Below are 55,748 nucleotides of genomic sequence, written 5' to 3'. Positions count from 1 at the left end.
GGTGGGCACCGTGCCGTCCACGGGGACGAACTGGCCCATGGGCTGGTCGGCGGTGGGCTCCGGGGCCGTGTGCGACGGCTCGGCGGCGGTCGGGGTGACGGCCGTCTCCGTCGGCTCGGCACCGCTCTCGGCGGGGGCCGGCTGCTGCGCGGGAACGGCTCCCTGGACGTCCTCGGCCACCTGCTCCTCGACGGGAGCGGCGGGTTCCGCGACGGCGGGCGCTGGGTACCGCGCCCCCTGGGCGGGCTCGGCGTCGGACAGGCGGGCGGTATCCGGGGCCGCGGCGGTCTCGTCGGCCACGGCCGCAGGGGCAGCCGGGTCGGCCGCGATCGGCGCTTCCTGCTCGGCGGGCTGCGGCTGGGCGACCGGCTGGGCCTCCGCCTCGTCCGCTGCCGCGGCGGCTTCCTGCTCCTCCGTCACCTCCGCCGCGCCCTGGGCGGCCGGGAACTCCTCCTGGAACTCCTCCTGCGCGGGCTGCGGCCCCTGCGCTGCCTGTGCCGCCACCGGCACGTCCTGTGCGGGCTGCGGATCCTGTGCGGGCTCCTGGCCGTGCACTGCGGGGTGCTCCTGTACGACCGCCTGGTCCTGCACGGCCGTTGCGGCCTGGGCCGCGTCCTGGGCCCAGGTGACGTTCTCGCCCTGCCCGGCCTGCTCGTCCTGCACGACCGGGGCCGTCTCCGCCTCCGCCTCGGCCTCCGCGGTCTGCGGCGCCTGTACGGCCGTACCGAGTCCCTCGGCGTCCCCCTGGGGGCCGGCGGCCGGCGTCGCCTCGCCGCTCGGGGGAACCTCGGCACCCACCGCAGGAGCCGCCACCGGCGCGGTCACCCAGGGCGTCGCCCCGGGACCGCTCTCCGCGTGCTGCGGCACGTCGAGGTATTCGGGCCCGGCCGGAGGGGTCGTGGGCTGCGCGGCGGGCCGTACGGCGGCGGGGGGCGTCGGGGCGCCGGCCGGACCGCGGTCGGCGAGGGACCGGACCGGGCTGGCGGAGCCGCCCGGCGTCGGGGGCGGTCCCAGGTGCAGCGGGCGGCGGGCCACCGGCGGCTGCGGGACGGGCGTCGCGACCGGCGTGTGGAAGGCGGCCTCGGGCATGGCGTGCGCCTCGGACGTACGGACGGCGCTCAGGTCCACCGCACCGCTGTCCCGGCCGTCCGTCTCGTGCGGACCGGGCTCGTGCACGACCTGGACGACCGGCTCGGGAGCGGGCGGCGGCACCTCGTTGCCCCAGGCGCCCTGGGCGCCCGGCAGCAGCAGCTCTTCGTCCTCGGCGGACGTCTCGGAGAGGTAGGTGTACGCACCCGGCGCGTGGACGCCCGGCTGCTCCACCATGCCTGCGCTCTCCGGCAGTCCCTCACCCGGGACCTGGCCGGTGTCGGTCATGCGTAACCCCTCGCCGATCGGTTAGTGCTTCTACGCCAGCTGGCCCGGAACGGCGCGCCGACCGCCCCGCATCTGGAGAACGAGCGTGCGTGCCGAGCGGCACGAAACGACCCGCCTGCAAAGACGACAAAGCCATTGATTGGCATTGTCCCGGTCACTCCGCCGTCGCGACAGCTGATCCGCGACGGTCCGCTGTGGACTGCGCCACGTTGCGAGCCCTCCGGTACCGCCTTACCGCACACGGCACCAAAACGGGCACGTTTTTCGGACATTGACTTACGAAGCACCAGGGTGCCGCAGTGCGGTACGACGATCGGCCAGCCTACCGCGCCGGTACGACAAGCGGATCACGGGGAACGTACGGGCGGCGCTCCGTCCCGCCGCTCCAGCTGCCCCGTGAGCAGGAACGCGACGCTCCGTTCCTTCTCCGTCCAGGCCCGGGTGTCGAGTTCGACGGACTGGAGGAGGGCGCACTGGACGGCGTACCCGTGCTCCGAGAGGTTCCTGCCGATGAGTTCGGCGGCGTCCCGGGTCGCCGCGTGGGTGACGATGCGCTGCGGGCGGCGGTCGGCGACGGCGGAGACGACCGCCGCTCCCCCGCCGCCGACCCGGACGACGTCGGGTTCGGGGAGGTTCTCCAGGATGTGCGGCGCGGTGCCGTGCACGATCTGGAGCTGGACGCCGAAGCTGCGGGCCGCGGCCGAGGTGCGGCCGCAGGCGTCGGCGTCGCGGTCCACGGCGAGGACGGCGGCGCCGCAGCGCGCGGCCTCCGTGGCGAAGGCCCCGCTGCCGCAGCCGATGTCCCACACCAGGTCGCCCGTGCGCGGCCCGAGACGCGCCAGTTGGGCCGCGCGCAGCAGGTCGGTCTCGCCCTCGCCCAGCTGCCCGCCGTACACGTCGGCGGGCAGGGCCCAGCCGCGGGGTCCGGCGGCCGGGTCGCGGCCGGCGATCCAGCCGCCGTCCTCGGCCGGGACGACGGGGCCGCCGATGACGATGACGACGTTGGGGTCGCGCCAGGTGTGGTCGGCGGCCTTGTCGGAGGTGACGATGGTGACCCGCTCGCGGTCGGTGCCGAGTTCCTCGCAGATGACGAAGGTGCGGTGGACCCCGTCGAGGAGGAGGCCGAGTTCGGCGGGGCCGGCGCCGGGCGCGGTGAGGACGGCGACCTTGTGATGGGCGCGGCAGACGTTCACCGCGCGGCGCAGGGTGCGGGGGTGGGCGACGACCACCTGTGCGTCGTCCCAGGGCATGCCCGCGCGCGCGAAGGCCGCGGCCACGGCCGGGACGGCGGGCACGACCTCGACCTCCAGGCCGAACTCGGGAGCGCGCAGGGTGCGGACGACGCCGAAGAAGCCGGGGTCCCCGTCGGCGAGGACGACGGCGGTCCCGCGGTGGCCCGCGATACGGCGGGCGGCGAGGGCGACACTGCCGAGCCGGACGCGTTCGGCGGCCGGGGGTATCTCGTCGAGCGCCAGATGGTGGGCCGCGCCGGCCACCAGTGTGGCGGCGCCGAGCGCGGAGCGTGCCGCGGCGGTCAGCGGCGAGCCGTCCCAGCCGATCACCGTGACCCGGTCGGCCATCGTCGTCAGTCTCCAGTGGTGCGTGCGGAGCGTGGGGGGTGCCCGGCGCGGTCTCGGCACGGGCTCCGTGAGGGTACCTGGTCAGGGCCGGGCGGCGCCGAGCCGGTCGTACGTCATGAGCCGGGGCCCGCCCGACGGTCGTACGGCCCCGACGGGGGGGACGTACGACGCCACGCGCGCGTGAGCGGCCGGGACGCACCCCAGGAAGCGGCCGGGCGGGGCGCCCGACAGGTCCGCGGGCGGCGAACCGGTGCACGTGCCGGTGCCGGTGGGTCCCCGTACGAGGACGGCTCAGTTCCAGTGGGAGAACGACGTGAAACCGCCGGTGTCGGCCAGTTCCTCGCTGACGCCCTCGAGGTCTTCGGGGAGCAGGCTCCAGACGATGTAGTCGGTGCGGATGTCGATCCAGCCCTCGTCGGTCCGCGTACGCGCTATGCAGGCGTTGCGCAGGACGCCCTCGCTGATGCAGCCGATCTTCTGGGCGACCTGCTGGGCGGCGGTGTTGTCGGCGGCCGTGCGCAGCTCGATGCGTTCGAACTTCTGCTCGGCGAAGAGCCATTGCGCGGTGGCGAGCGCCGCCTCGGAGGCGTAGCCCTCGCCGCGTGCCCAGGGGGCGACGACGTACGACAGCTCGGTGGCGCGCACCTGCCAATTCGTCGCGGTGAGCTGGACGAGGCCGACCAGACGCTGGGTCAGGAACTCGGCGACCGCGAGGTGGAGGCCTCGGCCCGCGGTGCGTTCGCCGGGCGCGTACTCCGTGATCCAGGTGCGGGCGTTCTCCTCGGTGAACGGCTGGGGAGCGTCCGTCCAGGCCGCGACCAGCTCGTCGTTCATCATCTCCGTGAGGGCCGGGACGTCGTCCTCGTCGAGGGGGCGCAGCACCAACCGCTCCGTGCTGAGGGAGATGTCGGGGAAGGTGGTAGTCATGCGCCGCTCCGTAACCTTCGGAAACCGTCGGGTCCTGCTGGGTCGTGCCGGGTCCTGCTGAACTGCCCAGCATGCAGCATGAAAGCACCGGACCGCACCACGGGGTCACGCCGGGAGGGGGACCTCGTGGTGCGGTGGGCGGTGCGTCAGCCGGAGGCGACCGGCAGGACGGACCCCTGGTACTTGTCCTCGATGAACTTCTTCACCTCGGCGGATCCGAGCAGCTTCACGAGCTTCTCGACCCGGGGATCGTCCTCGTCGCCGCGCTTGACGGCGAGGACGTTGGTGTACGGGTTGTCCTTCGCGGACTCCAGCAGGATCGCGTCCTTCGCGGGGCTGAGGCCCGCGTCCTGGGCGTAGTTGTTGTTGATGACCGCGGCGTCCACGTCGTCGAGCGAGCGCGGCAGCTGGGCGGGCTCCAGTTCCTTGAACGTCAGGTTCCGGGGGTTCTTCGCGATGTCCGCCGGAGAGGCGTTCGCACCGGCGCCGTCCTTGAGGGTGATCACGCCCTCGGCGGCGAGGAGCTCCAGGGCGCGGGCCTCGTTGGTGGTGTCGTTGGGCAGGGCGACGGTGGCTCCGTCGGCGAGCTTCGCGACGTCGGTGACCTTCTTGGAGTAGACGCCCAGGGGCGGCAGGTAGACCGGTGCGACCGCGACCAGGTCGGTGCCCTTGGACTCGTTGAAGTCCTTCAGGTAGGGCTCGTGCTGGTACAGGTTCGCGTCGAGCGAGCCCTCCTGGAGCGCGGTGTTCGGCAGGACGTAGTCCGTGAACTCCTTGATCTCCAGCTTCAGGCCCGCCTTCCCGGCGAGGTCGTCCTTGATGTACGTGAGGACCTCACCGGCCGGGACCGGGGTGGCGCCGACGACCAGGGTGTCGTCGGCGCCGCCGGAGCCGGCGGAGTCCGTGCCCGAGCCGCAGGCGGTCAGCGCGAGGCCGAGGGCCAGGACGCCGGCCGCCGCGGGCAGGACGGGCTTGCGCAGCTTCATTTGTTCACTCCCCCTGAGTGCTGCCGGGCCGCTCAGAAGGAGGCGATGACGGAGCCGTCGTACTCGTCCTCGATGAACTTCTTCACCTCGTCGGAGGTGAGGAGCTTGGCGAGCTTCTTCACGCGCGGGTCGTCCTCGTTGCCCTCCTTGACCACGAGGAGGTTGACGTTCGGGTTGTTCTCGGGGGACTCCAGCACCAGGGCGTCCTCGGCCGGCTTGAGGTCGGCCTCCAGCGCGTAGTTGCCGTTGATCACGGCGGCGTCGACGTCGTCGAGGGAACGCGGCGTCTGGGCCGCCTCCAGCTCCTTGAACTTGAGGTTCTTCGGGTTCTCGGTGATGTCGGCGGTGGTGGCCGAGGTGCCGACGCCCTCCTTGAGGGTGAGGAGCCCGTTGGCGGCCAGCAGCTGGAGGGCGCGCGCCTCGGTGACGGTGTCGTTCGGGACGGCGATGGTCGCACCGTTCTTCAGGTCGTCCGCCTTGTCGGCCTTCTTGGAGTACAGGCCCAGCGGCTCCAGGTGCACGGACGCCACGGACTTCAGATGGGTGCCGTTCTTCTTGTTGAAGTCCTCCAGGTACGGCTCCGTCTGGAAGTAGTTGGCCCCCACCGAACCGTCCTCGGTCGCCGTGTTCGGCGTGACGTAGTCGGTGAACTCCTTGACCTCGAGGTCGAGGCCCTCCTTCTTCGCCAGGTTGTCCTTGACGTAGTTGAGGATCTCGGCGTGCGGGACGGGCGTCGCGGCGACGACCAGCGGGCCGGAGGTGTCGGAGGCGGCGTCGGAGTCGTCGGAACCGCAGGCGGTGAGCCCGAAGGTGAGGGCTCCGGCGGCGAGGACGGCGGTCGTGATCTTGGCGGTGTTACGCACGAAAAGTGCCTTTCCTTATGTGTGGTGCGACCCGTTTTGGGTGAACGGGGGCTGGGGGCGGCGGACCGGGACGGTGATACGGCTGTCCGATCTGTCCGGCTGTCCGGCTGTCCGGCTGTTGCCGCGGTCGGTGCCTTCGCCGCCGGGCGTGCCCTTGCGGCGGTCGTGCCCTTGCGGCTGTCACGGATGTAACCGGTCGTCGGGACGGCCCCACCGCTCGGGCGGCCGGGGCCACCCGAATGGTGTGGCCGGTCAGGCCACCTTGCTGACGTCGGTGGTCGTCGCTCCGGCCGCCGGGACCGGCTGGGCGTCGGGCTCCTTGGCCTTGAGCAGCCGCAGCTTCGGGCCGGGGCCCGAGCGGCCGCCGCGCCGGTGCAGGCCACGGGCCGCGTAGTCACCGGCGAACTGGATCACCGAGATGACGACCGCGAGGATCGCCACGGTGATCCACATCAGCCCGGTCTCGAAGCGCTGGTAGCCGTACCGGATGGCGATGTCACCGAGGCCGCCCGCGCCGACGGTGCCGGCCATCGCGGAGTAGCCGATCAGGGCGACGATCGTCGTGGTGGCCGATGAGATCAGCGAGGGCAGGGACTCCGGGACGAGGACCTTGCGGACGACGGTCCAGGTGTTGCCGCCCATCGACTGCACGGCCTCGACGAGCCCGTGGTCCACCTCGCGGACGGCCGTCTCGACCAGGCGGGCGAAGAACGGGATGGCGCCGATGGCGAGCGGCACGATCGCGGCCTCGCGGCCGATGGTCGTCCCGGTGATCCAGCGGGTGAAGCTCATCAGCGCGACCATCAGGATGATGAACGGCAGCGAGCGGGCGACGTTGACGATCTGCCCGATGACCTTGTTGGCCACGACGTTCTGGAGGAGCCCGCCGCGGTCGGTGAGCACCAGCAGGATGCCGAGCGGGAGACCCCCGACGACCGCGATGAGCGTGGACCAGCCCACCATGTAGAAGGTGTCCCAACACGCCTGCTCCAGCAGCGGCTGCATCTCGGACCAGGTCACTTGGCGGCACCTTCCTTGAGGAGTGCGGGCTCCTGCTCACGGCCCGGGATGTCGATCTGGAGCCCCTGCTCGCGCAGGAAGCCGATCGGCACGACGTTGTCCTCGTAGCGGCCGGGCAGCTCGATGCGCATCCGGCCGACCTGCTTGCCGCCGACGGTGTCCATCGCGGCGCCGAGGATCGATATGTCGATGTTGTAGGTGCGCGAGAGCTGCGAGATGACCGGCTGGGTGGCCGCGTCGCCGTGGAAGGTGACGTCGACGACGGTGCGGTCGTCGCCGGTTGCCTCGCCGCTGACCGGGAAGAGCGCGGCGGCCAGCTCCGAGCCGGGGGTCGCGAGGAGCTCGCTGACGGTGCCGGACTCGACGATGCGGCCCTTCTCCATCAGGGCGGCCGAGTCGCAGATGCTCTTGACGACGTCCATCTCGTGGGTGATGAGCAGGACGGTCAGGCCGAGCTGCCGGTTCAGGTCGCGCAGCAGCTGGAGGATGGAGCGGGTGGTCTCCGGGTCGAGGGCGCTGGTGGCCTCGTCGGACAGGAGCACCTTGGGGTCGCCGGCCAGGGCGCGGGCGATGCCGACGCGCTGCTTCTGGCCGCCGGAGAGCTGCGCCGGGTAGGAGCCGGCCTTGTCGGCGAGGCCGACCAGGTCGAGCAGCTCCAGGGCCTTGCGGGTGCGCTCCTTCCCGGAGACGCCGAGGATCTCGAGGGGCAGCTCGACGTTGTCCCGCACGGTCCGCGAGGACAGCAGGTTGAAGTGCTGGAAGACCATGCCGATGCGGCTGCGTGCCTGGCGCAGCTCCCGGCCGGCGCGGGGGCCGCGGCCGGCGAGGGCGGTGAGGTCCTGGCCGGCCACGGTGACCGTGCCGGAGGTGGGGCGCTCCAGGAGGTTGACGCAGCGGATCAGCGAGGACTTGCCGGCGCCGGACTGGCCGATGACGCCGTACACCTCGCCTTCGCGGACATGGAGGTCGACGCCGTCGAGAGCGGTGACCTCACGGCCGCGCGAGCGGTAGACCTTGGTAAGGCCCGTTGTGGTGATCACTGGGGTTTCCGTCACTGTCGAGTGCGCGGCGCGTCGTGGGCGCCGGGCACGGGGCATTCATGGTCGGGAACGGCCGGAACGCTGCACGGTTCTCGCGGTGGCGGTGCTACCGGGACCGGGGAGATCTGAGAGAAACGTGTGCGCGGGGGCGTGGCTCGGTCGCGTACGCCGGGCGTACGGCGGACCCGAGCGGCGCTCGCTTCGGGGCGCGAGGCTCTGTGGTGGTGCGGGGGCCCTCTAGAAAGCACACATTCGACACATACAACGAGCACCGGGCGTCATGGTCGCCTCGGTCGCAGGGGTGCGGTCGCTCGTCGTGGTCATGCGATCAGTAAAGCAGACAAGCGCTGCTGACCGGCCACCTCTGTCCGAATGGCGGACGGAGGTGAACGCCCGCCGGACGCCGGACGGCCGGCCGCCGGCCCCCTCAGGCCCGTACGGAGATCTCCATGCCCTCCCCGGTGACCAGCCCGGACAGGGCCGAGAGATCCTTCACCACCAGGTCGGCCGTCAGCTCGGCGGCCTGGTGCGTTGTGGCCAAGGCCACGGTGGTCATGCCCGCCGCGCGTCCCGCGCGCAGTCCGGCCGGGGCGTCCTCGAAGACGACGCAGCGGGCCGGGTCGACGCCCAGTTCGCGGGCCGCGAGGAGGTACGGCTCGGGGTCGGGCTTGCCGCGCGTGACATCGTCCGCGCAGATCAGCACCTTGGGGCGGATGTCCACGGCGCCGAGGCGGGCCTCGGCCAGCCGCCGGGTGGCCGACGTGACGACGGCCCAGCGGTCGGCGGGCAGGGCGTCGAGGAAGTCGCGGGTGCCGGGCAGCAGGTGGACGCCGCCGTTCGGCACGTCCTCGACCTCCAGCTCCTCGATCCGGGCCACGGCCTCCGGGACGACGGCGGCGGGCAGCAGATCGGCGGCCACCTCGGCGGCGGTCCGTCCGTGCAGCTCGACCCGTCCGAACTGCTCGGCGGTGATCCCGTACTCCCCCGCCCATCTGGTCCAGCACCGCCGCACCGACTCCAGGGACGAGACGAGCGTCCCGTCGTTGTCGAACAGCATGGCCTCTGCACGTATCGTCATGCCCCCGACCCTACGGGCACGGCCGGGGGCGAGGGCATCGGACCATTTGGCCCGTAATAGGGTCACGGCATGCTTGTTGCCCTGACCGTCGCGACCGCCGTCGCCGCGCTGCTGCTCGCCGCCTGGTGCGGCTGGGCCGCCTACCGGGACCAGCCGACGAAGGACTGGCACTTCATCGGCATGGGTGTGGTCTCGCTGCTGGCCGCGGTACAGCTGGTGATCGGCATCGTGCAGCTGGCGCGCGGCGAGGACCCGGAGCAGGGCACCGTACTCTTCGTGTCGTACCTGCTCGGGTCGTTCGCGTGCGTCCCGGTGGCCGGCTTCATGTCGCTGGCCGAGCGCACCCGCTGGGGCAGTGTGACCGTCGCGGCCGGCGGTGTGGTGCTCGCCGTGCTGCAGGTACGGCTCTACGACATCTGGGGAGGCTGAGATGGCGCCGGCCGAGAAGACCACCGGCCCCGGGGCGACCGGGGGGACGACGGCCCCCGGCGAGGCGGCCGGGACCGGGCGGACACGGCTCATCGGCGGGCCGGGCATGCTGCTCGTCTGGCTGTACGGCGTGATGGTCGTCGGCGCCGTCTCCCGGTCCGCCTTCCAGATCTCGACGGAGTTCGGGCACGCCCCGCTCCCCTACTCGCTGTCCGCCCTCGCGGGCGTCGTGTACGGCTTCATCACGTACTCGCTCGTCCGCGGCGGGGAGCGGGCCCGCAGGGCGGCGCTCGTGTGCTGCGCCGCCGAGCTGCTGGGCGTCCTGGTCGTGGGCACGTGGACGGTGCTGGAGCCGTCCGCGTTCCCGGACGCGACGGTGTGGTCCGACTACGGGATGGGCTACCTCTTCATCCCCGTACTGCTGCCGCTGACGGCCGTGTACTGGCTCCGCAAGGGGACCCGCCGCTCCTGAGGTCCCGCCTCCCGCTTCGGAGGCGGGACAGGAGTCACGCCGTCGCCGCGTACGACCCCGTGGGCGCCGCCTTCTCCAGGACGATCATGGGGACGCCGTCCTCGCCCTTCGAGGTGCCCACGGTCTCGTAGCCCACGCGACGGTACAGCCGCAGGTTGCCCTCGCTGCGGTGACCCGTGTGAAGGCGGAACCGGGTGGCGCCGCGCTCCTCGGCGAGCGTCGACTCGGCCGCGCGCAGCAGGCGGGCCCCGATCCCGTGGCCCTGGAGCCGCGGGTGCACGCAGAGCTTGCCGATGGAGGCGGTGCCGTCGTCGGCGATCCGGCCGCGCACGGAGCCGACCACCTCGTCGCCCAGCCGGGCCACGAACACGCAGTCCGAGACGACCTCCTCGCGCACCGAGTCGAGCGTCTGGACGAGCGGGCCGATGCGGTAGTTGCCGTAGAGGGCGGCCTCGCTCTGGAAGCACAGGTACTGCAGCCTGAAGATCTGCTCGGCGTCCTTCGCGGTCGCCACGGAGATGGTCACGCTCATGCCCATGTGTGCACGCCTCCCGCTCACCTGTCGTTGTCCCCCACTCCTATCCCCGTGGTTCGCGGGCCGCAACCTCCGGGCCGAGCATTCGACGCAGACATCCCAGGCATCTGGAACGTTCTGGCCCCAGACTGCCCTGTGAGATACCCAACTCACCTGCGATCTCCCGGTACGTGAGGTCCTGGGGAGACAGAAGCGCCGCGAGGAGGCGGGGGCACCGGCCGGGCAGCCGGCGGACCGCGGCGTACAGGGCGCGGTGGCGGGCGGCGGTCAGGGCCTGCTGCTCGGGGCCGGGCCGGCGGTCGTCGGCGGGCTCGGTGACGTAGGGGCGCTCGCGGCCGGCCGTACGGCGGCTGCGGCGCGCCTCGGCACGGACCGCGCCGCGCAGCCAGCCCTCGGGGTCGTCGGGCGGTCCGTCGGTGTCGAGGCGTTCCAGCAGGCGGAGCCAGACGGCCTGTTCCAGGTCCCCCGGCTCCGCCCCGGCCGCGTACGCCTCGGCGGAGGCCTCGGCGAGGAGCAGCGGGCGCAGGGCGGTGACGATCTCGTGGCTCATATGCGGCGGGACGCGGCCGCCCCGGCAGGAGGTTGCCGGGGCGGGCGGGAGTCACCCCGATCGGGGCGACGGGGTCGCCGGTTGACGCCGGCCGGACCGTCGGACGAGCTCACATACTGCGTATCGATGTATCGCCGTATCCCTGTGTCGACTGCTGCTGACCGGGATCGGCTGTGGAGCCGGATCAGCCGTTGACGAAGTCCTCGCGGGCGAGGAGACCGGTGTCCGGGTTGTCGGTGAAGATTCCGTCGATGCCCGTCTCGAAGTAGGCCTGGAAGGCGCCGAAGGCGTCGCCGTAGGCGGCCGGGTCGGTGCCCTTGCGGAAGTCGGCGGGCAGGAAGGTGTTCTCGTTGCGCATCGTGTACGGGTGCAGGATCAGTCCCGCGTCGTGCGCGTCGGCCACGAGCGTGGTGGGCCGCGTCAGCCTGCCGCTCGCGTCCCTCGGTATGACCAGGTCCAGGGTCGGGCCGATGCCCTGGGCGTACGAGGCGATCCAGGCCAGGCCCTCGGGCTTGATCAGGTCGGCGACCGTGCGCGGGTCGCCCGCCTCGACGAAGTCCCAGGGGCGGCTGCTCGCACCGGACAGCAGCACGACGAGGGGGTTGTCCACCAGGCGGTTCAGGCGCTGCATGCTGCCCGGCTCGAACGACTGCAGGAAGACGGGCGAGTTCTTCTTGTGACGGCCGTACTTGCGCAGCAGCTTCGCGAGCGGCTCCTCCAGGCCGAGGCCCAGCTTGCGGAAGTAGGTGGGGTGCTTGGTCTCGACGTGCAGCCAGACCTCCTTGCCGCGCCGGCGCGACTCCTTCTCCGCCCAGCGCAGCACCTCCTCGAACGTGGGGACCTCCCAGCGCCCGTCGTAGAGCGTGTTCTGCCGCCGGGTGCCGGGGATGCGCTCCGTGGCGCGCAGCGTCTTCAGCTCGGCGAGGGTGAAGTCCTCGGTGAACCAGCCGGTGAGGGAGGTGCCGTCGACGACCTTCGTGGTCCTCCGGCCGGCGAACTCGGGGTGGTCGGCGACGTCGGTCGTGCCCGTGATGTCGTTCTCGTGCCGGCACACGAGGTGGCCGTCCTTGGTGGGCACGAGGTCCTGCTCGATGACGTGCGCGCCCATGTCGAGGGCGAACTGATAGGAGCCGAGGGTGTGCTCGGGCCGGTAGCCGCTGGCCCCGCGGTGCGCGACGACCGTCGGCACGGGCAGGCTTCTGAAGCCGCCGCCGCTGCCGTGCCGTTCACCGGCTCTCGCCACGCCGGGCAGCCCCACGACCGCTCCGCCCGCGCCGAGCACCGCGGCCCCGAGCAGCGCCCGCCGCCCCGTTCCCCGGCTCTGCCGCCCGTACGACTCCTGCGACTGCTGCGACCCCTGAGACTCCTGCGTCCCCATGCGGCACTCCTCCGAGATTGCCTGTACTGCCCTGCACCTGCCGAAGCTGGACGATCGTAGGTGCCGTCGGGTGACGTACGGGAGACCCGCGGAGGAACACACGGCTGCCGCTGGATGTCGTACGCAATCGACGTGCGCGGCGGACGAAGTGACGGTTCGTCGGCTTGCCCGGCGGACTTCCGGGTACGCGGACGGCGGACGGCGCGCGATGTCCGTCACAGTGCGGGCGGGCACGGAAACGCACAACGGACACAAAGCGCAGGTAAACGTACGTCAACAGTGCGTATCGGCCTCGTGAACCCGATGTGCGCGACGCGGGGGACCGCGAGTATCGTCCTCACCTGCACAGACTCATATCGAACCCCTTGGCATCGGAGGGCCCGTTGTCCCGCTTCGCGCTCATCAAGGCAGTGCTCGGACCGATCATGCGCCTGATGTTCCGCCCCCGGGTGGAGGGCGCGGAGCACATCCCGGGCGACGGCCCGGTCATCCTCGCCGGCAACCATCTGACGTTCATCGACTCGATGATCCTGCCGCTGGTCTGCGACCGTCAGGTGTTCTTCATCGGCAAGGACGAGTACGTCACCGGCAAGGGGATCAAGGGCCGGCTGATGGCCTGGTTCTTCACCGGGGTCGGCATGATCCCCGTCGACCGTGACGGCGGCCGGGGCGGGGTCGCCGCCCTGATGACCGGGCGCCGGGTGCTGGAGCAGGGCAACATGTTCGGCATCTACCCGGAGGGCACCCGCTCCCCCGACGGCCGCCTCTACCGCGGCCGCACCGGCATCGCCCGCCTCACGCTGATGACCGGCGCCCCGGTCGTCCCGTTCGCCATGATCGGCACCGACAAGATCCAGCCGGGCGGGGCCGGACTGCCGCGCATCGGCCGGGGGCTGCGGGTCACGGTCCGCTTCGGCGAGGCGATGGAGTTCTCCCGTTACGACGGCATGGACCGCGACCGCTATGTGCTGCGCGCCGTGACCGACTCCGTGATGGCGGAGGTCATGCGGCTGTCGGGGCAGGAGTACGTGGACATGTACGCCACGAAGGCCAAGCAGGCGGCGTGACGCTCCGCCGCCGGTGAGCCGGCCGCGGCTGCTCGAAGACCACGGAGCGGCGGCCCCCCTGCGCAGGGGGGCCGCCGCTCGTGCGTCGGGCGTGCGCCCGGCAGCGGCATCGGGCGGAGCCCACCGACCGGGCAGAACGCGCCGTACGGTCGGCGCCCACCGTGCGGGCGGGTGCCGGACGGCCTCCGTACACGCGGCTCAGCGGTCACCGCCGCACGCGCCGCTCACGGGTGCTCCACCCGGTCCCCCAGCCGCTGGCCGCGCAGCAGGAACCACGCCGCCACCGAGGTGGCGAGGAGCACCACCGCGCCGGCGCCCGCCGCGAGACCGAGCCCGTCGACGAAGGCCTCGCGGGCCGCCGCCAGCAGCGCCGCCGCACTGTCCGCGGGCAGCTCCGACGCCACCTCGACGGCGCCGCCGAGGGACTCGTGCGCCGCGGCCGGGGTGCCCGCCGGAGCCGTGAAGTCCCGGTACACGCCGGTCACCACGGACCCGAGCAGCGCGATACCGAGGGCGGCGCCCAGTTCGTACGCGGTCTCGGACACCGCGGACGCCGAACCCGCCTGCTCCTTGGGCACGCTGGACAGGATGACGTCGGCGGTCACGGTGAACGAGAAGCCCGCGCCGAGGCCGACCACCAGCAGCGCGGTGCCGAGCAGGGGGTAGCCGGTGGACTGGCCCACCAGGGTGAGCGAGGCGAGCGCCAGGCCCACGGCGGCGAGCCCGCCCGCGACCACGGACCGCACGGAGAACCGCCGGGCCGCCGTGCCCGCGACCAGTCCGGCCACCACCGCGCCGACGGCGGCGGGCAGTTCGGCGAGCCCGGCCTCCAGCGGCCGCCTGCCCTGGACGAGTTGCAGGTACTGCGACAGGAAGAACACCAGTCCGGACATGCCGAGGACGGTCAGCAGGTCCGCGATGACGGCACCGGTGAAGCCACGGCGGCGGAACAGCCGGATGTCCAGCAGCGGCGCGGGCAGGGTGAGCTGGCGCCGTACGAAGCAGTACAGCGCGGCCGCGCCGAGCACGCCGGCGGCCAGGGCGTCCAGGGACGGCCCGTGCGAGGCCGCCTCCTTGATCGCGTACACCACGCCGATCATGCCGACGAGCGAGAGCACGACGCTGACGAGGTCCCAGGGGCCGGGCTGCGGGTTCCGCGACTCGGGCAGCAGCTTGGCGCCGACGAGGACGAGCACCGCCATGACCGGCAGGTTGATCAGGAAGACCGAGCCCCACCAGAAGTGCTCGAGCAGGACACCGCCCACGACCGGGCCGACCGCCGCGCCGGCGGAGGCGGTCGCACCCCATATGCCGACCGCGAAACTGCGCTCGCGCGGGTCGGGGAAGAGGTTGCGGATCAGGGCGAGCGTGGCGGGCATCAGGGTGGCGCCCGCGACACCCAGCAGCGCCCGCGCGAGGATCATCAGCTCGGGTGTGGTGGCGTAGGCGTTGAGCACGGACACCGCGCCGAACACCGTGGCACCGGTCAGCAGGAGCTTCTTGCGGCCGATACGGTCGCCGAGACTGCCCATGGAGACCAGCAGACCCGCGATGACGAACGAGTAGACGTCGCCGATCCACAGCAGCTGGGTGCCCGAGGGGTTCAGGTCCTCGCTGATGTACGGGGTGGCGAGACCGAGGACGGTCGCGTCGACGGCCACCAGCAGCACGGCGAGCACGAGCACGCCGAGGGCGAGCCAGCGCCCGGGGCGCGCCTCCGTCGCCTCCGCGGCGGTCGTCCGCTGCTTGATGCCGGTCATGATTCCTCTCTCCGCAGTGCGCCGCCGAGCAGCAGCTCGACGATGTTGAACTGGAAGTCCTTGCCCGCCACCCGGCCTTCGAGCACGGCCCACGCGCCGGAGGCGAACAGCCCGTACAGCGCTTCCGTGAGCCAGACCGGGGTGAGGTCGATACGGAACTCGCCGCTCTCCTGACCACGCCGGAACAGGGCGGTGATCCGCTCGTCCAGCCGGGCCCAGCCCTCGTTCTGCTCCTCGCCCTCGAACAGCTGGTTCTCGGTGTAGAGGAAGGCGAGGAGCCCGGCGGCGGGCTCGATCTCGTGCACGAGCCGCGTGACGGCGTCGCGCGCGGACCCCTCGTCCAGCCGGGCCGCGTCCAGGGCGGCCTCGCACTCGGCGATGCCGAGCGCCTCCAGGGCTCTGACGAGGGCGTCCCGCCCGGCGAAGTGGCGGTGCAGCGTGGCCCGGCTGATCCCCGCCGCCCTGGCCACCTCGTCCATGGTGGCCGTGGATTTGCGGGTCAGCAGGGCCGCGGCGCTGCGCAGTACGTGGTCACGATCGAGGGCCATGAGACAACCATAACCCACATGAGACATTGATGTCTCATTCAAGGCGTACGGGTCTCATGAACCGTGTCCGGCGATCTTCGATCGGAGGTGGGGGCGGGCGGGCCGCTCAGTGCCAGGGCAGCTGTCCCCGCCGCTCCCAGTACACGGCCGGCTCCTCCGCGAGCGCTGCGAGCCGGGTGAGCTGCTCCTCGTCGAGGCCGACGACGGCCGCGTGCAGGTTGGAGGCGAGCTGCCCGGTGGTCGCGGCGCCGGACAGGACGACTCCCGCCCAGGGCTGCCGCAGCACGTACGCGAGGGCGACCGCGTCGGCGCCGAGCCCGCCGGCCCGCGCGGCGATGTCCCGCACGGGCTCCGGGGCGTGCGGTCCGGTGAGCCGCCCGTTGGCCACGCCCTCCTTGACGATCACGGTCAGCCCGGCGTCGTGCGCCTCCGCGAGCGCGGGCCCGGCCGAGGTCTCCAGGACGTTGTACGTGGACTGGACGGTACGGAAGAGGGGCGTGCCGTCGACGGTCACGGCGAGCGCGGCGCGGATCGCCTCCGCCTGGGCGGGCCCGCTGGTGGAGAAACCGATGACGGTGCCCTCGGCCGCGGCCTCGGCGAGCCGGGCGTGCAGCTCCTTGTCGGTGAGGGCCGGGCTGTCCGGGGTCACCGAGTGGATCTGGTACAGGTCGAGCCGGTCGCCGAGCAGCGCGGCGGTCTCGGCGCGCTGCCGCTCGTACGTCGCGAGCGTGTGGTCCTTGACCTCGTGCCGCTCGGCGTCGGTGCGCCAGTCCGCGGTGTAGGTATAGCCCCACTTGCTGCCGATCACGACCTCGTCGGCGGCGTCGGGCCGGGCGCTCAGCCAGTCGGCCAGGAACTCCTCCGCGCGGCCGTAGGAACGGGCCGTGTCGAAGTAGCGCACGCCCTGGGCGTAGGCGGCGTCGAGGAGTTCGTGGGTGCGGGCGCGCAGGGCCTCGGCGGTGCGGTCGGCGGGCAGGTCCCGCTCGCGGCCCAGGTTGATGTAGCCGGGGCGGCCGACGGCGGCGAGGCCGAGACCGAGGCGGCAGGTGGGCGTGGTGGCCGAGGAGAGTCGGGAGAAGGGCATCGCGGGCATCGCAGGCTCCGTTCGGGTCGCCGGGTCGCTTCCGGGGGCGCACGCCCCAACGTAACCGCGATGATCTCTGCGTATCACGCGCGCGTGGGAGGACACCGGGTCTCCCCGTCCTCCCACGCGCGCGCGTGCCTGCCGCTGATCGCTACCTCGTGCTCTTGGCCGTCGCCCACGCGTGCTGCGCCGCCACGTCCGCCTTCACCTCGGCGAGCTGGACGGCGACCGCCTCCGGGGCCGTACCGCCGCGGCCGTTGCGGGAGGCGAGGGCGCCGGGGACATTGAGCACCGACCGTACCTCGGGGGTGAGGTGGGCGGAGATCTTCGCGAACTGCTCGTCCGTGAGCTCGTCCAGCTCCTTGCCCTCGGCCTCGGCGACCTTGACGCACTCGCCCGCGACCTCGTGCGCGACCCGGAACGGAACGCCCTGCTTGACCAGCCACTCGGCGATGTCGGTGGCGAGGGAGAACCCGGCCGGGGCCAGCTCCTCCATGCGCTCGCGGTGGACGGTGAGGGTGGCCATCATGCCGGTGAAGGCGGGGAGCAGGACCGTGAGCTGGTCGATGGAGTCGAACACCGGCTCCTTGTCCTCCTGGAGGTCGCGGTTGTACGCGAGCGGGAGGGCCTTGAGGGTCGCCATCAGACCGGTCAGGTTGCCGATCAGCCGGCCGGACTTGCCGCGCGCCAGCTCCGCGATGTCCGGGTTCTTCTTCTGCGGCATGATCGACGAGCCGGTGGAGAAGGCGTCGTGGAGGGTGACGAAGGAGAACTCCTTCGTGTTCCAGATGATGATCTCCTCGGCGATCCGGGAGACGTTGACGCCGATCATCGCGGTGATGAACGCGAACTCGGCGACGAAGTCCCGGGAGGCCGTGCCGTCGATGGAGTTGGCCGAGCTGCCGTGCTCGAAGCCGAGGTCCTGCGCCACCGCCTCGGGGTCGAGGCCGAGGCTGCTGCCCGCGAGGGCGCCCGATCCGTACGGGGAGACGGCCGTCCGCTCGTCCCACTGGCGCAGCCGCTCGGCGTCCCGGGACAGCGCCTGGACGTGGGCGAGGACGTGGTGCGCGAACAGGACCGGCTGGGCGTGCTGGAGGTGGGTGCGGCCCGGCATGGCGACGTCCGGGTGCGCCTCGGCGAGGCCGATCAGCGCGTCCTGGAGGTCGGCGATCAGTCCGCCGACGACACGGGCGTGGTCGCGCAGGTACATCCGGAAGAGGGTGGCGACCTGGTCGTTGCGGGACCGGCCGGCGCGCAGCTTGCCGCCTAGGTCGGGGCCGAGACGCTCCAGCAGGCCCCGCTCCAGGGCGGTGTGCACGTCCTCGTCGGCGATGGTGCCCACGAACGACCCGTCGGCGACATCGGCCTCGAGCCGGTCGAGACCGGCGATCATCCGGGTCAGCTCGTCCTCCGTCAGCAGGCCCGCCTTGTGCAGCACGCGCGCGTGGGCACGCGATCCGGCGATGTCGTAGGGCGCCAGCCGCCAGTCGAAGTGGACGGACGCGGACAGCTTCGCCAGGGCCTCGGCGGGACCGTCGGCGAAACGGCCGCCCCAGAGCCGTACGTCACCGCTGTTGCTGCTCACTGCTGTGCTCCTCGGTGGATGTGGAGACGGGAGGTCGGGGGTTGATGTGCGACCGCCTCCCCACCACGGGAGGTGAGGAGGCGGCTGTCAGGCTGATGCGTGCGAGGTGACCTGCGCGGTCACGCCAGGTCGCGCTTGGCGGCGATCTTCGACGACAGGCTGTAGATGTCGATGAAGCCCTTGGCCGCGGCCTGGTCGAAGGTGTCGCCGGTGTCGTAGGTGGCGAGGTTGAAGTCGTACAGCGACGACTCGGAGCGCCGGCCGGTGACGACGGCGCGGCCGCCGTGCAGGGTCATCCGGATGTCGCCGGTGACGTGCTGGTTGGCCTCGTTCACGAAGCCGTCCAGGGCGCGCTTGAGCGGGGAGAACCACTGGCCGTCGTAGACGAGCTCGCCCCAGCGCTGCTCGACCTGCCGCTTGTAGCGGGCCAGCTCGCGCTCGACGGTGACGTTCTCGAGCTCCTGGTGGGCGGTGATCAGGGCGATGGCGCCCGGAGCCTCGTACACCTCACGGGACTTGATGCCGACGAGGCGGTCCTCGACCATGTCGATGCGGCCGATGCCCTGGGCGCCCGCGCGCTCGTTGAGCTGCTGGATGGCCTGGAGGACGGTGACGGGCTTGCCGTCGATGGCGACCGGGACGCCCTCCTTGAAGGAGATGACCACCTCGTCGGCCTCGCGGGGCTCGGCCGGGTTGGAGGTGTACTCGTAGATGTCCTCGATCGGGGCGTTCCAGATGTCCTCCAGGAAGCCCGTCTCGATGGCCCGTCCGAAGACGTTCTGGTCGATGGAGTACGGGGACTTCTTGGTGGTCGCGATCGGCAGGCCCTTGGCCTCGCAGAACGCGATGGCCTTGTCGCGGGTCATCGCGTAGTCACGGACCGGGGCGATGCACTTGAGGTCGGGGGCGAGGGCGACGATGCCGGCCTCGAACCGCACCTGGTCGTTGCCCTTGCCGGTGCAGCCGTGGGCGACCGTGGAGGCCCCGTGCTTCTGGGCGGCGGCGACGAGGTGCTTGACGATCGTCGGCCGGGAGAGGGCGGAGACCAGCGGGTAGCGGTCCATGTAGAGGGCGTTGGCCTTGATCGCCGGGAGGCAGTACTCCTCGGCGAACTCGTCCTTGGCGTCCGCGACCTCGGCCTCGACGGCACCGCAGGCGAGCGCGCGCTTGCGGATGACGTCCAGGTCCTCGCCGCCCTGGCCGACGTCCACGGCAACGGCGATGACCTCGGCGCCCGTCTCCTCGGCGATCCAGCCGATGGCGACGGAGGTGTCCAGGCCGCCCGAGTAGGCGAGTACGACGCGCTCGGTCACGGGTTTCTCCTCACAGTGCATTCGCTGACATGCATGAGTATGCAGAAGTCTGCATGGTTCGTCAATTCGGCACCGCCGGAGCGGTACCCGGCTGAACGGGGGAACGCGCTTTCTCGTATCTCTCTCCGACCGCAGGCGCCGCGTGTCCGTACCCCGACCGAGCGACCGAATGAGGCACCGACATGTCCAGCTCCAGGGCACTTCCGAAGTACCGCAAACGCCGCATCGCGCTGATCGGCGGCGCCGCCGCCGTGGCGTTGTCAGGGGCGGTGATCGCCGGGTCCGCCCTGGCCGGGGAGAGCACCGCCGACGGAAACGGCGACGCCTCCGCCTCGCCCGGCTCCATCACCTGCCCGGCGGTCGAGCCCGGCCTGCCGGAGGTTCCCGCGTCGGCGCGGGCCGAGGTCGACCGCAACCTCGCGCTGCTCGGCACCCAGGTCCAGGAGGCGAACCAGCGACTGATCGACACGGTCGGCCAGGGCGGGCCGAACTTCGTCCGGAACGCCATCCTCGGCCCGCTCGAGGACAAGCGCGTCGCGACGCTGAACCGCATCGAGACGGCCATCGGGCGCGCGGCCGAGAAGCCGGAGGGACTGGAGGCGCTGGCACCGTGCAGCCTCGACGCGGGCAACGCGGGCGGAGCCGGTGCTGATGCCGGTGCTGATGCCGGTGCTGATGCCGGTGCTGATGCCGGTGCTGATGCCGGTTCCGATGGGGGCGCTGATGCCAGTGCCGATGGGGGCACTGATGCTGGTGCGGGTACTGATACCGGTGCCGGTGCCGGTGCCGAGACCGCGGGAGCCATCTCCTGCCCGGACGTCGCGTCCCGCCTCCCCGAGATCCCCGCCTCCGCGCAGGCGGAGGTCGAGCGCAACCTCGCCCAGCTCGGCACCCAGATCCAGGCGGCGAACCAGCGACTGATCGACACGGTCGGCCAGGGCGGGCCGAACTTCGTCCAGAACGCCATACTCGGCCCGCTGGCCGACAAGCGGACCGCCGCCATCGAGCGCATCGCCCTCTCCATCGGCCGTACCGCGGAGAGGCCGCAGGGCCTGGAGTCCCTCGCCACCTGCACGCTCGACGAGTGACGACCCGGAGACAGGCCACCATGGCCGCCGTGACGACATGACCGCCACGACCGCCACGACCGCCATGACCGCCACGACCGCCGTGACCGCCGTGACCGCCACGACCGCCGTGACCGCCCCGAACGCCGGCCAGGGCGGTCACGGCGCCGCCCGTCCCACCCCACGCAAACCCTTAGACATTCGAAAGACTTTGGCCGACAATCGTTCGACATGGGAAAGACTTACGAGCGCATCGACGGCCGCCTGCGTACGTTCATCGAGGCACAGCCCCTCTTCTTCACCGCGACCGCGCCCCTGTCCGGCGACGGCACGGTCAACCTCTCTCCCAAGGGCCTCAAGGGCTCCTTCGCCGTCCTCGACGAACTGACCGTGGCCTACCTGGACTTCGCCGGCAGCAATGCCGAGACCGTCGCCCATCTGCGGGAGAACGGCCGGATCACCCTGATGTGGTGTGCCTTCCAGGGGCCGCCCAACATCGTCCGTGTCCACGGCAGGGGCGAGCCGGTCTTCCGTGACGACCCCCGTTTCAAGGAACTCCTCAGCCACTTTCCCGACATCGACCCGGCCCCGCACGGCCTGCGCGCGATCATCCTGGTCCGCGCCGAACTGATCCGCGACACCTGTGGTTACGGCGTGCCGTTCATGACGTACGACGAGGACCGCGATCTGCACGGCCGGCGCTTCGCGCGCGAGGACGACGCCTCGCTCGACTCCTACTTCCGGTCGAAACCGCACATCGAAACCAGCCTGGACGGGCTGCCGGGGCTGCCTTTGCCGCTGCCGCCCTCTACCGTCTGAGGCATGCGCCTCGGTGACCGTCCGATCAAGCGTGCCGGTGTCGTCGCCCTTCTCGCGTCCGTCTCCCTCGTGCTCGGTGCCGCGCCCGGTGACGGGCCGCCACTCCCCGAGCGCATGGCCGACACGGGCGGCGGCACCCAGCTGATCACCGCTCAGGCCCCCCGCACCTCGTCGACGACGGGCCGGGTCACCTGGTGGGACCGGCGCGGCGGACGCTGGGTGAAGGCGGGGTCCGCACCCGCGCGCTTCGGCTCGGGCGGGCTCGCCGAGGGGCGCTCCCGCAAGCAGGGCACCAACACCACACCCACCGGCCTGTACGACCTGCCCTACGCGTTCGGCATCGAGAAGGCACCGCCCGGCACGCACGTCCGGTACCGCCCCGTCCGCCGGAACTCCTGGTGGTGCCAGGACAACGACTCCCGCGCTTACAACCGCTGGACCGAGCCCCGCCCCGCCGACTGCCGTGCCACGGAGGCCGAGCACCTGATCACGTACGGCACGCAGTACGCGTACGCCTACGTCATCGGCTTCAACTACGCGAGGCCCGTGCGCGAACGCGGCGCCGGGATCTTCCTGCACGTCGACGGGCGCGGCGCGACGGCCGGTTGCGTGTCCGTGCCGCGGGACGCCATGCGGCGCATCCTCACCTGGGCCGATCCGGAGCGCGCTCCGCACATCGCGATCGGCACGAGGAGCGGGCCGACGGCGATCACGCGGTACTAGCGGTACCAGTGGTCCCGCGCCTCCCCACCGGCTGAACACTCCGCGGTCGCGGCACGTATCCCAGGGCCAAGGGACTTCGCCCCACGGAGGAACCGTGACCACCACGATCGCAGGCGGCCGTGCCGCGCGGCGCCAGACGATGCGCCGTATCCGGCCCCGCCGCTCCCCCGCCGTACCGCTGCTGCTCACCGTCTGGGCGGGGGCGGCCGGGGTGCTCTGGCTGTGGTGGAGCAACACCCCGGCCATCGCGGACACCGCGGGCCGGGTGCTCGCCGCGGGCCGGATCACGGGGCTGCTCGCGGGCTATCTGATGGCGCTGGTGGTGCTGCAGATGGCGCGGGTGCCCGCGCTGGAGCGCCGGGTCGGCTCGGACCGGGTGGCGCGCTGGCACGCGATGAGCGGGCGGTACACGCTCTGCCTGGTCGTCGCCCACGTCGTGCTGACGATGTACGGGTACGCGCTGCAGGCGGGGCTCGGCGCCGGGGACCTCGTGCGGCAGACCGTGGACTCGGTGAACGGGCTGCCGGACATGGGCAAGGCCGCGATCGGCACCGGTGTGCTGGTGTTCATCGGGCTCATCTCGATCGGTCCGGTGCGGCGGCGGATCCCGTACGACCTCTGGTACCACGTGCACCTGTTGACGTACGCCGCGACCTTCCTGACGTTCTGGCACCAGCTGTCGACGGGCAATGAGTTCGCCGTGGAGCCGGTCGCGAGGACGGTCTGGTACGCGCTGTACGGGTCGGTGACCGCGCTGGTGGTCTGGTACCGGATCGTCACTCCGGTCCGGCTGAACCTGCGGCACCGGCTGCGGGTCGAGGCGGTCGTGGAGGAGGCGCCCGGGATCGTGTCGGTGCTGATGAGCGGGGAGCGTCTGCACCGGATGGGCGCGGAGGCGGGACAGTTCTTCCGCTGGCGGTTCCTCGCGCCGGGCATGCGGTTCAGCTCGCATCCGTACTCGCTGTCGGCTGCGCCGCGCCCGAACATGCTGCGCATCACGGTCAAGGCGATCGGCGACCACAGCTCGGCGCTGCGCGACCTGGAGCCCGGCACGCGGGTGTGGGCCGAGGGCCCGTACGGGGCGCTGACGGCGGGCCGGCGGAGCCGGGGCAAGGTGCTGCTGGTGGCGGGCGGGGTGGGCATCACGCCGATGCGGGCGCTGTTCGAGACGCTCCCGGGCGCGGCCGGCGACCTCACGCTGCTCTACCGGGCCAACAGCACCCAGGACCTCGCCCTGTGGGACGAACTGGCGGCGATCGCCGACGAGCGCGGGGCCCGGCTGATGTACGCGGTGAACAGCCCCGACGGGGAGCGCCCGGACATCTCCCCGGAGACGCTGCGCCGCAAGATCCCCGACATCGAGGTCCATGACGTGTTCCTGTGCGGGCCGCCCGGGTTCGCCCAGCAGGTGTACGAGGCGCTGCGCGGCGCGGGCGTGCCGGGCCGCCGTATCCATCACGAGTCGTTCGAGATGTGAGCGGCGGGACCGCCACGCCCAGGGGCCCGGCCGCCCACCGGCTTCCCACACCTACGGGCCCTCCACACCTACGGGCCCTCCACACCTACGGGCCCTCCACGCCAACGGGCCCTCCACACCCACGAGCCTTCCTCACTTACGGAACTCCCCATGTCAGGAGCTGAAGGAGCGATGAAGAAGAGTCATCCCATCCGGCGCGTTCTGCTGGCCGGTGCCGCCACGGTGTCCGGCATCGTGCTGCTCCTGTCGCTGAAGCCGGCGTCCGATCCCGCGGGCGCGGCGCAGGCGGCACCGCAGCAGACGGCGGGCGCGCCATCGGCTCAGGGCGGACCGGGCGGCGCCGCGACCGGTGCGCAGACCCTGACGGGTGACGTGACGCGGACCGAGTACGGCCCGGTCCAGGTCCGCGTCACCGTCAGCGGCGGGAAGATCACCGACGCCGAGGCCGTACAGGCACCCAGCGGCGGCCGCAGCACCCAGGTCACCGACACCGCCGTCCCCCGCCTCAACCAGCAGGCCGTCACCACCGGCACCGCCGACATCGACACCGTCTCCGGCGCCACCTACACCAGCGAGGGCTACCGCAAGTCCCTCCAGTCCGCCCTCGACAAGGCCGGTGGCTGAGCCCGTGGGCGCCTCCGCGCCGCCCCGGCTGTGTCATGCCGAGGAGGTCATGGGCACGGTCTTCTCCTTCGACGTCCGGGGCGGCGAACCCACGGCGGTCAGGGGTGCGCTCGACGAGGCCGTGGCCGGGCTGCACGCCGTCGACGCGATGTTCAGCACCTACCGTGACGGCAGTCAGGTCTCCCGGTTGGCCCGTGGGGAGCTGGTCCTCGAGGAGTGTGATCCGCTGGTCACCGAGGTCCTGGAGCTGTGCACCGAGGCGGAGCGGATCAGCGAGGGCTGGTTCAGCGCCACGTACGAGGGCTGCTTCGACCCGACCGGCATCGTCAAGGGCTGGGCCGCCGAGTGCGCCGCGCTGCGGCTGGCCGCGGCGGGTGCGAGCGGGGTCAGTGTGAACGGCGGCGGTGATGTGCAGTTGTGCGGGGTGCCGGGGCCGGAGCGGCCGTGGCGGGTGGGGGTGTCCGACCCCTTGCGGCCGGGCGCGCTGGCCGCCGTGGTCTCCGCCGCCGGTGCCGAGCGGCTGTCGGTGGCGACGTCCGGTACCGCCGAGCGGGGCGCGCACATCGTCGATCCGCGCACCGGGCGGTCCGCCGTCACCGACCTGGTCGCCGTGACCGTCGTCGGACCCCGGCTGACCTGGGTGGACGCCTGGGCGACGGCGGCGTTCGCGATGGGCTCGCGGCAGGCGCTGCGCTGGCTGGAGTCGCTGCCGGACACGGAGGCCCTGCTGATCACGGCGGGCGACGAGGTCCGCTGCACCGGGGGGCTCGCCGACCGTCTCGGCTGAGTCCCCCGGCCCGTGGAAGCCGTCAGCCGCCGTCAGCCGCCGTTCTGCGCCAGCCGCAGCAGATGGTCCGCCAGTGCCTGCCCCCCGTCCGGCGCGCGGCTGATCAGCAGCAGCGTGTCGTCGCCGGCGATGGTGCCGAGGATGTCGTGCAGTTCGGCCTGGTCGATGGCCGAGGCGAGGAACTGCGCGGCCCCCGGCGGGGTGCGCAGGACCACGAGGTTCGCGGAGGCCTCCGCGGAGATCAGCAGCTCCTGGGAGAGCCTGCGCATCCGCTCCTCCTTCGCCGACTCGCCCAGCGGTGCGCGCGGGGTGCGGAAGCCGCCCTCGCTCGGGACCGCGTAGATGAGGTCGCCGTCGGTGTTGCGGATCTTCACCGCGTTCAGCTCGTCGAGGTCGCGGGAGAGCGTCGCCTGGGTGACGGTCAGCCCGTCGTCGGCGAGGAGCTTCGCCAGCTGGCTCTGGGAGCGCACCGGCTGCCGGTTGAGGATGTCCACGATCCGGCGGTGGCGTGCGGTGCGGGTCTGCGGCACGCCGGGCCCGGTGTGCTGTCCGTGGTCCTGCGCCTGGCTCATCGTCGTCTCATTCTCCGGATCGTCCGTCCTCACGGGCTGCGTCGAGGACGCCGGGCAGTGCCCGGAGGAAGGCGTCCACCTCCGCGTCGCCGAGGGTCAGCGGCGGCATGAGCCGTACGACATCGGGGGCGGGCGCGTTCACCAGGATTCCGGCGTCCTGAGCCGCCTGCTGTGCACGGGGCGCGAGCGGCTCGGTGAGCACGATACCCAGCAGGAGGCCCGCACCGCGGACATGGGCGACCAGCGGGTGGTTCAGGGACTCGATTCCGTCCCGCAGCTTCTCGCCCTGCCGTTTCACGTTCTCCAGCAGTCCGTCGGCCTGGATGGTGTCCAGGACGGCGAGTCCGGCGGCGCACACGACGGGGTTCCCGCCGAAGGTGGTCCCGTGCTGGCCGGGCTGGAGCAGCTCCGCGGCCCGCCCGAAGGCGACGGTCGCGCCGAGCGGCAGCCCGCCGCCGAGGCCCTTGGCCAGCGTGACGACGTCCGGCAGCACGCCCTCGTGGGCCTGGTACTCGAACCAGTGGCCGGTGCGGCCGATGCCGGTCTGCACCTCGTCGAGAACGAGCAGCGAGCCGGTGGCCGCGGTGATGGCGCGGGCGGCCTTGAGGTAGCCGGCGGGCGGGACCACGACACCGTTCTCGCCCTGGATCGGCTCGATGATGACGAGAGCCGTCTCCTCGGTGACCGCGGCGGCCAGCGCCTGCGCGTCGCCGTACGGGACGTGGGTGACGTCGCCGGGCAGCGGCAGGAACGGTCCCTGCTTGCCGGGCTGGCCGGTGAGCGCCAGCGCGCCCATGGTGCGGCCGTGGAAGCCGCCCTGGGTGGCGACCATGTGGGTGCGCCCGGTCAGCCGGCCGATCTTGAAGGCGCCCTCGTTGGCCTCGGCGCCGGAGTTGCAGAAGAAGACCTTGCCCTCGCGGCCGAAGAGCTCCAGGAGCCGTTCGGCGAGGACCACGGGCGGCTCGGCGGCGAACAGGTTGGAGACATGGCCGAGGGAGGCGATCTGCCGGCTCACGGCCTCGACGACCGCCGGGTGGGCGTGGCCGAGCGCGTTGACCGCGATGCCGCCGACGTAGTCGAGGTACTCGGTGCCGTCGGCGTCCCACACCCGGGGGCCCTCGCCGCGGACGAGGGGCAGCCGCGGGGTGCCGTAGTTGTTCATGAGCGCGCCCTGCCAGCGGGCGGTCAGCTCCTGGTTGGTCATGCCGCGTCCCCCTCTTGCTCGTCCTTTTGCGGGTCGGGCACGACCATGGTGCCGATGCCCTCGTCGGTGAAGATCTCCAGCAGGATCGAGTGCTGGACCCGGCCGTCGATGACGCGGGCGGTGTTCACGCCGTTGCGCACGGCGTGCAGGCAGCCCTCCATCTTCGGCACCATGCCGGAGGACAGCTCCGGCAGCAGTTTCTCCAGCTCGGTGGCCGTGAGGCGGCTGATCACCTCGTCGGAGTCCGGCCAGTCCTCGTAGAGGCCCTCGACGTCCGTGAGGACCATCAGCGTTTCGGCACCCAGTGCCGCAGCGAGTGCCGCAGCCGCCGTATCAGCATTGACGTTGTAGACATGACCCAGATCACCGTCGTCCTGACTGCGGGCGATGGAGGAGACGACCGGGATGCGGCCGTCGGCGAGCAGGGCCTCGATCGCGCCCGTGTCGATCGCGGTGATCTCGCCCACCCGCCCGATGTCGACGAGCTCGCCGTCGATCTCGGGCGTGTGCTTGGTCGCGGTGATGGTGTGCGCGTCCTCACCGGTCAGGCCGACGGCGAGCGGGCCGTGCTGGTTGAGCAGCCCGACCAGCTCGCGCTGCACCTGCCCGGCGAGCACCATCCGTACGACGTCCATGGCGTCCTCGGTGGTGACTCTGAGGCCCGCCTTGAACTCGCTCACGATGCCGTGCCGGTCGAGGGCGGCGCTGATCTGGGGGCCGCCGCCGTGCACGACGACGGGCTTGAGGCCGGCGTGCCGCAGGAAGACGACGTCCTGCGCGAACGCTGCCTTCAGCTCCTCGTTCACCATGGCGTTGCCGCCGAACTTGATGACGACGGTCTTGCCGTGGTGGCGGGTGAGCCAGGGCAGGGCTTCCACGAGGATCCGGGCCTTGGGGAGCGCGGTGTGCTTACGCGTCGTTCCGGTCGTCGTTCCGGTCGTTCCGTTGCTCATGAGGAGTAGGCGCTGTTCTCGTGGACGTAGTCGGCGGTGAGGTCGTTGGTCCAGATGGTGGCGGTCTCGGACCCGGCGGCGAGGTCGGCGACGATGTGCACCTCGCGGTAGCGCATGTCGACGAGCTCGCGGTCCTCGCCGACGGAGCCGTTCTTGCAGACCCAGACGCCGTTGATGGCGACGTTGAGCCGGTCGGGCTCGAAGGCGGCGGACGTCGTGCCGATCGCGGACAGCACCCGCCCCCAGTTGGGGTCCTCGCCGTGGATGGCGCACTTGAGGAGGTTGTTGCGGGCGATGGACCGGCCGACCTCGACGGCGTCCGCCTCGCTCGCGGCGTTGATCACCTCGACCTTGATGTCCTTGCTGGCGCCCTCGGCGTCCCGGATGAGCTGCTGCCCGAGGTCGTCGCAGACGGCGCGGACGGCCTCGGCGAACTCCTCGTACGCGGGGGTGATCCCGGACGCTCCCGAGGAGAGCAGCAGCACGGTGTCGTTGGTGGACATGCAGCCGTCGGAGTCGACGCGGTCGAAGGTGACATGCGTGGCCGAGCGCAGGGCCTTGTCCAGTACGCCGCTGTCGAGGTCGGCGTCGGTGGTGATCACGACGAGCATGGTGGCGAGGCCGGGGGCGAGCATGCCGGCACCCTTGGCCATCCCGCCGACGGTCCAGCCGTCCTTGCTGACGACGGCCGTCTTGTGCACGGTGTCGGTGGTCTTGATGGCGATGGCGGCCTTCTCGCCGCCGTGCTCGGAGAGCCGGTCCGCGGCCGTCTGGATACCCGGGAGCAGCTTGTCCATCGGCAGCAGCACACCGATGAGGCCGGTGGAGCAGACGGCGACCTCGATGGCGCCCCGCCCGAGGACCTCGGCGACCTTCTCGGCGGTGGCGTGCGTGTCCTGGAAGCCCTTGGGACCGGTACAGGCGTTGGCGCCGCCGGAGTTGAGGACGACGGCGGACACCTGACCGCTCTTCATGACCTGCTCGGACCAGAGCACGGGCGCGGCCTTGACACGGTTGGAGGTGAAGACGCCCGCGGCGGCGCGGCGGGGCCCGTCGTTGACCACGAGGGCCAGGTCCGGGTTGCCGTTGTCCTTGATCCCGGCGGCGATGCCCGCCGCCGTGAATCCCTTGGCTGCCGTGACGCTCACGGTGCGACTCCGATCGTGGAAAGCCCGGTGGTCTCATCGAGCCCCAGGGCCAGGTTCATGCTCTGGACGGCACCGCCCGCGGTGCCCTTGGTCAGGTTGTCGATGGCGCTGATCGCGATGATGCGGTGCGCGGCCTCGTCGAGGGCGACCTGCACGTGAACCGCGTTCGAACCCTGGACGGACGCCGTGGCGGGCCACTGCCCCTCGGGGAGGAGGTGCACGAAGGGCTCGTCGGCGAAGGCCTTCTCGTACGCGGCGCGCACGGACTCGGCGGTCACCCCGGGCTTCGCCTTCGCGGTGCAGGTGGCGAGGATGCCGCGGGGCATCGGCGCGAGGGTCGGCGTGAAGGAGACGGTGACGGGCTCACCGGCGACCGCGCCGAGGTTCTGCATCATCTCGGGCGTGTGCCGGTGGCCGCCGCCGACGCCGTACGGCGACATGGACCCCATGACCTCGCTGCCGAGCAGGTGGGGCTTGGGGGCCTTGCCGGCGCCGGACGTCCCGGACGCGGCGACGATCACGGCCTCGTGCTCGGCCAGGTCCGCCGCGTACGCGGGGAACAGGGCCAGCGAGACGGCCGTCGGGTAGCAACCGGGTACCGCGATGCGCTTGGACCCCTCCAGCGCGGCGCGGGCACCCGGCAGTTCGGGGAGGCCGTAGGGCCAGGTCCCGGCGTGTGCGGAACCGTAGAACTTCTCCCAGTCGGCGGCGTCCTTCAGCCGGAAGTCGGCGCCCATGTCGACCACGAGCACGTCCGGGCCGAGCTGCTCGGCGACGGCGGCGGACTGCCCGTGCGGGAGGGCCAGGAAGACGACGTCGTGCCCGGCGAGCACCTCGGCCGTGGTCTCCTGGAGCACCCGGTCGGCCAGCGGCAGCAGGTGCGGCTGGAGCGCGCCGAGGCGCTGTCCCGCGTTGGAGTTGCCGGTCAGGGCGCCGATCTCGATCTCGGGGTGGGCGAGGAGCAGACGCAGCAGTTCCCCGCCCGCGTATCCGCTCGCTCCCGCCACCGCTGCACGTACCGCCATGGAATCCTCCTCCTGGATGGCATGACTATACGTATCGCTGCACGTTTATGCAATCCTTGAGATCGCGGCGCGGGGACGCGGCGCCGTCCTCACCTGATGCGGCGTGCGGGTCGCGTGGCGGCGTGCAGGAGGTGTTCCAGCGGGCCGCGGCGGAACCGCCGGGTGTAAAGCATCGCCAGCAGCATGGTCGCCGCGCTGAAGGCGGTCAGCTCGAACAGGGCTGGGCCCGCCTCCTCCTCCAGGCCGATCGCCCGGATGAGGAGGATGTGGGCGACGTAGGCGGTCAGCGCGACCACGCCGACTGCGGATACGGGGGCCGCCAGGCGTGTCACTCGCGGCATCCGGGAGACGGCGGCGAGGCAGGCGGCCACGAGGGCGAGCGCGACGCCGGTGTTACCGAGGACGGAGAAGGTCGTCTGGCTGTGCGGTGCGCCCACCAGCAGCCAGGCGGCCGGGGTGCCGTCCTCGAGGTAACCGACGGTGTCGGACCACCAGGCGGAGGAGGCGGAGCCGCCGTCCGTGGCGGCGGTGACGGTGCTCAGCGCGTTCGGCACCAGATGCAGCGCCAGCCAGGACCCGCCGTAGCCGAGGACCGCCAGCGCGCCACCGGTGACGGCCAGGCGGAGGCGTGTCCGACTGCGGGTGAGGTCGAGCCGGGCCACCGCCATGCCCGCGATCATGAAGGAGATCCAGGTGAGCACCGGATACTCGCCGGTGAACAGCAGTTCGATGATCCCGTCGGTGCCGCTGACCCTGGCCAGCGGGTCCGCGGCGATCACGGTGTCCGACCAGTCACCTCCGTCGATCCATTGCCGGATGACGTAGAGCGCCTGGGGCATGACCAGCGCGCTCACGGCGGCGATCGCCGCGAGCGTCCTGGCCCGCAGTCGGTACAGCGGAAGGACCGCGAGGAAGATGAGCCCGTAGAAGGCGAGGATCACATCGACTTCCGTATCCAGCATGGTCAGGGCGAGGCCCATGACGATCAGAACGACCGAGCGGATGGCGACGCGGCCCATCGCCTGCCGTCCGGCACGCCCGGTCCGCGGGTGCGGACGGCCGGTGATGACGACGAGCGTGAAGCCGGCCAGCAGGGCGAAGAGCGCGGAGGAGCGGCCGCGGGCCAGTTCCAGCAAGGAGCCCGGCAAGCCGCCGACCGCTGCCGGTTCCGGGCCGAAGTGGGCGGTGTACATCCCCAGGACCGCCAGTCCTCGGGCCAGGTCGATGCCGACCAGCCGTCCCGTCGACGGTGTCGGGGAAGCGTCCGGGAGGGGGTCGGTGGTGGTGTCAGGCTCTACAGGCGCGATTGTGTGCACATTCGGTGACATGCCCTACAGCGTGTAGTAGCTCATTGCCGCGCCCCACCCGACAACCGGCAGCAGACAGCCAGCCGATCGGCTGGATTTCTCCGGCCGACCGGCAAGGGCAGGGCCCGTGCGTGGCGCCGGTCGCCGCGGCTCGCAGCAGCCGCGAGGGGAACAAGGGACGCCGATCGTGACCCGTGCGATGCGTGCGCCGGCAAGCGGAGTGCGGCCCGCGCGATCACGCACAGCGCGCCATTCCTCCATACCAGTACTGCGACCTGCACACCTCTTCCCTCGCGGGCCGTTCTCGGTGCGGGCACACATACGGATGTCGAGGTTCCGGCAGCGAACTTTTATCGCGCGTAGTAGTTTGAGGGGGTCGACGCCCCATCGATCGTTCCGGCGGCGCCTCCACAGCATCGCCGAGTGCGGTCAACGCGCGGAGCCGGGGCAATACCTGCCTATGGCTCCCCCGGGTCTTCTCGCCCACCGCCGCTTGCTCCCGACCCGTTCACCAGCCGCCCCAGCAGTTCCGCCAGGTGCCTGGACCTCCCCCTGTGCCCGATGGCGTGCCCCCGGCCAGGTACCCCACCGCACCACCCGTCTCGCCGCCTGTCCGCCACGCGCCCGGAGCGGCGCCAGCAAGGTGGCCCCGCATGCGCTTTCAGGCCTGCCGACAGCCGCATGCCTTCCCCGCCGAGTGCGCCGTGAGTGCGAACCGACAGAGCGGGCCGGGCGGTCAGCACCCGTGGGCCGTTCCGGCGAGGAGGAACGCCGGAGTCAGGGCCAGCAGCAACGGCAGCACCGGCACCACGGCCGACACCGCCACCCCCAGCGCGAAACCCCACGCCTTCGCCCGGGACGGCGCGGCCTTGATCAGCCGACGCACGCGCTCGGCCGGATCGGTCCCGGTCAGCGCCGGCAGCCCGGGCGTCAGCACCGTCGGACCCACCTGGCACATCTCCAGCAGTGCCGAGGCCACGTGCCGCCGCCCGTACTTGCGTGCCGCCTCGTCATCGGCGGCCATCTCCGCCAGCCGGCGCACCTGCCGGGCGTACATACGGGCGAACCGGCTCCACCGGAAGGCCCACAGCAGGACGTCCGCGGTCAGGAAGGCGCGGTGATGACGGTATTTCAGGTGCGCGCGCTCGTGCTCCAGGGCCGCGGCGAGCTCACGCTCGGACAGCATCTCCACCGCGGCCGTGGTCACGACGATGCGCGAGCCGTTCCGTCCTCCGGGCACGCAGAAGACCGCCGGCGCGGAGTGCGGCAGCACCCGTACGTCCCCGTCACCGATCCGGCCGGGCGCACTCACGGCGTCCGCGGTCAGACGGTGCCGCCTGCGCTCGCGCCGCAGTCGTACCAGGTGCCACAGGGTGGGCACGACCAGCGCGAACACGCCCAGGGACAGCACCCAGGGCGCCGTCTGGTTGATCCCCTCGACCAGCCAGTGACCGCCGTACGCGGCATGGACCTTCCACATGTCGGCGTCGAAGAGCCACGCCACGCTGTGCTCCCACGCGTCATGGCCGAGCAGCAGCAGAAGGCTCGCCACCGCGGCGAACAGACTCACGGCGCAGGCCTGCCAGCACCGCAGGGCGGTCTGCGGGAAACGGCTGGCCCAGCGCGCCCGGGCCAGCAGACGGGCCACCGGCCCGCCGAGAAGCAACGCGTAGACGAGTAAGCCAACGATGATGAACAAAACAGCAGCCTCAGAGTTCGGCATCCGGGTCGGCGGGCAGGGCTTCCAGGGCCTTGCGCAGGGCCGCCGCCTCCGCGGCCCCGAGACGGCCGGCGAAATGCAGCAACGCGGTGGCCCGGTCGGACGAGGACTCGAGGGCCTGCTCCATCAGCGCGGCCGTGTAGTCCTCCGCCGACCGCAGCGCGCTGTAGCGGTAGGACCGGCCCTGCTTGACTCGCCCCACCCACCCCTTGGAGCGCAGGCGCTCGGTAACCGTCATGACGGTCGTATAAGCCAGCGGACGGCCCTCGTTGAGGGTGTCGGTGATCCATTGGATACTGACGGGTTCCACGCTCGCCCACACCACACGCATGACATCCGCTTCCAGTTCACCGAACGGTCTCATCGCCCCGACCTGCTCCCTCGCCCTGGGTCCCGGTGCCTTCCCGGAGGAAGGTAGCGGCCCTTGCAGTAGACCACCACGCACTTCCACGCCGTCCCCCGAACGGCACTTCCACGCCGTACCGCGAAGGCGCCCACCGGTCTTCGTCACGGCCCCCTGTGGCCCCTATAGGCTCGCCCGCCATGAACGTCATACGACTGCGGCGAAGAGCACGTGAGGCGGACCGGCCGGTCGCGGCCGTCCTGGGAACGGTCGACGCGCTGCTGAGCTGTGTGCTCTTCTGGATGCTGATCGGCTCACCGCTGTTCGTCGAGACCACCACGCGCGAGCAGGAGACCGCGGCTCAGTTCCTCGGGCTCCAGATCTTCGGCTGCTGGCTCGTGGGCGGACTGGTGCTGTTCTCCGTGCTGGGCATGACACGCACGGTGCTGAGCCATCTGGCCGCGATGCTTCTCACGCCCGTCGCCCTCGTCCTGATGCTGCTGGTCTCCTGACGGCTGCCGGTCTCCTGACGGCTGCCGGCCACCCGACCGGCCGGGGACTATCCCGGCCGCCCCGCTCGTTGGACCTGCCGTGTCAGCCGCTACGGCGGTGCCGACGAAACGGAGGGCTGAACCCATGAACGACGTCACGACGAGCGCGACGGACCGCGGCGCACCACTGAAGGAGGCGATCGGGCGGTACGGCCTGTGGAGCATCGGCCTGCGGTCGGAGGACCCGGCGCGGCGCGGCGAGATCGCGGAGGCCGCCGCCGAGATCGAGGAGCTCGGGTACGGCGCCGTCTGGCTGGGCGGCAGCCCCGGCGCGCAGCACGCGGAGCCGCTCCTCGGCGCGACGACGCGGCTCACCGTGGCGACCGGTATCCAGAGCATCTGGGACTACGAGCCCGAGGACACCGCGCGGCGTTACGCCGACGTGGAGGCCGCGCACCCCGGCCGCTTCCTGCTGGGCCTCGGCGTGAGTCATGCCAAGGTCACGGACCGGTACCGCCGCCCGTACTCGGCCATGGTCGGCTACCTGGACGCGCTGGACGCCGCGGGGGTGCCCGCCGGGCGCCGGGTGCTGGCCGCGCTCGGCCCGAAGATGCTGAAGCTGTCCCACGACCGGGCCGCCGGTTCGCACCCGTACCTGGTCACGCCCGAGCACACCGCGCAGGCCCGCGAGGCGCTGGGCGACGGCCCGCTGCTGGCGCCCGAGCTGAAGGTCGTCCTGGAGTCCGACCCGGAGCGCGCCCGCGCCACGGCCCGCGCCTACTTCTCCTTCTACCTGGGCCTGCCCAACTACACCGACAACTTCCTGCGGCTCGGCTTCACCGAGGACGACCTCGCGGACGGCGGCAGCGACCGTCTGGTCGACGCGGTGTTCGCCTGGGGCGACGAGGACCGCGTCCGCGCCGCCGTCGACGCCTTCTACGCCGCGGGCGCCGACCACGTGGCCTTCCAGGTGGTCACCGACAACCCTCAGGAGGATCTCCCTCTCGAGGGCTGGCGCCGCCTCGCCCAGCTGCTGGGCTGACGGGCGCGGGCGCGGCCCCGGCGGATCCCCGCCGGGGCCGCGCCCTCGTCCGGCGCTACTTCTGCTTGATCCGCAGGAAGGTGATCGAGTTCGCCGGGAAGGTGTACGTGAACCGGTCGGACACCCCGGTGAACACCGACTGCTCGGGCTTCACCGGTGTCTCCGTCTCCGTGTTCACCGCGTCGGGCGCGGCGGCCAGCGTGGTCACCTTCGCCTTCTTGGACGCGACCTTCGCACCGCCCAGGTCGATCGCCGTACGGGCGTCCGCCGACTGGGCGTTGACGACCTTGACGATCAGGTCACCGGTCTTCGCGTCCTCCGTGACCACCTGACGGAACGGCTCGGCCGGCTTGTCGTCGGTGAAGCTGCCCCACTGCTGGCCGTCGAGGTACAGGGTCACCTGGCGGCCGCGCACCTTGATGTCGATGTCGTAGGCGCGGCCCGTCTCGATCGAGTGCGGCTTGGAGATGAGTGTCGACTTGCCGCCGTCCGAAGCCTGCTCGACCGCCGACGACGTGTTGTTCCAGCCGCCCAGGTTCCACCAGTAGTAGTTCCCGGTGTCCTTGACGCCGAAGGCGATCAGGAAGCCCTCCTTGCCGGACTTCTTGGTGGCCTTCACGCTGAGGTCGTAGTTCGTCCAGGACGTGTCGCCGGCCGACACCATGGTGTTCTCGGCCGCCTCGTCGGTCTGCACGTACTGCCCGTCCTGCACGGTCCAGCTGCCGCCGCCCGTGTGCGTCCACTGCGCGGCGTCACCGCTGAAGTCGTCGCTGAGCAGCGTCGTGCCGTCCTCGCCCGTGACCTTCACGTCGTCGTACGCGGCCGTGGTCGCCCACGTCGACAGGCCGACGGCGCCCGAGATGGGCCCGCTCACCGAGGGGGTGGAGGTGGCGGTCGACGGGACGACGCGGTCGCCGACGTTGGTCATGAACAGCTTCTGCGTCTCGTAGTTGGCCGAGCCCCACGACGCGTGGTTGTTGAACCAGATCATGTCGGGCGACCACTGGACGTAGTCCTCGTTGGCGAGCAGCGGCGCGTAGCTGGCGAGCTTCACGATGTCCGCGTTGCGCTCCAGGCCGGTCATGAACGCGGCCTCGGAGAGGGCGTTCTTGAAGGCGTTGCCCTGGGAGGCGTACTCACCGAGGAAGACCTTGGGGCCGCTGCGGTCGTAGGAGTCGTAGCGGTCGTTGTTCTGGAGGAACCACTGCGGGCTGTTGTAGTAGTGCTCGTCGACCATGTCGACGTCCGCCTCGCGGTTGAGCCCCCAGGCCGTGTCGAAGGTCGTGCCGCTGTCGTCCGGGCCGGAGTTGGAGATGACGGTGATCTCCGGGTACTCGGCCTCGATCGCGGCGCGGAACTTCTCGAAGCGGGCGAAGAACTCGACCGGCAGGTTCTCCTCGTTGCCGACCCCGAGGTGGGTGAGGCCGAACGGCTTCGGGTGGCCCATCTGTGCGCGCTTGCGGCCCCACTCGCTGGTCACCGGGCCGTTGGCGAACTCGATCAGGTCGAGGGTGTCCTGGATGTGCCGCTGGAGCAGTTCCTCGTCGTCGGTGGCCCTGTTCTGGCCGCAGCCGGTGACGAGGGCGGGGACGACGGGCAGCGGCATGGCGCCGATGTCCTCGGCGAACTGGAAGTACTCGTAGTAGCCGAGCCCGTAGCTCTGGTTGTAGCCCCAGAAGTTGGCGTTGGTGGCGCGCTCCTCGACCGGGCCGATGGTGTCCTTCCACTGGTAGCTGCGCTTGCGCTCCCAGTTCGACTCCGCGCTGTAGTCCTCCATGGAGCCGGTGTTGACCAGGCAGCCGCCGGGGAAGCGGACGAAGCCGGGGTCCAGCGCGTCGATCTTCTCGGCGAGGTCCTCGCGCAGGCCGTTCTCGCGGCCCTTGAAGGTGTCGCGCGGGAAGAGGGAGACCATGTCGAGGGCGGCCGCCTGATCCGTGGCGACGGTGACGCGGCCCGTGGTGCTGGTGCGGCTCGCGGTGAACGTCGCCTCGTACTTCGCCCAGCCGCCGCGCGCGGTGACCTTGCGGGCCTTGGCGAGCTCGCCCTCGGAGTCGGTGAGGGTGAGGGTCAGGCGCGTCCGCCCGTCGACGCGGGCCCAGACCGAGAAGTCGTACTTCTTGCCGCGCTCGACGCTGATGCCCGTGTTGTAGCCGGAGTTGGTGACGGACGAGCCGGCGCCGAGGGACAGGTAGGTGCGGTTGCGCTCGTTGAGGCGGCCGTCGTCGTCCGCGGTCCGGCCGGTGCCGGTGACGGTCCAGGAGGTGAGCGGGGTGTACGAGCGGTTGTCGGCGGTGGAGTACTCGAAGGACCGGTTCTGCACGAGTTCGGCGTACAGACCGCCGTCGGCGGCCCGGTTGATGTCCTCGAAGAAGACGCCGTACATCGTGTCGTCGATCTTCGCGCCCTTGGCCTTCGGGTCGACGGTGATCGCGTAGTCGGTGGTGTCGGCGGCCTCGGTGCCGTCCTCGGCCTGCGCCGGGCCCGGGACGACCGCCGCCGCCATCAACAGGGAGGACGCGGTGACGCCCAGTCTCCAGCGGGTGCGGGACGACCGGGTGCGGGTGCGTGACATGGATACTCCGCGGCTCTGTGTGGTGCTCGGAACGTCATGGACGTTCCGAGCGTTCGAAATATCGAACACTGGTCAGCACTTCGAACGGCAAGATAGGGAGGGGGCTGTGACGCGTCAATGGGTCGCGCAGCATCGAACGGGACGGAGAGCGGAAAGGGATGGGCGAGTTCTGGCCAGTGCCGGATGTGCCGGCGTATCTCGCGGGGCGCTGGCGCGTGGAGCGTTCGGTGCGTGACCTGGCGAGCGGCGACGAGGGCAGCTTCGCGGGCAGTACGGTGTTCAGCGCGCTGGAGGGCGGCGGGCTGCTGCACTTCGAGTCGGGTGCCTTCACCTGGCGGGGCGTCACCCGGCCCGCCGAGCGGACGCTGCGCTTCCTGCCGGGGACCACGCCCGGCACGGCGGACGTACGGTTCGCGGACGGGCGCCCCTTCCACGACCTGGACCTGCGGACGGGACGGCACGTCGCCGACCATCCGTGCGCCGCGGACCTCTACCGCGGCGAGTTCACCGTCCAGGACGCGGACCACTGGCGGACCGTGTGGCGCGTGGGCGGACCGGCCAAGGACCTGGTGCTCACCACGGCCTACGCCCGCGACGGCTGAGCCGGCACCCCGTCGAAACGCAGGTACCAGCGGCCCGCGCGCCCCGTGACGGTGGTCGCCGCCAGGGGGCGCACGTCGATGTTCCAGTACGTCGAGGGCGGCGCCTTCAGGACGTACACCAGCGCCGCGCGGACGACGGAGGGTTCGGCCACGGCGACGACGCGGTCGCCGTCGCCCACGGGCCGGGTGTCGAGCCAGTCGCCGACGCGGGCGATGAAGGACAGCAGCGACTCACCGCCGTGCGGCGCGGACCGCGGGTCGGCCAGCCAGCCGTCCACCGCCTCCGGCTCCCGGGCCATCGCCTCGCCGAGCGTCAGCCCGCGCCAGCGGCCCATGTCGCAGTCGCGCAGGCCGAGTTGCATCAGCGGCGCATAGCCGAGGGCGTATCCCGTGGCACGGCTGCGCGGGGCCGGCGAACAGTAGCGCAGCTCGGCCACGGCCAGCGGCAGCAGACCGGGCGCGACCCGCTGCACCTCGTCCCAGCCGGCCCCGTCCAGCGGCCGGTCGTCCTCGAAACGCTCCGCGGGCAGCACGGGGCTGCGGGCGGCCGCGACGAACGTGACGCGAACCGACATGCGGCGATCGTGTGCCGTGGGAGCGGACGGGTCAAGAGGTGTTACCCAAGGGTCACCCAGGGTGCCCCGGACGTCACCCGGGCGTCACTCGAAGGCCAGCAGCATCCACTGCTCCGGCCGCTCGAGCCCCGCGAACCCGAGCTTCTCGTACACCCCGTGCGCGTCATGCGTGGCGAGCAGCATGCGCCGCAGCCCGTACGGCCGCAGGTGCTCCCGTACGGCCCCGACCAGCGCCGTGCCGATCCCCTTGCCGCGGACCGAGGGGTCGACGTACACGTCGCACAGCCAGGCGAAGGTCGCCCGGTCGGTCACGACCCGGGCGTACGCCACCTGCTCCCCCGACAGCGCCTCGTACACCCCGAAGTTGAGCGAGCCCTCGATCGCCCGGTCCTGTTTCTCGCGGGACCGGCCGATCGCCCAGTACGCGTCGGTGGACAGCCAGCGGTGGACGCGCCCGGCGTCGATGCGGGCGGGGTCGGCGGAGATCTCGTAGCCCTCGGGGAGGCTCGGCGTGTCGGTCATGCCGGGGATTCTCGCAGGCGGGGCGGACGAGCATCGAACGGGTTATCGCAGCACCTCGTCGCAGGCGGTACGCAGCCGCCGTACCCCTTCCGCGATCTCCTCGGTGCCCGCGACCGCCGCGAAGCTCAGCCGGAGGTGGGCGGCCGGGGGTTCGGCGCTGAAGTACGGGCGTCCGGGTGTGAGCGCGACGCCCGCGCGCAGGGCGGCCGTCGTCAGCGCGTGCTCTCCCCCGGAACCGAAGGCCCGCGAGGTGTCGCCGCCGCCGTCGGGCAGACGGAGCCACAGATGGTAGCCGCCCGCCGGGACATGCGGCAGGGCGAGTTCGGGCAGGGTGAGCCGCAGCGCGGCCGTCATGGCGTCGCGGCGGGCCCGCAGCTCCGCGGAGATCGCCCGCAGATGACGGGGCCAGGCGGGCGAGCCGACCAGTTCGAGCGTGGCCTCCTGCAGCGGCCGGGGCACGAAGAAGGTGTCGACGACCTGGATGGCGCGCAGCCGCTCCAGCACCGGGCCGCGCGCGGCCAGGGCGCTGACCCGGAAGCTCGGCGAGGTCGCCTTGGTCAGCGAGCAGACGTGGACGACGACGCCGTCGGGGTCGTCGGCGGCGAGCGGGCGCGGCAGCGGCCCCGCGTCCTCGTGCACCAGCCGCCGTACGAAGTCGTCCTCGACGACGAACGCGCCGGCCTCCCGCGCGATGCGCAGCACCTCACCGCGCCGCTCGGGGGCGAGCACGGCGCCGGTCGGGTTCTGGAACAGTGGCTGGCAGACGAACACCCGGGCGCCGCTGGCCCGGAAGGCGTCGGCGAGCAGCGCCGGCCGTACCCCGTCGGCGTCCACGGGGACCGGCACGGGGCGCAGTCCGGCCGCGCGGGCGATCGCGAGCATGCCGGGGTAGGTGGGCGACTCGACCAGGACGGGCGCGCCGGGCGGGGCGAGTGCGCGCAGGGCCGTGGTCAGCGCGGACTGGCCACCGGACGTGACCAGCACCTCGGCGGCCGTGACGGCGCCGCCGATGCTCCGCGCGAACCACTCCCGCAGCTCCGGCAGCCCCTCCATGGGCGGCCGCCCCCAGGCACCGGGGCGCCGCCCCGCCCGCGACAGCGCCGCCGCCATCGCCCGCTCCGGCTGCAGCGAGGGGTGCAGATAGCCGCCGTTGAACTCGATCACGCCGGGCGGCGGGGCGGCCAGCGAGACCAGCACCCCGCCCGCGTCCACCGAGCGCGGTACGAGATCGGCGGCGCCGTCCGCGCTGAGGGCGACCTCCTGCCAGGAGGTGTCCCCGGCGGCAGCGGCCGGGGTGCGGGGCCGCGCCCGGAACGCCCCGGCGCCGGGCCGGGTGACCACCAGCCCGTCGGCGGCCAGCTGCGCCAGCGCACGCGAGACGGTCACCGGGCTCACCCGGTACCGCTCGACAAGGACCCGGCTCGACGGCAGCTTCTCACCTGGCGAGTAGCGGTCCAGCTCCCGCCGCAGCCGGTCCGCCAGTTCCCCGACACTGCTACGCTCATGCATGAGAGCACAGAGTAGCGCTATCGCAGCACCCTCGATAGCAGTCAACACCGGCCGGGACGCGGGCCGGAATACGGACCGGGAGCGCCCCGGCCTCGGCACCGCGCAGGCCGCCCTGGGCGTCGTCGCCTTCTCGCTCACCTTCCCCGCCACCGCCTGGGGCCTGGAGGGCTTCGGGCCCTGGTCACTGGTGGCCGTGCGCAGCGTCCTCGCGGCCGTCGTCGCCGGCGGCTGTCTCCTGGCCGTGGGGGTGCCCCCGCACGAGCGAAGCCGAGGGTGGGGGAGGGTACGGCTTCCCGAGCGCCGGCACTGGGCGGGTCTCGCCGTGGTCGCCGCCGGGGTGGTCCTCGGCTTCCCGCTGCTCACCACCCTCGCGCTGCAGACGTCGACCACCGCCCACGCCGCCGTGGTCGTGGGCCTGCTCCCGCTGACCACCGCGGTCTGCTCGGCCCTGCGGATCGGCTCCCGCCCCTCGCGGACCTTCTGGGCGGCGGCCCTCGCGGGCGCGGGCGCCGTGGTCGCGTTCACCGTGGGGCAGAGCGGCGGCGCCCTGACGACGGCCGACCTGTATCTCTTCGGGGCCCTGCTGGTGTGCGCGGCGGGCTACACGGAGGGCGGCCGGCTGGCCCGGATCATGCCCGGCTGGCAGGTGATCGGCTGGGCGCTCGTCCTGTGCCTGCCGCTCACGCTGCCGGGCGCGCTGCTGGCCCTGTCCTACGAGCCGGTCCAGCTGACCGCGCACAGCGTGAGCGGGCTGCTGTGGGTCGCCGTGGGCTCCCAGTTCCTCGGCCTGGTCGTCTGGTACCGGGGCATGGCCGCGATCGGCATCCCGCGGGCCAGCCAGTTGCAGCTCGCGCAGCCCCTGCTCACACTGGTGTGGTCGGTACTGCTCCTCGGCGAGCGGCTCACCGTGGCCGCCCCGCTGACAGCCGCCGCCGTACTGGTCTGCATCGCGGTCACGCAACGGACGCGGAGCTGACCGCCGTGACTGCCCGCACCCGCCGGTTCCGGCACGTACCCGCCGGTTCCGGCACGTACCCGCCGGTTCCGGCGCGCTTCCGCCGGTTCCCCCCGGCGGCACCCGCCCTAGACTGACAGTCACGGACCGCCCACCCCGTGCAGAACGAGGAGGCCTTTCCGATGCACGCATCCGTAGGTGACACCCTGCTCGTGCACGGCCGGATCGTCGGGCAGCACGACAGGACCGCGGAGGTCGTCGAGGTACTGGGACCGGACGGCACCCCGCCGTACCGGGTCCGCTTCGAGGACGGCCACGAGACCCTGATGTCGCCGGGCCCCGACACGGTCGTCCAGCCCCGCGCGGAGCCGACGCTGTAGCGCCCCCGTCCCCGCCCCCGGCCCCGCCCCGGCCCCGCACTCCGCCTGCTCGTCAGGCGGGCGGGGCCACCCGTTCCCGGTAGTGGTCGGCGACCACCCGCTCCATCGCACCCGCCCCGTCCTCCGCGACCTCCTTGGCCGCGAAGAACACATGGCCGCGCACCTGCGGGTGGTCGCGGGCCAGGGTCAGGTGCCGGGAGAGTTCCGCCGGGTCCCGCCAGGCGGCCGGCTGGGCCGGGTCACCCGCCTTGTACAGCGCCTCGCCCACGTACAGCCGGGTCCCGCTGCCCTGGGCCACCTTCGCCCACCAGGGCAGCAGCTTCGCGTAGTCGGCGGCGGAGTTGCCGACCTCCCAGTAGAGCTGCGGGACGATGTAGTCGATCCAGTTCTCGCGGACCCAGGTGCGGGTGTCCGCGTACAGGTCGTCGTAGGTCTCCACGCCCGCGCGCGTGTCCGAGCCGAGCGGGTCCGTGGAGGCGTTCCGCCACACCCCGAAGGGGCTGATCCCGAACTGGGTGCCGGGCCGGATCCGCTTGATCTGGTCCGCCATCTCGCGCACCAGCCGGTCGGTGTTGCCGCGCCGCCAGGCGGCCCGGTCCGGGAAGTCCCCGCCGTGCTCCCGGTACGCCTCGTCGTCGTCGAAGGCCTGGCCCGCGACGGGGTACGGGTAGAAGTAGTCGTCGAAGTGCACGGCGTCGACGGGGTAGCGGCGCACCGCGTCGAGCATCGCCTTCTGCACGAAGGCGCGGACCTCGGGAAGGCCCGGGTTGTAGTACAGCTTGCCGCCGTAGGCGACCGCCCAGCCGGGGTTCCTGCGCACGGGGTGCGTGGCCGCCAGCCGCGCCGGGTCGGTGTGGCCGGCCACCCGGTACGGGTTGAACCAGGCGTGCAGCTGAAGCCCGCGCGCGTGGGCCTCCGCCACCGCCGTGCCCAGCGGGTCCCAGCCGGGGTTCTTGCCCTGGGTTCCGGTCAGGTAGGAGGACCAGGGCTCGTAGGGGGACGGCCAGAAGGCGTCGGCCGCGGGGCGCACCTGGAACATCACCGCGTTGAGCCGGCGCTCCACCGCGACGTCGAGGAGTTCCAGCAGCTCCGCGCGCTGCCTGCTCGCGGACAGCCCCGTACGGGAGGGCCAGTCCCGGTTGGCGACGGTCGCCACCCACATGCCGCGCATCTCCCCTTCGGCCGCCCGGCCCCGCCGGGACCCGGCCGCCGCCGCCCCGCTGTCCGCGGACGCGCCCCACGCGGCCGCGCCCGCCGTGACGAGGCCGCCGAGCACCGTACCGGCGAACAGCCGCCGCGACATCCGCCTCATGCCACACCTCCGCACCACTCCGTGTCCGCCCGGTGACGGCACGTGTTCGTGCCAGAGTGCCATGCGCCACCCCGAAAACCGCTGAGCGGCCGCCGCGGGTAACGTGCAGGTTCGGCGCAGGCCCGGACCACGGGGACATCCTGCGACAGCCCCGTAGTCCAGTGCAGCGAAAGGGACGATGTGACCGACATCGAACGCGTCGGAGTGGTCGGCTGCGGCCAGATGGGAGCGGGCATCGCCGAGGTGTGCGCGCGTGCCGGTCTGGATGTGAGGGTCGCCGAGACCACCGGCGAGGCCCTGGAGATCGGCCGTACCCGGCTGTTCACCTCCCTGTCCAAGGCGGCCGAGCGCGGCAAGATCACCGAGGAGGAGCGGGACGCCACCCAGGCCCGGCTGTCCTTCACCACCGACCTCGGCGAGTTCGCCGACCGTGACCTGGTGATCGAGGCCGTGGTCGAGAACGAGCAGGTGAAGACCGAGATCTTCCAGGTGCTCGACCAGGTGGTGACCCGCCCGGACGCCATCCTCGCCTCCAACACCTCCTCGATCCCCCTGGTCAAGCTGGCCGTCGCCACCTCCCGGCCCGACCAGGTCATCGGCATCCACTTCTTCAACCCGGCGCCCGTGCAGCAGCTGGTCGAGCTGATCCCGGCGCTCACCACCTCCGAGGGCACGCTCAGCCGGGCCCAGCTGTTCACCGAGAAGGTGCTCGGCAAGCACGCGATCCGCGCCCAGGACCGCTCCGGCTTCGTGGTCAACGCGCTGCTGATCCCGTACCTGCTCTCCGCGATCCGGATGTTCGAGTCGGGCATCGCCAGCCGCGAGGACATCGACAACGGCATGGAGCTGGGCTGCGCCCACCCGATGGGGCCGCTGAAGCTGTCCGACCTGATCGGCCTGGACACCGTGGCCTCGGTGGCGCACTCGATGTACGAGGAGTACAAGGAGCCGCTGTACGCCGCTCCCCCGCTGCTCCAGCGCATGGTGGACGCGGGCCGGCTCGGCCGGAAGACGGGGTCGGGGTTCTACACGTACCCCTGACCACGGCGCGTGGTCGTCCGTCCCTGTGGGCCCGGCACTCCCCCGAGTGCCGGGCCCACGGCATTCACACACCGTGTGCGCACCGGGCACGCATACACCCCGTACACACGCTCCCCACATGTCCACCAGGCGGGTTTCACTGTGAGTGCACATCGAACCGATGGCCGACTACAGAAAGGAGCTGGCACGTGGCCACCGACATCGAGCAGCCCGTGGTCCACGGTGAACTCGCGGAGTTACGCCGGCGCCTCGACGTGGGACACGCCCACGTCGAGGGAGGACTCACCCTGCTCAGTCACCGTGCCGAACAGAACGCCAAGGAGATCGACGAGCTGAACGCCCGGATCGCCGCTCTCGAGCACACCCGCTGGCCGCTGCCCACCGTGGCGGCGCTGGCGGCCGTGGGCGCGCTCGTCGTGGCGGTCTGGCAGGCTCTGGGCCGATGACCTGACCGGACGCCGCGGGATCAGGGCAAGGCGTCCTGCCCGAGCCTGAGATGGTGCAGGAGGAGCAGAGCGGCCGCCATGTTGGCGGCCGGAACCTCACCGCGGGCGACCATGTCGGGAACGAGTTTGAGGGGAACCCATTCCCGGCGGTCCGACTCGAAGTCGTCCACGGGGTGGCCGACATACTCTCCCTCGTCGGCCCAGTAGATGTGGTGCCGGGCGTCGGTGAGCCCGTTGGAGGGCTCGACGCTCATCAGGTGACGCAGGGGTCCCGGCCGCCAGCCGGTCTCCTCCTCCAGTTCGCGGGCGGCCGCCGCGGCGATGTCCTCGCCGTCCTCGACGACACCGGCGGGCAGCTCCCACCCCCAGCTGTCGGTGATGAAGCGGTGCCGCCACAGCAGCAGCACCTCGTTGGCCTCGTTGACGACGGTCGCCACGGCCACGGGGCGCAGCCGGATCAGGAAGTGGTCGAGGTGCCGTCCGTCCGGCAGCTCGACATCGGCGAGATTGACGCTGAACCAGCGATTCTCATACACAGTTTGTTCGTTCAGTTTCGTCCACTGCACGGTTCTGCCACCTTCCGACGGGTAAGCGGCAATATCGCAGCAGGAGTTCCCCAACAGCAGGCGCGCAGAAGTGGCACATGGGGGCCGCTCGCGTACGGCAGTGGGCGCGAAGTGGCATGTCCGGCGCCCGGCGGGCGCCGTCCGGACCGGGTACGGACCGTCTACAGGGGTACGCGCAGCGCCCCGTCGATGAGCTCGGCGGCCTCGGCCGTCCCCGCGCAACCGCTCCGCACCAGGTGCTCGCGCACCGCCCGCAGTCTGTCGCGCAGCCGCTGGGACTCCATCCCCCGGGCCTGCTCGGCCATCCGGACGGCGGCGACCACCGCCCTGTCGGCGTTGCCCTGCCGCAGCTCGATCTGGGTGAGCATGGCGAGCCGGTGGACTCGCCCCCGGTCGTGCGCCGGGGTGTGCACCGCGGCGTCGGCGTGCTCGGCCGCGGCCGCCAGGTCGCCGAGGCTCAGCAGGGCCTCCGCCACCTGTACGTTGACCAGGCCGGGCTGGACATAGCCGGTCTCGTCCGGCTCGTGACCGCGCCGGATGCGCTCGGCGGCCCGCTCGGCACGGCGGATGCAGGACAGCGCGCTCGTGCCGTCGCCCAGGTGCGCGTACGCCTTCGCCTGCATCGCGTACAGGTCCGAGGCGAGCGCCGGGGTGATGTGCCGGCCGGCGGCGCGCAGCGCGGCCTCGGCGAAGGCGACGGCCTGCCGGTAGTCCTTCATGTACAGCGACTGGTTGACGAGCAGCGCGATCACGTATGCCCCGAGCCCCCGGTCCCCGCTGGCCTTGGCGAGCCGCAGGGCCTGGTGGAAGTACCGCTGGGCGAGCCCGTGGGCGTCGGAGTCGTAGGCGCAGATGCCGGCGACGGCGACCAGCCCGCCGGTGGCCCGGTGGAGCTGGCGGCCGGTGGCGTCGGCGTAGCCGCCGCGCAGCAGCGGCGCCGCCTCGGCGTTGAGGAAGCCGACGATCCGCGCGCGGGTCGCCACGCCGCCCGCCTTGCGGTACAGCTGCTCGTAGTGGGCGCGGGCCGCGCGCAGCATTTCGATGTCGGCGGGGGTGACCTGGTGCCGGCCGCCGCGCGAGACGTCCGTGTCCTCGGGCGGGTTCTCCCACTCCCACACGGGCATCACCGCGGGAGTGCCGGTCACGGCCTGGGCGCCGAGGATGTGCGGGCGCTGCTGCTCGTCGGAGCGCCACAGGGCGGTGGCGCGCTCGACGAAACCGGAGAGCGAGGAGCCGTGCGGGGCGGCCGGTTCGCCGGGCACGCCGAGGCCGATGTCGTCGAGGGTGACGGTACGGTGCAGCCGGGCCGCGAGCACCTCGCAGATCAGGTCGGGCACCTGGCCGCGCGGGCGCTGGCCCTTAAGCCACCGCGCCACGGCGGTGTGCTCGTATCTGAGCGACAGACCGCGGGCGCGTCCCGCATGGTTGACATGGGCCGCGAGGCCCGCGTGGGAGATCCCTGCTTCGTCGAGGATGGCGTCGAGCAGAGTGTTGGGCAGCATGGGGCCCTCCCGTTACTCGGTGCGACCAGATTAATGCTTTTCCGGTCATTACCGCCGTCCTGTTCACACGGGGTGTGAACGGAGTGCCCGAATCCGGGTGGTGCGCGCACTGTCGCGCGGGTTTTCGGCCCGGTTGACTGAAATTCCCCGCAAGAGGCCGGCCGGGCCGCCGGCTCCCCCTCGTACAAGTGCGGCGGCCCGGTCGAGCGCCGTCCGCCCGGCCGCCTGCCCGGCAACTCCGCGGCGGGGTGGACGGCGCCGCCGTGCCGGCCGGGTCAGGTGACGCGATGGGCCACGGCCGGGCCGGACTGCCGGCCTCGGTGCCCGTCGTTGCCGACCACCATCAGGGTGACGTCGTCGGCGGGCCGCCCGCCGGTGTGCCGCAGCAGCTGGGTGAGCACGGCCCGCAGTACGGAGCAGGGGGTGAGGGGCCGGGTGCGCACGGCCTCGGCGAGCACGGCGGGCAGGGAGAAGAACCGGCCGTGCGCGTCCCGGGCGTCCTCGGCGCCGTCGGTGTGCAGGAACAGCGCCTCGCCGGGCAGCAGCGGACCGCAGTCGGTGGCCGGGAGCTCGGCGGGCAGCGGGAACGGCCCGAGCGGGGGCAGGGGGTCGCCGCCGCCGAAGGTGCGCACGGCGCCGTCCGCCGCGAGCAGATAGGGCCAGGGATGGCCGCAGTTCAGCGCGAGTACCTCGCCGTCGCGCCGGATCTCCAGCAGCAGCACGGTCACGAACTCCTCGGCGACCGTGCTGTCGGGATCCACCGCGTCCGGCGCGTGCGGACCCACGGCGGAGAACTCGGCCCTGGCCCGCTCGCGCAGATGACGGTCGAGGGCCCGGTCGAGCCGCCGGAGCACCCGGGCGAGCTCGTCCTCGTCGTGGACGGCCTCGCGGAAGCAGCCGAGCACGGCGGCGACGGTCCCCACGGCGGCGATCCCGTGGCCGCGCACATCACCCACCACCACCCGCACGCCCTGGTCGGTGGCGATCACCTCGTAGAGGTCCCCGCCGACCCCGGCGCCGCGGTCGGCGGACAGCTGGACGGCGGCGGTGGCCAGCCCGTCGATCCGGGCGGGCAGCGGCCGCAGCAGCGCCCTGTGCACGGCCCCGGCCGCCGCACGCGCCTGCCGCAGCTCCCTGAGCAGCGCCCACCTCACGTGCAGCATCAGACCGGTGCCGACGGCGAAGAACACGGCGCCGGTGACGATCCGCGCTCCCCATCCGTCCTGCTGCGCCAGCGGACAGACGAGTTTGTACGTGAGTGCCGTGGTGCCCCACGCCGTGGGCAGCCCCAGGGCGAGCGCCACGCGGACCGGACGCCGGTGGGCGGCACAGGGCGAGCGGTACGTCCGGGGCCTCGCCCTGCGCGGAGCTCCAGCCTTGAGACGGATCATGCCGATGGCCCCCCATGTAAGCCCTGACAGCGCGCAGACGGCCTTGAGAGGCCGGTCTGATTGTGCCGACCACATGCCCCGAAGAGACCGAATCGCCCTGACTTGTCACCCGAATGAGTGAGGTGACTGGTGAGGAACCAGAGGCGAGACGTCTCGCCCCGAAAGGGGCGCGGGGAACTGCGCGACCAGCCACGGACAGCCTCAGCTGCCGTAACCGGCCCGCAGTCCCCCGCGTAGTGCCAGGTGAACCGGCGGAGCTAGCCCCGCAGCACGGCGCCCGTCCGCTCGCCCGCCAGCGCGACGGCCGCGTCGCGGGCCGCGGAGGCCTCGTCGACGGTCAGCGTGCGGTCGGCGGCACGGAAGCGCAGCGCGTACGCGAGGGACTTCCGGCCCTCGCCGAGCTGCTCCGCGCTCTCGTAGACGTCGAACAGCCGGATGGACTCCAGCAGCTCTCCGGCGCCCTCGCGCAGCGCGGCCTCGACGTCCGTCTGCGGCACCGACGCGTCGACGACCAGGGCGACGTCCTGGGTGGCGACCGGGTAGGCGGAGATGCGCGGAGCCGGCGAGATCTCCTCGCCCGCCTGCTCCAGCGCGTCCAGGTCCAGCTCCATCGCGCTGGTGCGCGCGGGCAGGCCCAGGGTCTTGAGGACGCGCGGGTGCAGCTCGCCGGCGTGGCCCACGACCCGCTCGGCGCCGTCGACGACGACCACCAGCTCGGCGCACCGGCCGGGGTGCCACGGCCCGTACTGACCGTTCCGGACGATCAGCTCGGCACCCGCCTCACGGGCCACGGTCCGGGCGGCCTCGACCGCGTCGGCCCAGTCGGCCGGGCGGCCCTTGCCCCACCAGCCGGACTGCTCACGGGCGCCCGCGAGGACGACGGCCACATGACGCGGCTGCTCGGGCAGCGCGGCGGTCAGCTCCGCGATCTCCTCGTCGGTGGGGCGCCGGTCGACCGGGAGCCGGCGTGCGACGCGCTGCTCCTCGCCCGCAGGGTGGAAGACCAGACCCGTCTCGAACAGCGCCAGATCGTGGCTGCCCCGGCCGTCGTTGCGCCGCAGCGCGCCGAGCAGGCCCGGCAGCAGCGTCGTACGGAGCGCGGGCTCCTCGTCGCTGAGCGGGTTGACCAGCTTCACGACGCGGCGGGCCGGGTCGTCGGCCTCCAGTCCGAGCTGGTCGAAGACCTGCTCGCCGATGAACGGGTAGTTCAGGGCCTCGACGTACCCGGCGCCGGCGAGGGCGCGGCCGACCCGGCGGTGCAGCCGCTGCCGGCGGGTCAGGCCGCGGCCGGCGGGGGGCTTGGGCAGCGTGGAGGGCAGGTTCTCGTAGCCCTCCAGGCGGATGACCTCCTCCGCCAGGTCGTTCGGGTCGGTCAGGTCGGGCCGCCAGGACGGCACGGTGACGATCAGCTCGTCCTGCCCGTACACGTCGCAGCCGATCTCCTGGAGCCGGCGGACGACGGTCTCGCGGCCGTACGCGACACCCGCGACCTTGTCCGGGTGGTCCGCGGGGATCGTGATGGTGTGCGGCGCGGAGGGCGCGATGACCTCGGTGACACCGGCGTCGGCGGTGCCGCCCGCGAGCAGCACCAGCAGGTCGACGGTGCGCTGCGCGGCGGCGGCCGCGGCCTGCGGGTCGACACCGCGCTCGAAGCGGCGGGACGCCTCCGAGGACAGCTTGTGGCGGCGGGCCGTACGCGCGATGGAGACCGCGTCGAAGTGCGCGGCCTCGATCACCACATCGATGGTGGGAGCGGCCGTGTCGTCGGCGATCTCGGTGTTGGCGCCGCCCATCACGCCCGCGAGGCCGATGGGGCCGCGCTCGTCGGTGATCACCAGGTCCTCGGCGTCCAGCGTGCGCGTGACGCCGTCGAGGGTGGTGAGCTTCTCGCCCTGCTCGGCACGGCGGACCCCGATGGGGCCCTGCACCAGGCTGCGGTCGTACGCGTGCAGCGGCTGGCCGAGCTCCATCATCACGTAGTTGGTGACGTCGACGGCGAGCGAGATCGGGCGCATGCCGACCTTCTGGAGCCGGCGCTGCAGCCAGATCGGGGAGCGGGCCTCCGGCTCCAGGCCGCTGACCGTACGGGCGGTGAAGCGGTCGCAGCCGATCGGGTCCGAGATCTGCACCGGGTAGCCGAAGGCGTTCGGGCCCGGGACGTCGAGCAGCGCCGGGTCGCGCAGCGGCAGACCGTAGGCGGTGGCGGTCTCGCGGGCGACACCGCGCATCGACAGGGCGTAGCCCCGGTCCGGGGTGACGGCGATGTCGAGGACCTCGTCGACCAGCTCCAGCAGCTCGATGGCGTCGCGGCCGACCTCGGTCTCGGGCGGCAGGACGATGATGCCCTTGGTGCCGTCGTCGCCCATGCCCAGCTCGTCGCTGGAGCAGATCATGCCGTGCGAGGTCTTGCCGTACGTCTTGCGCGCGGCGATCGCGAAGTCACCGGGGAGCACGGCGCCCGGGAGGACCACGACGACCTTGTCGCCGACGGCGAAGTTGCGGGCGCCGCAGACGATCTCCTGGGGCTCACCGGTGCCGTTGGCGGTGCCGACGTCGACGGTGCAGAAGCGGATCGGCTTCTTGAAGCCCTCCAGCTCCTCGATGGTCAGCACCTGGCCGACGACCAGGGGGCCCTTGAGGCCGTCGCCGAGCTGCTCGACGGTCTCGACCTCGAGGCCCGCCGAAATGAGCTTGGCCTGCACGTCACGGCCGGTCTCGGTGGCCGGCAGGTCGACGTACTCCCGCAGCCAAGAAAGCGGGACCCGCATCAGATCTCCATCCCGAACGGCCGGGTGAACCGGACGTCACCCTCGACCATGTCTCGCATGTCCTCGACGTTGTGGCGGAACATCAGCATCCGCTCGATGCCGAACCCGAAGGCGAAGCCGCTGTACTTCTCGGGGTCGACGCCGCAGGCGACGAGCACCCGCGGGTTGACCATGCCGCAGCCGCCGAGCTCGATCCAGCCCTCGCTGGAGCAGGTGCGGCAGGGCCGGTCGGGGTTGCCGACGGACGCGCCCTTGCAGACGTAGCAGAGCATGTCCATCTCGGCGGACGGCTCGGTGAACGGGAAGAAGTTCGGCCGCAGCCGGGTCTTCATGTCCGTGCCGAACAACGACTGGACCATGTGGTCCAGCGTGCCCTTGAGGTCGGCCATGGTCAGGCCCTCGTCGACGGCGAGCAGTTCGATCTGGTGGAAGACCGGCGTGTGCGTGGCGTCGAGCTCGTCGGTGCGGTAGACGCGGCCCGGGCACACCACGTACACGGGCGGCTCGCGGTCGAGCAGGGCACGGGCCTGCACCGGGGAGGTGTGCGTACGCAGCACGACACCGGACTCGTCACCGTCGGTGCCCTCGGCGCCCTTGACGAAGAAGGTGTCCTGCATCTGCCGGGCCGGGTGGTCCGGGAGGAAGTTCAGGGCGTCGAAGTTGAACCACTCCGCCTCGGCCTCGGGGCCCTCGGCGATCTCGTAGCCCATGGACACGAAGACGTCCGCGACCCGCTCCATCATGGTGGTCAGCGGGTGCCGGGCGCCCGCGGGCACGCGGTCGTACGGCAGCGTGACGTCCACGGCCTCCTCGACCAGTACGCGCGCGTCGCGCTCCGCCTCGAGCTCGGCCTGGCGCGCGGCGAGGGCCTTGTTCACCGCGCCACGGGCCATGCCGACCCGCTTGCCGGCCTCGGCCTTGGCCTGCGGGGGCAGCGCGCCGATCTCGCGGTTGGCCAGCGCCAGCGGCGAGGTACCGCCGGTGTGGGCGACCTTCGCCTCCTGGAGCGCGTCGAGGGAGTCCGCGGCGGCGAAGGCGGCGAGCGCCTCGTCCCGCATGCGCTCGATCTCTTCCGGTTTCAACGCCTCGACCTCGACAGGGTCGTACGACTTATTGGGTGCCGACATCTCTTCCCGTGCTTCCGGTTGGCTGGCTGAAGGTCCCGTCGCGACTCGTGGGCGCGGCCTCGCGCTGACGACCGTCTTCGACTGCTGGACGCAAAGGTGCCAAAGGCCGAGTCTAACGGGGTGGGAGCGGCTCCCCGGACGGGCGCCCCCGCCCGCGGGACCGGACGGCTCGGGCGCCGGGCCGGGGCGGACGTGCGGGGGGCACTCGTGTGGGGGTGCTCACATGGGGAGCGGAGAAGCCCGTGGCCCCGCCGGCGTCACAGATACGCCGGGGCGCTCACGGGCAGGGTAAATCGGAACTCGGCGCCGCCGCTCGGGGCGCGGCCGACCGTGATGGTGCCGCCGTGGGCCTCGACGATGCCCTTGACGATGTACAGCCCGAGGCCCGTGCCGCCGCGCTTGCTGCCCCGCCAGAAGCGGGTGAAGACGCGGTTCATGGACTCCTCCGGGATGCCGGGCCCCTCGTCGCTCACCGTGACCGACGTAGCTGTGTTTCCGACGTACTCGCCTTCGCGCGGGGACGCCGTGGGCGTGATGTCGATCGTGACAGTTCCCTCGCCGTGGCGCACGGCATTTTCCAGCAGGTTGCTGAGCACCTGGTCCACCTTGTCCGGGTCGGCCCACAGGGCGGGCAGGGGCTGCTCGACCCGGAGCAGGAACCGGTCGGCGGGCTGGCCGGCGGCGACGTACGCCTGGATGTGGCGGCCGACGGCGGCGCCGATGTCGACGGGCTGGCGGCGCACCTCCAGCCGTCCCGAGTCGATGCGGGAGATGTCGAGCAGCTCGGCGATGAGCCGGGTGACGCGGTTGGCGTCGGCGTCGACGGTCTCCAGCATCAGCTTCTTCTGGTCGTCCGTGAACCGCTCCCACTTGGCGAGCAGGGTGGCGGTGAAGCCCTTGACGGAGGTGAGCGGCGAGCGCAGCTCGTGGGCGACCGTGGCGATCAGCTCGGCGTGGCTGCGCTCGGTGCGGCGGCGGGCCTCGGTGTCGCGGAGGGAGACGACGACCCGGCGGACGGGGCCGGTCGGCCGGGCGCGCACATAGCGCGCCGAGACGAGCACCTCGCGCCCGCCGGGCAGCAGCAGGTTCCGCTCGGGCTGTCCGACGCGGATGGCGAGGCCGCCGTACGGATCGGTGAGCTGCCACCAGCGGCGGCCCTCCAGGTCCTCCAGCGGCAGTGCCTGCTCCAGCCGCCGCCCGAGGGCGTCGGCGGCGGGGACGGCGGTGATGCGTTCGGCGGCGGCGTTGAAGCAGACGACGCGGCCGTGCTCGTCGGCGACGACGAGACCGTCCGGGAGGTCGTCGGGGACGATGCCGTGGCCGGCGAGGTCACCGTGCCGGGCCGTGGTCCCGGCGTGCACGTCCTGCGCACCCGGTGCTCTGCTGGTGCCGACGCTCATGCCCGTGTCCCCACCTCTCCTCCGGCCTCCGGGGCACCTCCCTGCTCGCCCGCCCGTACGAGGCCGAGAGCCTGGGGAGATTCCCCGGGCCCGTCACCCTACTAGCCACCGGCGACGGAACGGCACCCTCCGGAACCGCGCTGCGCACGGGCCGACGCGTAGAGACATACGGCGGCGGCGGTCGCGAGGTTCAGGCTCTCCGCCTTCCCGTGCAGCGGCACGCGCACGACGGCGTCGGCCAGCGCCCGGGTCTCCTCGGGCAGCCCCCACGCCTCGTTGCCGAACACCCAGGCGGTCGGCCCGCCCATGGTGCCCTTGTCCAGTTCCTCGTCGAGGTCGTGCACCCCCGCACCGTCGGCGGCGAGGACCCGTACACCGGCGTCCCGCAGCCCCGCCACGGCCTGCTCGACGGGCACCCCGACGGCGACGGGCAGATGGAAGAGGGAGCCCACGGAGGCCCGTACGGCCTTGGGGTTGTAGAGGTCGACGGAGGCGTCGGTGAGGATCACGGCCTCTGCCCCGGCGGCGTCGGCGCAGCGCAGCACGGTGCCGGCGTTGCCGGGGTCCCGTACGTGGGCGAGGACGGCGACCAGCTTGGGCCGTGCCGCGAGGATCTCCTCGAAGGGCGTGTCCAGGAACCGGCAGACGCCAACCAGCCCCTGCGGGGTCACGGTGGTGGAGATGTCCGCGATCACTTCCTCGGCCGCGAGGTGCACCCGGGCTCCGGCGGCACGGGCCTCACCGACGATGTCGGCGTACCGCTCCGCGGCCTCCACGGTGGCGAACAGTTCGACGAGGCCGGCCGCGCCGTCCACCCGGTGCGCCGCCGCCTCACGGACGGCCTGCGGTCCCTCGGCCAGGAACAGCCGCTCCTTGCCCCGGAAGTTCCGCTTGGCCAGCCGCCGCGCGGCCAGGACACGGGGAGAGCGGGGGGAGATCAGCTCGGGGGTGGCGGGGGGCATGCGGTTCACCTTGGGGTTCAGCGGTTCACGGACACGGCGGTCACGACAGACACGGCAGGCACGACAGACATCGCGGACACAAACAGGACCCGCAGGCCGGTGCGGCCTGCGGGTCCGTGTTCGTCGGCTCTAGAGCGAGCGCAGCGTCACGCGGCCTTCGGCGCGTTGACGTCGCTCGGCAGCGCCTTCTGCGCCACCTCGACGAGCGCGGCGAACGCGCCCGCGTCGTTGACGGCCAGCTCGGCCAGGATCTTGCGGTCGACCTCGACGTTCGCGGCCTTCAGACCCTGGATGAAGCGGTTGTAGGTCATGCCGTTGGCGCGGGCAGCGGCGTTGATGCGCTGGATCCACAGCTGACGGAAGTCGCCCTTGCGCTTCTTGCGGTCGTTGTAGTTGTAGACCAGCGAGTGGGTGACCTGCTCCTTGGCCTTGCGGTACAGGCGCGAGCGCTGACCGCGGTAGCCGGAGGCCTGCTCGAGAATCGCCCGGCGCTTCTTGTGGGCGTTGACTGCCCGCTTGACGCGTGCCACTTGTTAACTCCTTGTAGCGGGGCCGCGGTGGTCGTCACGCGGCCCGGAAACGAATGGGTCCCGGTCCTGACGTACGGCGCACGAGGCGCCGGACGTCACTTGCCGAGAAGCTTCTTGATCTTCTTGGCGTCGCCCGGGGCCATCTCGGCGTTGCCGGTGAGGCGACGCGTCACACGGGACGACTTGTGCTCGAGCAGGTGGCGCTTGCCGGAGCGCTCACGGAGCACCTTGCCGGAGCCGGTGATCTTGAAGCGCTTGCTGGCACCGCTGTGCGACTTGTTCTTCGGCATAGCGCCGTTCTCTCCTCGTCGTGGCGCTCCGGTGCCCGGTCGTGAAACCGGGCACGTCGGAACGTCCTGTCTATCGGTTGACACCCCCGAAACGCGCGTCCGGGGACTCCTGGGACTCGCGTCCCGGGTCAGGCCTCGGCGGACGCCTCGGCCGGAGCCTCGGCGGGCGCCTCGTCGGCGGGGTTCTGCGAGCGGCCGGGGTTGGCCTTCGCCTCCGCCTTGCGGGCCTCCTGCGCCTGGCGGGCCTCGGCCATCGCCTCGGTCTTCTTCTTGTGCGGACCGAGAACCATGATCATGTTCCGGCCGTCCTGCTTCGGGTTCGACTCGACGAAACCGAGGTCCTGGACGTCCTCCGCGAGACGCTGCAGCAGTCGGTAGCCCAGCTCGGGCCGGGACTGCTCGCG

The 55,748-nt window shown here is 72.1% G+C and carries 55 protein-coding genes (2 of these 55 cut by a window edge); 16 read left to right on the top strand and 39 right to left on the bottom strand.

The features are described 5' to 3' along the window. The 8 genes from cobT to IE242_RS14070 form a co-directional block, all read right to left on the bottom strand. Positions 1–1,377 carry the 5' end (the start) of a nicotinate-nucleotide--dimethylbenzimidazole phosphoribosyltransferase gene (gene cobT, locus IE242_RS14105; RefSeq protein WP_189858971.1) on the bottom strand. It extends 2,136 nt beyond the left edge of the window, so only the first 1,377 of its 3,513 coding nucleotides appear in the window; its start codon is at positions 1,375–1,377; its stop codon lies beyond the left edge, outside the window. Between the two features lie 347 nt (positions 1,378–1,724). Beyond that, positions 1,725–2,957, bottom strand: a complete 1,233-nt coding sequence (gene cbiE, locus IE242_RS14100) for a precorrin-6y C5,15-methyltransferase (decarboxylating) subunit CbiE (protein WP_189858969.1) — start codon at positions 2,955–2,957, stop codon at positions 1,725–1,727. 291 nt (positions 2,958–3,248) lie between these two features. Then, positions 3,249–3,884, bottom strand: a complete 636-nt coding sequence (locus tag IE242_RS14095; RefSeq protein ID WP_189858968.1) for a GNAT family N-acetyltransferase — start codon at positions 3,882–3,884, stop codon at positions 3,249–3,251. 146 nt (positions 3,885–4,030) lie between these two features. Beyond that, positions 4,031–4,870, bottom strand: coding sequence for a MetQ/NlpA family ABC transporter substrate-binding protein (locus IE242_RS14090; protein WP_373299519.1), 840 nt, complete (start codon positions 4,868–4,870; stop codon positions 4,031–4,033). Positions 4,871–4,902: 32 nt separating this feature from the next. Further along, the gene (locus IE242_RS14085) at positions 4,903–5,733 is read right to left on the bottom strand and encodes a MetQ/NlpA family ABC transporter substrate-binding protein (protein WP_189858966.1); all 831 of its coding nucleotides are present in this window, start codon (positions 5,731–5,733) and stop codon (positions 4,903–4,905) included. A 252-nt stretch (positions 5,734–5,985) separates the two neighbouring features. Beyond that, a complete protein-coding gene (locus IE242_RS14080) occupies positions 5,986–6,753 on the bottom strand; it encodes a methionine ABC transporter permease (RefSeq protein ID WP_189858964.1) in 768 nt (255 codons plus the stop codon). After that, the gene (locus IE242_RS14075; protein ID WP_229858918.1) at positions 6,750–7,793 is read right to left on the bottom strand and encodes a methionine ABC transporter ATP-binding protein; all 1,044 of its coding nucleotides are present in this window, start codon (positions 7,791–7,793) and stop codon (positions 6,750–6,752) included. Before IE242_RS14075 ends, IE242_RS14080 begins: the two co-directional genes overlap by 4 nt. 427 nt (positions 7,794–8,220) lie before the next feature. Next, positions 8,221–8,871 (bottom strand): HAD family hydrolase, encoded by a 651-nt coding sequence (locus tag IE242_RS14070; protein ID WP_189858959.1) that lies wholly within the window; start codon positions 8,869–8,871, stop codon positions 8,221–8,223. 69 nt (positions 8,872–8,940) lie between these two features. Here IE242_RS14070 and IE242_RS14065 point away from each other — a divergent pair, with 69 nt between their 5' ends. Continuing rightward, on the top strand, positions 8,941–9,300 hold the full coding sequence (locus IE242_RS14065) for a hypothetical protein (RefSeq protein ID WP_189858957.1): 360 nt from the start codon (positions 8,941–8,943) through the stop codon (positions 9,298–9,300). Positions 9,301–9,406: 106 nt separating this feature from the next. Next, positions 9,407–9,772 carry a hypothetical protein gene (locus IE242_RS14060; protein ID WP_189859269.1) on the top strand — a complete coding sequence of 122 codons (366 nt, stop codon included), beginning with the start codon at positions 9,407–9,409 and terminating at the stop codon, positions 9,770–9,772. Positions 9,773–9,806: 34 nt separating this feature from the next. Here the strand turns inward: IE242_RS14060 and IE242_RS14055 are convergent, their stop codons facing one another. The 3 genes from IE242_RS14055 to IE242_RS14045 all read right to left on the bottom strand — a co-directional run bounded on the left by IE242_RS14055 (position 9,807) and on the right by IE242_RS14045 (position 12,235). Then, positions 9,807–10,310, bottom strand: coding sequence for a GNAT family N-acetyltransferase (locus IE242_RS14055; protein WP_189858955.1), 504 nt, complete (start codon positions 10,308–10,310; stop codon positions 9,807–9,809). Positions 10,311–10,350: 40 nt separating this feature from the next. Beyond that, a complete protein-coding gene (locus tag IE242_RS14050) occupies positions 10,351–10,857 on the bottom strand; it encodes an RNA polymerase sigma factor (RefSeq protein WP_189858953.1) in 507 nt (168 codons plus the stop codon). Between the two features lie 184 nt (positions 10,858–11,041). After that, positions 11,042–12,235: a glycerophosphodiester phosphodiesterase gene (locus IE242_RS14045; RefSeq protein ID WP_189858951.1), complete on the bottom strand. Its 1,194-nt coding sequence runs from the start codon at positions 12,233–12,235 to the stop codon at positions 11,042–11,044. A 383-nt stretch (positions 12,236–12,618) separates the two neighbouring features. Here IE242_RS14045 and IE242_RS14040 point away from each other — a divergent pair, with 383 nt between their 5' ends. Further along, positions 12,619–13,302, top strand: a complete 684-nt coding sequence (locus tag IE242_RS14040) for a lysophospholipid acyltransferase family protein (RefSeq protein ID WP_189858949.1) — start codon at positions 12,619–12,621, stop codon at positions 13,300–13,302. A gap of 224 nt (positions 13,303–13,526) precedes the next feature. Here IE242_RS14040 and IE242_RS14035 read toward each other — a convergent pair whose 3' ends face one another. The 5 genes from IE242_RS14035 to IE242_RS14015 form a co-directional block, all read right to left on the bottom strand. Beyond that, positions 13,527–15,062: an MFS transporter gene (locus IE242_RS14035; RefSeq protein ID WP_189858947.1), complete on the bottom strand. Its 1,536-nt coding sequence runs from the start codon at positions 15,060–15,062 to the stop codon at positions 13,527–13,529. Then, a complete protein-coding gene (locus IE242_RS14030) occupies positions 15,059–15,610 on the bottom strand; it encodes a TetR/AcrR family transcriptional regulator (protein WP_229858916.1) in 552 nt (183 codons plus the stop codon). The genes IE242_RS14035 and IE242_RS14030 overlap by 4 nt, the downstream gene beginning before the upstream one ends. 106 nt (positions 15,611–15,716) lie before the next feature. Further along, the gene (locus tag IE242_RS14025; RefSeq protein WP_189859267.1) at positions 15,717–16,694 is read right to left on the bottom strand and encodes an aldo/keto reductase; all 978 of its coding nucleotides are present in this window, start codon (positions 16,692–16,694) and stop codon (positions 15,717–15,719) included. A 151-nt stretch (positions 16,695–16,845) separates the two neighbouring features. Continuing rightward, a complete protein-coding gene (argH, locus tag IE242_RS14020; protein WP_189858943.1) occupies positions 16,846–18,279 on the bottom strand; it encodes an argininosuccinate lyase in 1,434 nt (477 codons plus the stop codon). Between the two features lie 119 nt (positions 18,280–18,398). Then, positions 18,399–19,592, bottom strand: coding sequence for an argininosuccinate synthase (locus tag IE242_RS14015; RefSeq protein WP_189858941.1), 1,194 nt, complete (start codon positions 19,590–19,592; stop codon positions 18,399–18,401). Between the two features lie 182 nt (positions 19,593–19,774). Between IE242_RS14015 and IE242_RS14010 the strand changes: the two genes are divergently transcribed. The 6 genes from IE242_RS14010 (at position 19,775) to IE242_RS13985 (ending at position 25,089) form a co-directional block, all read left to right on the top strand. Further along, the gene (locus IE242_RS14010) at positions 19,775–20,680 is read left to right on the top strand and encodes a hypothetical protein (protein WP_189858939.1); all 906 of its coding nucleotides are present in this window, start codon (positions 19,775–19,777) and stop codon (positions 20,678–20,680) included. Between the two features lie 210 nt (positions 20,681–20,890). Beyond that, positions 20,891–21,478, top strand: coding sequence for a pyridoxamine 5'-phosphate oxidase family protein (locus tag IE242_RS14005; protein WP_189858937.1), 588 nt, complete (start codon positions 20,891–20,893; stop codon positions 21,476–21,478). A gap of 3 nt (positions 21,479–21,481) precedes the next feature. Further along, a complete protein-coding gene (locus tag IE242_RS14000; protein WP_189858935.1) occupies positions 21,482–22,201 on the top strand; it encodes a L,D-transpeptidase family protein in 720 nt (239 codons plus the stop codon). Positions 22,202–22,295: 94 nt separating this feature from the next. Then, entirely contained in the window at positions 22,296–23,678 is a 1,383-nt protein-coding gene (locus tag IE242_RS13995) for a ferredoxin reductase family protein (protein WP_189858933.1), read from the top strand. A gap of 171 nt (positions 23,679–23,849) precedes the next feature. Continuing rightward, a complete protein-coding gene (locus IE242_RS13990) occupies positions 23,850–24,302 on the top strand; it encodes an FMN-binding protein (protein WP_189858931.1) in 453 nt (150 codons plus the stop codon). Between the two features lie 49 nt (positions 24,303–24,351). Then, positions 24,352–25,089, top strand: coding sequence for an FAD:protein FMN transferase (locus IE242_RS13985; protein ID WP_189859265.1), 738 nt, complete (start codon positions 24,352–24,354; stop codon positions 25,087–25,089). A gap of 32 nt (positions 25,090–25,121) precedes the next feature. Here the strand turns inward: IE242_RS13985 and IE242_RS13980 are convergent, their stop codons facing one another. The 8 genes from IE242_RS13980 to IE242_RS13945 all read right to left on the bottom strand — a co-directional run bounded on the left by IE242_RS13980 (position 25,122) and on the right by IE242_RS13945 (position 33,382). Beyond that, a complete protein-coding gene (locus IE242_RS13980; protein ID WP_189858929.1) occupies positions 25,122–25,661 on the bottom strand; it encodes an arginine repressor in 540 nt (179 codons plus the stop codon). 7 nt (positions 25,662–25,668) lie between these two features. Further along, positions 25,669–26,865, bottom strand: a complete 1,197-nt coding sequence (locus tag IE242_RS13975; RefSeq protein ID WP_189858927.1) for an acetylornithine transaminase — start codon at positions 26,863–26,865, stop codon at positions 25,669–25,671. Further along, positions 26,862–27,818 carry an acetylglutamate kinase gene (argB, locus tag IE242_RS13970; RefSeq protein WP_189858924.1) on the bottom strand — a complete coding sequence of 319 codons (957 nt, stop codon included), beginning with the start codon at positions 27,816–27,818 and terminating at the stop codon, positions 26,862–26,864. Before argB ends, IE242_RS13975 begins: the two co-directional genes overlap by 4 nt. Next, on the bottom strand, positions 27,815–28,966 hold the full coding sequence (gene argJ / locus IE242_RS13965; protein ID WP_189858922.1) for a bifunctional glutamate N-acetyltransferase/amino-acid acetyltransferase ArgJ: 1,152 nt from the start codon (positions 28,964–28,966) through the stop codon (positions 27,815–27,817). Before argJ ends, argB begins: the two co-directional genes overlap by 4 nt. Further along, on the bottom strand, positions 28,963–29,991 hold the full coding sequence (argC, locus tag IE242_RS13960; RefSeq protein WP_189858920.1) for an N-acetyl-gamma-glutamyl-phosphate reductase: 1,029 nt from the start codon (positions 29,989–29,991) through the stop codon (positions 28,963–28,965). Before argC ends, argJ begins: the two co-directional genes overlap by 4 nt. Before the next feature lie 89 nt (positions 29,992–30,080). Continuing rightward, entirely contained in the window at positions 30,081–31,319 is a 1,239-nt protein-coding gene (locus IE242_RS13955; RefSeq protein WP_189858918.1) for a DUF418 domain-containing protein, read from the bottom strand. Positions 31,320–32,034: 715 nt separating this feature from the next. Continuing rightward, complete coding sequence (locus IE242_RS13950) at positions 32,035–32,997, bottom strand: M56 family metallopeptidase (RefSeq protein ID WP_189858916.1); 963 nt, start codon at positions 32,995–32,997, stop codon at positions 32,035–32,037. Positions 32,998–33,007: 10 nt separating this feature from the next. After that, entirely contained in the window at positions 33,008–33,382 is a 375-nt protein-coding gene (locus IE242_RS13945) for a BlaI/MecI/CopY family transcriptional regulator (RefSeq protein WP_189858914.1), read from the bottom strand. Positions 33,383–33,561: 179 nt separating this feature from the next. Here IE242_RS13945 and IE242_RS13940 point away from each other — a divergent pair, with 179 nt between their 5' ends. Beyond that, positions 33,562–33,873: a hypothetical protein gene (locus IE242_RS13940; RefSeq protein ID WP_189858912.1), complete on the top strand. Its 312-nt coding sequence runs from the start codon at positions 33,562–33,564 to the stop codon at positions 33,871–33,873. 124 nt (positions 33,874–33,997) lie between these two features. Then, on the top strand, positions 33,998–34,894 hold the full coding sequence (locus tag IE242_RS13935) for an LLM class F420-dependent oxidoreductase (RefSeq protein ID WP_189858911.1): 897 nt from the start codon (positions 33,998–34,000) through the stop codon (positions 34,892–34,894). Between the two features lie 55 nt (positions 34,895–34,949). Here IE242_RS13935 and IE242_RS13930 read toward each other — a convergent pair whose 3' ends face one another. Continuing rightward, entirely contained in the window at positions 34,950–37,466 is a 2,517-nt protein-coding gene (locus IE242_RS13930; RefSeq protein WP_189858910.1) for an alpha-L-arabinofuranosidase family protein, read from the bottom strand. A gap of 158 nt (positions 37,467–37,624) precedes the next feature. Here IE242_RS13930 and IE242_RS13925 point away from each other — a divergent pair, with 158 nt between their 5' ends. Continuing rightward, on the top strand, positions 37,625–38,068 hold the full coding sequence (locus tag IE242_RS13925) for a DUF6314 family protein (protein WP_189858908.1): 444 nt from the start codon (positions 37,625–37,627) through the stop codon (positions 38,066–38,068). Here the strand turns inward: IE242_RS13925 and IE242_RS13920 are convergent. From IE242_RS13920 to IE242_RS13910, 3 genes are all read right to left on the bottom strand, one after another. Next, the gene (locus IE242_RS13920) at positions 38,050–38,643 is read right to left on the bottom strand and encodes a histidine phosphatase family protein (RefSeq protein WP_189858906.1); all 594 of its coding nucleotides are present in this window, start codon (positions 38,641–38,643) and stop codon (positions 38,050–38,052) included. The genes IE242_RS13925 and IE242_RS13920 overlap by 19 nt on opposite strands. Positions 38,644–38,727: 84 nt before the next feature. Beyond that, positions 38,728–39,165 (bottom strand): GNAT family N-acetyltransferase, encoded by a 438-nt coding sequence (locus tag IE242_RS13915; RefSeq protein WP_189858904.1) that lies wholly within the window; start codon positions 39,163–39,165, stop codon positions 38,728–38,730. Positions 39,166–39,207: 42 nt separating this feature from the next. Further along, entirely contained in the window at positions 39,208–40,674 is a 1,467-nt protein-coding gene (locus IE242_RS13910) for an aminotransferase-like domain-containing protein (protein ID WP_189858902.1), read from the bottom strand. On the opposite strand from IE242_RS13910, the gene IE242_RS13905 reads away from it, so the two are divergent. Beyond that, a complete protein-coding gene (locus IE242_RS13905; RefSeq protein WP_189858901.1) occupies positions 40,673–41,650 on the top strand; it encodes a DMT family transporter in 978 nt (325 codons plus the stop codon). The two genes, IE242_RS13910 and IE242_RS13905, sit on opposite strands and share 2 nt — an antisense overlap. Before the next feature lie 161 nt (positions 41,651–41,811). After that, complete coding sequence (locus tag IE242_RS13900; protein ID WP_189858899.1) at positions 41,812–42,009, top strand: DUF1918 domain-containing protein; 198 nt, start codon at positions 41,812–41,814, stop codon at positions 42,007–42,009. Positions 42,010–42,061: 52 nt separating this feature from the next. Here IE242_RS13900 and IE242_RS13895 read toward each other — a convergent pair whose 3' ends face one another. Beyond that, positions 42,062–43,312 carry a glycoside hydrolase family 10-like protein gene (locus IE242_RS13895; protein WP_189859263.1) on the bottom strand — a complete coding sequence of 417 codons (1,251 nt, stop codon included), beginning with the start codon at positions 43,310–43,312 and terminating at the stop codon, positions 42,062–42,064. Positions 43,313–43,501: 189 nt separating this feature from the next. On the opposite strand from IE242_RS13895, the gene IE242_RS13890 reads away from it, so the two are divergent. Together IE242_RS13890 and IE242_RS13885 are read left to right on the top strand one after the other, a co-directional pair. After that, positions 43,502–44,362, top strand: coding sequence for a 3-hydroxybutyryl-CoA dehydrogenase (locus IE242_RS13890; protein WP_189858897.1), 861 nt, complete (start codon positions 43,502–43,504; stop codon positions 44,360–44,362). Positions 44,363–44,550: 188 nt separating this feature from the next. After that, on the top strand, positions 44,551–44,808 hold the full coding sequence (locus tag IE242_RS13885) for a hypothetical protein (RefSeq protein ID WP_189858895.1): 258 nt from the start codon (positions 44,551–44,553) through the stop codon (positions 44,806–44,808). A gap of 20 nt (positions 44,809–44,828) precedes the next feature. On the opposite strand, the gene IE242_RS13880 is transcribed toward IE242_RS13885, so the two are convergent. The 10 genes from IE242_RS13880 to infC all read right to left on the bottom strand — a co-directional run. Continuing rightward, positions 44,829–45,374, bottom strand: coding sequence for an NUDIX domain-containing protein (locus tag IE242_RS13880; protein WP_189858893.1), 546 nt, complete (start codon positions 45,372–45,374; stop codon positions 44,829–44,831). A 161-nt stretch (positions 45,375–45,535) separates the two neighbouring features. Beyond that, a complete protein-coding gene (locus tag IE242_RS13875; RefSeq protein ID WP_189858891.1) occupies positions 45,536–46,876 on the bottom strand; it encodes an NsdA family TPR-like regulatory protein in 1,341 nt (446 codons plus the stop codon). Positions 46,877–47,151: 275 nt separating this feature from the next. Continuing rightward, positions 47,152–48,267: a PP2C family protein-serine/threonine phosphatase gene (locus tag IE242_RS13870; RefSeq protein ID WP_189858889.1), complete on the bottom strand. Its 1,116-nt coding sequence runs from the start codon at positions 48,265–48,267 to the stop codon at positions 47,152–47,154. 257 nt (positions 48,268–48,524) lie between these two features. Further along, positions 48,525–51,035, bottom strand: coding sequence for a phenylalanine--tRNA ligase subunit beta (pheT, locus tag IE242_RS13865; protein WP_189858887.1), 2,511 nt, complete (start codon positions 51,033–51,035; stop codon positions 48,525–48,527). Further along, a complete protein-coding gene (gene pheS / locus IE242_RS13860; protein WP_189858885.1) occupies positions 51,035–52,162 on the bottom strand; it encodes a phenylalanine--tRNA ligase subunit alpha in 1,128 nt (375 codons plus the stop codon). The genes pheT and pheS overlap by 1 nt, the downstream gene beginning before the upstream one ends. 257 nt (positions 52,163–52,419) lie before the next feature. Further along, positions 52,420–53,562 (bottom strand): sensor histidine kinase, encoded by a 1,143-nt coding sequence (locus tag IE242_RS13855; RefSeq protein WP_189858884.1) that lies wholly within the window; start codon positions 53,560–53,562, stop codon positions 52,420–52,422. Between the two features lie 101 nt (positions 53,563–53,663). Continuing rightward, positions 53,664–54,524: a TrmH family RNA methyltransferase gene (locus IE242_RS13850; protein WP_189858882.1), complete on the bottom strand. Its 861-nt coding sequence runs from the start codon at positions 54,522–54,524 to the stop codon at positions 53,664–53,666. A gap of 146 nt (positions 54,525–54,670) precedes the next feature. Continuing rightward, positions 54,671–55,054 carry a 50S ribosomal protein L20 gene (gene rplT / locus IE242_RS13845; RefSeq protein ID WP_003989074.1) on the bottom strand — a complete coding sequence of 128 codons (384 nt, stop codon included), beginning with the start codon at positions 55,052–55,054 and terminating at the stop codon, positions 54,671–54,673. Positions 55,055–55,149: 95 nt separating this feature from the next. After that, a complete protein-coding gene (gene rpmI, locus IE242_RS13840) occupies positions 55,150–55,344 on the bottom strand; it encodes a 50S ribosomal protein L35 (protein ID WP_030577024.1) in 195 nt (64 codons plus the stop codon). Positions 55,345–55,472: 128 nt separating this feature from the next. Further along, positions 55,473–55,748 carry the end of a translation initiation factor IF-3 gene (infC, locus tag IE242_RS13835; protein ID WP_189859260.1) on the bottom strand. It continues 396 nt past the right edge of the window, so the window shows 276 of its 672 coding nt (coding positions 397–672); its start codon lies beyond the right edge, outside the window — the gene reads right to left on this strand; the stop codon is at positions 55,473–55,475.

It is taken from the genome of Streptomyces poonensis, assembly GCF_014650915.1.
Lineage (GTDB): Bacteria > Actinomycetota > Actinomycetes > Streptomycetales > Streptomycetaceae > Streptomyces > Streptomyces poonensis.
This window is presented reverse-complemented; position numbering and strand designations above follow the sequence as displayed.

Bases quoted from the DNA above. Each gene is read 5' to 3' on its own strand.
- cbiE (WP_189858969.1), bottom strand. From the start codon at position 2,957: ATGGCCGACCGGGTCACGGTGATCGGCTGGGACGGCTCGCCGCTGACC.
- IE242_RS14095 (WP_189858968.1), bottom strand. From the start codon at position 3,884: ATGACTACCACCTTCCCCGACATCTCCCTCAGCACGGAGCGGTTGGTG.
- IE242_RS14090 (WP_373299519.1), bottom strand. From the start codon at position 4,870: ATGAAGCTGCGCAAGCCCGTCCTGCCCGCGGCGGCCGGCGTCCTGGCC.
- IE242_RS14070 (WP_189858959.1), bottom strand. From the start codon at position 8,871: ATGACGATACGTGCAGAGGCCATGCTGTTCGACAACGACGGGACGCTC.
- IE242_RS14065 (WP_189858957.1), top strand. From the start codon at position 8,941: ATGCTTGTTGCCCTGACCGTCGCGACCGCCGTCGCCGCGCTGCTGCTC.
- IE242_RS14060 (WP_189859269.1), top strand. From the start codon at position 9,407: ATGCTGCTCGTCTGGCTGTACGGCGTGATGGTCGTCGGCGCCGTCTCC.
- IE242_RS14055 (WP_189858955.1), bottom strand. From the start codon at position 10,310: ATGGGCATGAGCGTGACCATCTCCGTGGCGACCGCGAAGGACGCCGAG.
- IE242_RS14050 (WP_189858953.1), bottom strand. From the start codon at position 10,857: ATGAGCCACGAGATCGTCACCGCCCTGCGCCCGCTGCTCCTCGCCGAG.
- IE242_RS14045 (WP_189858951.1), bottom strand. From the start codon at position 12,235: ATGGGGACGCAGGAGTCTCAGGGGTCGCAGCAGTCGCAGGAGTCGTAC.
- IE242_RS14035 (WP_189858947.1), bottom strand. From the start codon at position 15,062: ATGACCGGCATCAAGCAGCGGACGACCGCCGCGGAGGCGACGGAGGCG.
- IE242_RS14030 (WP_229858916.1), bottom strand. From the start codon at position 15,610: ATGGCCCTCGATCGTGACCACGTACTGCGCAGCGCCGCGGCCCTGCTG.
- IE242_RS14025 (WP_189859267.1), bottom strand. From the start codon at position 16,694: ATGCCCTTCTCCCGACTCTCCTCGGCCACCACGCCCACCTGCCGCCTC.
- IE242_RS14010 (WP_189858939.1), top strand. From the start codon at position 19,775: ATGTCCAGCTCCAGGGCACTTCCGAAGTACCGCAAACGCCGCATCGCG.
- IE242_RS14005 (WP_189858937.1), top strand. From the start codon at position 20,891: ATGGGAAAGACTTACGAGCGCATCGACGGCCGCCTGCGTACGTTCATC.
- IE242_RS14000 (WP_189858935.1), top strand. From the start codon at position 21,482: ATGCGCCTCGGTGACCGTCCGATCAAGCGTGCCGGTGTCGTCGCCCTT.
- IE242_RS13990 (WP_189858931.1), top strand. From the start codon at position 23,850: ATGAAGAAGAGTCATCCCATCCGGCGCGTTCTGCTGGCCGGTGCCGCC.
- IE242_RS13985 (WP_189859265.1), top strand. From the start codon at position 24,352: ATGGGCACGGTCTTCTCCTTCGACGTCCGGGGCGGCGAACCCACGGCG.
- IE242_RS13980 (WP_189858929.1), bottom strand. From the start codon at position 25,661: ATGAGCCAGGCGCAGGACCACGGACAGCACACCGGGCCCGGCGTGCCG.
- IE242_RS13975 (WP_189858927.1), bottom strand. From the start codon at position 26,865: ATGACCAACCAGGAGCTGACCGCCCGCTGGCAGGGCGCGCTCATGAAC.
- argB (WP_189858924.1), bottom strand. From the start codon at position 27,818: ATGAGCAACGGAACGACCGGAACGACGACCGGAACGACGCGTAAGCAC.
- argC (WP_189858920.1), bottom strand. From the start codon at position 29,991: ATGGCGGTACGTGCAGCGGTGGCGGGAGCGAGCGGATACGCGGGCGGG.
- IE242_RS13955 (WP_189858918.1), bottom strand. From the start codon at position 31,319: ATGTCACCGAATGTGCACACAATCGCGCCTGTAGAGCCTGACACCACC.
- IE242_RS13945 (WP_189858914.1), bottom strand. From the start codon at position 33,382: ATGAGACCGTTCGGTGAACTGGAAGCGGATGTCATGCGTGTGGTGTGG.
- IE242_RS13940 (WP_189858912.1), top strand. From the start codon at position 33,562: ATGAACGTCATACGACTGCGGCGAAGAGCACGTGAGGCGGACCGGCCG.
- IE242_RS13935 (WP_189858911.1), top strand. From the start codon at position 33,998: ATGAACGACGTCACGACGAGCGCGACGGACCGCGGCGCACCACTGAAG.
- IE242_RS13930 (WP_189858910.1), bottom strand. From the start codon at position 37,466: ATGTCACGCACCCGCACCCGGTCGTCCCGCACCCGCTGGAGACTGGGC.
- IE242_RS13925 (WP_189858908.1), top strand. From the start codon at position 37,625: ATGGGCGAGTTCTGGCCAGTGCCGGATGTGCCGGCGTATCTCGCGGGG.
- IE242_RS13920 (WP_189858906.1), bottom strand. From the start codon at position 38,643: ATGTCGGTTCGCGTCACGTTCGTCGCGGCCGCCCGCAGCCCCGTGCTG.
- IE242_RS13915 (WP_189858904.1), bottom strand. From the start codon at position 39,165: ATGACCGACACGCCGAGCCTCCCCGAGGGCTACGAGATCTCCGCCGAC.
- IE242_RS13905 (WP_189858901.1), top strand. From the start codon at position 40,673: ATGAGAGCACAGAGTAGCGCTATCGCAGCACCCTCGATAGCAGTCAAC.
- IE242_RS13910 (WP_189858902.1), bottom strand. From the start codon at position 40,674: ATGCATGAGCGTAGCAGTGTCGGGGAACTGGCGGACCGGCTGCGGCGG.
- IE242_RS13900 (WP_189858899.1), top strand. From the start codon at position 41,812: ATGCACGCATCCGTAGGTGACACCCTGCTCGTGCACGGCCGGATCGTC.
- IE242_RS13895 (WP_189859263.1), bottom strand. From the start codon at position 43,312: ATGTCGCGGCGGCTGTTCGCCGGTACGGTGCTCGGCGGCCTCGTCACG.
- IE242_RS13875 (WP_189858891.1), bottom strand. From the start codon at position 46,876: ATGCTGCCCAACACTCTGCTCGACGCCATCCTCGACGAAGCAGGGATC.
- IE242_RS13870 (WP_189858889.1), bottom strand. From the start codon at position 48,267: ATGATCCGTCTCAAGGCTGGAGCTCCGCGCAGGGCGAGGCCCCGGACG.
- pheT (WP_189858887.1), bottom strand. From the start codon at position 51,035: ATGCGGGTCCCGCTTTCTTGGCTGCGGGAGTACGTCGACCTGCCGGCC.
- pheS (WP_189858885.1), bottom strand. From the start codon at position 52,162: ATGTCGGCACCCAATAAGTCGTACGACCCTGTCGAGGTCGAGGCGTTG.
- IE242_RS13855 (WP_189858884.1), bottom strand. From the start codon at position 53,562: ATGAGCGTCGGCACCAGCAGAGCACCGGGTGCGCAGGACGTGCACGCC.
- IE242_RS13850 (WP_189858882.1), bottom strand. From the start codon at position 54,524: ATGCCCCCCGCCACCCCCGAGCTGATCTCCCCCCGCTCTCCCCGTGTC.
- rpmI (WP_030577024.1), bottom strand. From the start codon at position 55,344: ATGCCGAAGAACAAGTCGCACAGCGGTGCCAGCAAGCGCTTCAAGATC.